The organism is Clostridium chromiireducens, assembly GCF_002029255.1.
GTDB lineage: Bacteria > Bacillota > Clostridia > Clostridiales > Clostridiaceae > Clostridium > Clostridium chromiireducens.
The window spans coordinates 1-57,671 of record NZ_MZGT01000017.1; the positions used below are offsets into that span (position 1 = coordinate 1).

Below are 57,671 nucleotides of genomic sequence, written 5' to 3' on the forward strand. Positions count from 1 at the left end.
TACTCCTTTAATTGCTGTTTCATGCGAAACTACAATCTTATGCGGTATTAATCTTCCTTTCGAAAGGCTATTCCCCTCTATGAGGCAGGTTACCCACGTGTTACTCACCCGTCCGCCGCTAATCCGTCCCCGAAGGGACTTCATCGCTCGACTTGCATGTGTTAAGCACGCCGCCAGCGTTCGTCCTGAGCCAGGATCAAACTCTCAATAAAAAGTTTAATCTTAGCTTACTCAAAAAAAATTGCTGGTTTACTTAAATGTATTTATCATATTCTGTTCAATTTTCAAAGATCTTGTCGCCCTCAAGCAACTCATTTAGTTTATCATCTACTCAACTTAATGTCAACACTTTTTTCAAAAACATTTTTTCTTGATTCTCAGTGCTTTTCATCAACTTCCGTGACAACAAAACTTATTATATCACCATATTTGTCTGTCACATTTTATTATTTACTATTTTTCGATAAATATTCTCTATATTCTCTATTATACTCCACGATTCTAACTTATATACAAAGAGATACACTAGGCTATGTTTGTATAGCCCAGTTTCTATCCTTAGCTATATTTATCTTAAATCCAGCTGTTTTCAACTATTTGCAAAATCACAAATAAAATATTATCTTTTACCATATTCCTACCCTATCTTCTGGATTTACGTACATCTTATCTCCCTCTTTTATATCATATGTTTTATAAAATTCCTCAAATTGAGATAAAACTGCATTCACTCTAACCTTTTTAGGGGCATGAGGATCATTGCTTAGCAAATATTCTCTTATCTCTTTAGTCGAAACCTCCCTCCAGATTGTCGCATAATTTTCAAACAAATCCTTCAGGTTAGGATTTTCTGCTTTTTTAGCTACATCTAAAACACAGGCTATACCACCTAAATCACTTATATTTTCTCCAACAGTTAAGAATCCATTTACAAACTTCCCATCACTCATTTCTATTTTGGAGTAATAATCTACTACTTTTTTACTTCTATTAGTAAATTCTTTATAATCAGTGTCATTCCACCATCTTTTTAGTTTACCAGTCTCATCAAACTGCGCCCCTGTATTATCAAATGCATGAGTAAGCTCATGACCTATAACAACTCCAATCCCTCCAAGGTTCTTTTCCTTTTTAGCATTCTTATCATAAAATGGTGGCTGCAATATTCCTGCTGGAAAAACAATTTCATTATTTAACGCGTTATAATAAGCATTAACTGTACAAGCACCCATGTTCCATTCATTTTTATTTACAGGTTTGTTTAATTTGAGAAATTGTTTTCCAATCTGTGATACATAAATATTCATTACATTCTCTATTAAAGAACCATCCTCATCGTAGGATTTTATTTCTATATCGCTATAATCATTCCACTCATCAGGGTATCCTATTTTCACTGTAACACTTTCTAACTTACTAAGAGCTTTTTCTTTGGTCTGTTTGCTCATCCACGAAATATTTTGTATTCTGTTCTCAAAATTTTCTATAATTTCTTTTGCTATATTTTCTACATCCTTTTTGGATTCTTGGTCGAAGTGTTTATCCACATATAATTTACTTATTAATTCATTTAATTGATTGCTTACAAATCTTACTCCACTACCTTCACTTAATTCAGTCGATTCTACTCCATAAAACGCTTTTCTTAATCCATCACTAGCCTCTCTATGCTTAGATGTTAAGAAACTATCTGTGTTTAAAAGTATACTTGTTTTTAAAAATACTTTCATATTATTTAGATTATCATCAATCATATATGAGTTGACCAATTTTAACTCTTCAGGATTTTCAACTATTATTTTAGTATTATTACTTATACCTAAGTTTGATAATAGTTCTGAAAATTTGATATTGGGCGCTAATTTTTCAAGACTTTTAATATTATACACGTTATAAGACTTCTGAATTCTATTCTGATCCTTGGCCTCTTCCTCATACGATGGTATCTTTTCCGCTATATTGCTTTCAATGTTATAAAATACTTCCGCATTCGCTTTTGAATCTTCTTGATTCTCTCCATATAACGTATATAATCTAGTCAAATATTCAAGATACACTTGTTTTATTTCGTGATTTTTATCGCCAGATTCTTTGTAGTAGTGTGAATTCCCAAGTCCAAGGTTACTTGATGATATATAAAGAACATTAGTACTACTATCTTTATAATCAGGTCCAACTCCTAAATTTACTAATGATTGAAAATATGAAAATTCCACATCATTAATAATATTTTTTAAATCCTCTACACTATTAATTTCATCAATCTTGTTTATGTATTTCTCTATAGGCTTTACCCCTAATTCGTTTCTTTGTTTCATATCTAAATAATTATTGTATAAATTTAAAATTTTTAATTCGTCACTATTTTTATCGTATTTATCTTTATTTACTTGTATATCTTTTATTATATTAAGTATACCTTCATTAACTCTTCCACATACTTCTTCAAATGTCCCATAAGAAACGTACCCACTTTGAAGTTTTGTACTCGACAGCCATTCCTTATTTATTGCAGTATAAAAATCATCTTGCATCCTAACATCTTGGCTACACTCTGTTCTACTAATTGTGCTGTTTGCTCTATTAAGTTCCGAGCTATATGCACTAACCTTTAAAGGTAATGATATATTTAAAATAAATACTATTACTATTGACGCAAATTTCCTTAGTATATTTTTTCTCATAGCTATCCTCCTTAGTACGTTAATTATTTTAGAATATAAGTTTTATATTTTCAGTAATATTGCAACTTATTCTAAATAAAAAATGATTCTATAATATTATTCAATTTATCTCCTTAAATAATACATGGTTTTAAAATAAACAAAGAACTATCTCGAAATAGTGAGTTATTTCGAGATAGTTCTTTCCCACGGATAATTACAAACTCTATGAAGAACAAATATCCTTGTTTATGTTCTAATTGAATTACTTTATGCTACAACTCCAGAAATTATTATACCTATAGCAATCATGAAACCAGCTATAACAATAGCTACTGCCATATTCTTATCTTTTAGTTCTTGATTAAAATCAATTCTTGTTAATACTTTATCAAAAAACCAATATCCAAAAACCAAGAGAATAATACCAATTAATCCGAAGATAATACTTGAAATAATGCTATTTGTAATGTTATTCATTAAACTTTTCCCCCTTAAAATATATAATTATATAAAATATTATTTACTCTTTATCTAGATAATTATAAAAAACAAAATCACAATTTTGCATTTAAATATTTTGCTTGCATAAGCACAACATATCTATCGCTACTTTAAATTATTGATTAATATAAGTAGGCATATATATTGCATTTTTATTAGTTATAAAATCACCCATTCTTGTATAAATCCCACAAGGTTTATCATCTGTTATATATACTCCTAATACAGGAAACTGATATTTCTTTGATTTTCCCATTGTTGAATATATATCAATACATATTGGTTTAATATTAACCCTATCTTGAAAAATAATATTTTCTAACTCTTGATCTATCTTATTATAACTTATGTCAATACCCATTCCCTCTCTTGAGAGATATGGTTTAATCACATAATCCGATGAAAGTTTTTCATCTTCCTCTACACTTGTATATGGTATATATCTTAATATAAACTTTTCCTCATCCTCAGAAAAAAAGTTTTTCCCTAAAAGCTCATATATTACCGCTAAAAATGCCTTTGACTGAGTTATCAATGTATGTGCTGGGTTTATTAAGTAATCTCCAGAATTAAGAGGCTCTATTATATCTCTCATCTCCTCCTCAAAATAAAACCAATCTAAGGGGTAATGCCTATATATTGCATCTATTTCTTCCCCATAAAGGAAAATCTTATTATTGACTACTTTCAAATCATACACATTACCAAGAATAATATTATAATCTTTCAATTCCTTTAATACTTCTGATATTATATTACTTGTATATATATCTTCATAATACCAGGAAGTCACCACTGCAATATTGTTTATACTTTTTGATTTCTTAAACTCTTCCAATATAATAAAAAATGTTTTTCTTATCTCACCTCTAAGCTTTTCATTAGGATCCTCATACTCAATATTAAGCTTTTTCTTAACTATAGAGTTCCCTCCGATAGACTCAACTAAGCCTGCTGGAGTTTCTGAGTTAAATTCCAAAATTTTTAAATTACCATCATTGTCAACAACAAAATCTATCCTTCCTAAAGCACAAAGTACAGAAGTTAAGGATTTAGAAACCAACTTATAAAGTTTTTCTGGTATTCCAAGTATTTTTCCAAATATATCTATGTTTTTCTGGATATGAGGATACATTCTCTTTAATATTTCACAAAACTTTTCACTTACATATAGCATTTCTTCATGGAGATTTTTCTTTATAATTAAAGAGTCCAATGAAATATATTCATTAACATTAGTATACGCACCTGTAAAATTATACTTAAAAGCAATTTCTTCTATTACTTCATTCCATGTGTCACATCTATTTTCAGCTTCAAACTTTTTTACCAAAATAGGAAACTCTTGAACCCCTAAAGGACACATCCAAGTATAATTATCATTAGTAAGGAAGTTTTCGCTCCATCTTACTAAAAAACCTTGTACTTTATCTTTGATTAAGTAAACACCAAAATTCCCAAAAGCTGAAGTTGGAATGTTCATGTTATTATTACTTGGAACATAAGTATATTCCTGCTTAATATCTATTATATTTTGCCGTACATGTATCTTATTACTTTCATATATAATCTTAATTTGTGTATTCCATTCTTCCTGAGTATACAACTTACCAATATAAACTTCTTGACTATATCTTCCTAGCGAAGACTTAACAACATAATTATCCTTATTACTCATTACTTCTTCAATTCCATTTGCAGTTAATATTTCGGTATAAGGAATACATTGAGTTATAACCTCCTTATCTCTTGAAGAAATAAGGTTTGAATCTTCCTTAACTAAATCCCAAAGGTAAGCAAAAAAACCTTTTGCTTGAATAGCTATAATTCTCGGATCATTTATTAACAAAAGTTTACCATTATCCGCACATTCTAAAATTTCCTCTATATTCGAAATTTCATTGCAAAATTCAGTTGGAAACAATCGTAAAATTATAGGCAGCTTAATACTAGAATATCCATAAACATCTCCATCTCTAACAGATAAATTGTTAGGCCCAACCTGCACTATATTAATATTAGTATCTTTAAAGACATGTTTAAAATAGTAACTGTGATGCAACTCTTCATAATGACAGGGATCCATCAAAAACCCCACATTAATCTTTTCATCACTTTTAGTGTAACTAATACAGATTTCCATTAGCTCCTTCATAAATACCTCTAAAAAATTACTGTTTAGATTTCCACTAAAATTACTTTTCCCTGCCAGATGCATTTCTTTTTGCCCACAAGGTTTGTCATAATTAAATTCAGCAAAATAAATTCTATCGTTAACATCTCTAAAAGTGTCATATCTCGCCCAAAACATTGTTGAGATTGGGCACTTTAAGTTAAATATCTTATCTTTAAAAATAAAATCATCAAAGTAATTTAATAGTTTTTTGTGTTTATCATTACTCTCTTTTAGTATCTCTAAGGATATCTTGTTTATTTCTTCACTATAATACACCATTTTTTCATATGTACTCACTTCAAAATAGAAAGGTATTTGTGAATGGACATATTCTTCACCTAAAGAACTTACCATATAATTATTAAATAAAACATCCTCAATATAATTTATTTGTTTTTCCATATCACACTTCTCTTTCTATAAGATATATAGAACAAATATGAATCTCAGTATTTCTGACTAATTTTATTCTTACTCCAGAATCATTTTTAACATAAATTAGCTAGATGAACTTCCTCCTATTGAACCCGAATATCCAGAAGACTTTCCACCTGATGAACTTATGCTGCTTTTCCCGCTTGAAGAGCCATCACTTATAGAAGACTTACCGCCTGATGATCCTCCAGTAAATCCATGCCACCCTCCGGAAGTGCCTCCACTGCTGTATCCATTGTCTTCCTCATCTTTCTCTTTTTCTTGAGGATTATAACATCCTGCGAAACCAAGAGGACTACTAACCATAAATGTTGCAGCTACCGCTATCGCTAATGCTTTTTTCTTGTTCCCCTTTGCTATATCCTTTATCTCCTTTGATATTTCTTCAATATCTTTCATTACAACATCACCCTTATTATTTCTACCTTTATATCTTTACTTATAGAGTCTATATAAGCCCTTAGATCTTCTTTTAATTCACCTCTAGTTAAAATAACAACTCCATTGTATTTAAGTTCTTTTAACATGTTTACATATGGAAGGTCATCCTCCCCTACTCCGTACTGATTATTTAATTTATCTTCTAAATATTTAACTTCTAAATTATTGTCATATCTGTTACTAGGAATTAGCATAACAATTTTATTAGAGTTTACCTTATTTAATTTTAATCCATTATTTATTAATTTACTTATACCCACCCTATCTCCAACGATACCAAACGGGTGAAATAAAAGATTAATATTCAGAATTGGTTTAATGCTATATTTGTTATTTAATACAAGTGCAGTATCCAATATTTCGTTAAGAGGTAAATCAACTATTGTAAAATTATTTTCATCAAGATTTTCTTTTATCTTGTCCACCACATCTTGCCTACACTTATTTTCACTTCCCGCCTTTAGCTCAAAATTTTCGTAAGTTTGCAGCGAGACAAATGGTGTACTTCTGAAAAAGCCCTGAAATGGCCCTAACCCTGATTTCCATGTCCTGTATAGCTTTCTTAAATCTACATCCTGCAGTTTCATTGAAATGCCTACCTTTCATAAGTGACAGCATAAATTCCATCTAAGGATATACACTGCTTAAAACCATCTTCAGTTATAAAAACCAAGTGACTATCTCCACCTTCGTCTTCATGAACTTCACCTTTAAATGAAATATTGGGTTCAGAATTTTGCCAAGATTTTATATTCGAGTATATATTAATTTCCTTAGCATATGACAAAAATCCATATGGGAGCTTATATATAAAAGCGAAGTTATTCTTCAAAGAAAGTATCTGTCTATATTTCTTATGTTCACAAATTGTATCAATTGCCAGTACTCCATTATATGTAGAATTAACCTCTCCCTCAAGTACTTCTGTAGGAATATCATTAAACCATTCATCGTAAGTCTTATAAATATAAATTTCCATTCTTACCTCACACTTGTTATATTAATAGTAATATTATAATCTATTTCTTCTTAATTACATACTATAACTTATAAATTTTCAAAATTTTATTATATATAGAATTAATTATAAATTTGTTTCTTATTTGAAATTGTGATTTTATATTATTATACTAAAAATATATGTTTTAATAAGGAGGCACCTTAGTTAATGATTTCATTTATTAAATTACATTCAGAAATTTTCATTCTATTATTCCTTTTATTTTTAACAATTGATGCTTTTATACTAATTATAAAATTCACAAATAATTTAGATTCTCGTCCAAATCTAAAAATTTCATATGATATCTCAAAGAGTTACTATCTGGGTTCTTTTTATGATAATGAGTATATATTAGTAATTATAAACTTAACCATTGAAAATAAGTCAGCGAAATCTGTTGATATTTTAAACATAAAACTACTTAATAGAGATAGACCATATTTGGCAACCATGCCTAAGATTAAAGATATCACTAATGAATATAAATCCAGATCTATTAATCTTAATATTATTTCAGACAATATCCTTCTCAAAAACATGAACATTCCTTCACAAGATACAATTAATGGATATGCAGTTTTTGACAATGTTGACTTAATCACTGATAATAGAGATTACACTATTATTGTTGAAACTCCTAGGAAAGTTTTCACGAGTCAAATTGCTCTAAAGCCATCTGATGGAATCTTTTGATCAAGTAATCCATTATAAAAATAATTTATTTTTTTATAAATTGCTTTTTATTCTCATTATCATAAATATTATTATTCCTTTCACGCATAAATTTTCTCATTAGAGAAAACCTAATAAATATTATAATTTCTACTAGTACTATGGAGGATAATGATGAAAATATTCAGAAAAATGCTAACATTCATTATTCCAATTGTTATACTTTCCACATCAATTCATGTGATATTAAACAAAATACATTATAATACCTGTTTATCTTCTGCTAACACAGGAGGGATAACTAATATAGGAGTACTATTTTTTAAGCTTGATGATCCATATATGTCATTGGTTAAACAAAGTCTTGATAATATTCAAAAGCAACACGAAAATACTGTAAAATTCACATTCTTTGATGGCAAGGATAATCAAGCTATACAAAATGTAGCTCTAGATTCTATGTTTAGAAATAACTTTGATCTTTTATTGATAGACTTAGTTAATGAAAATGAAAATGCGGTATTGAATATTATTGTTCAGGCTAAACAAAATAATATTCCAATAATCTTATTTAATTTTGAATTATCTACTATACCAGAAGCTGTTAAATCTTATAATAAAGTTATCTTTATAGCAACAGATTCAAGAAAATCTGGAGTTTTACAAAGCAAACTGATCATAGATAAATGGATTACAGATAAAGAAATTATAGATAAAAATAAAGATAATAAGATTCAATATATTATGTTAAAAGGTAATGCAGACAGTAAAGCGACAATTTACAGAAGTGACTATTGTATCTCAACAATTAATGATTCAGGAATAGAGACTGTTGAATTATCTTCAAAAGTATGTAATTGGGATAAAGAATTAGCTAAATCCAACATAGATTCTTTATTCTTAAGATATGGTAATAATTTAGAGATGATAATTTCCAATAATGATGCTATGGCAATCGGGGCTATTGAAGCCTTACAGAAATATGGTTATAACAATGGCGATAAAACTAAGACTATACCAGTTTTCGGAATAGACGGAATACCAGAAGCGAAAGATTTAATCAGTAAGGGCTTTATGACTGGCACTGTTATTCAAAATTCTAATGAATTAGCCCAAGCACTTTACACTGTTGGAATCAACCTAGTTTCAAATGTAAATCCCTTGGAAAATACAAATTATAAATTTGATAAAACTGGATTTGTAATCGAAATGCCCTATTATGAATATACAAAATGATAATAAAAATACCAACAGTTTGGAGTTGCTCTGAACTGTTGGTATTACTACTTTCATGGTGCACCCAGTGGGACTCAAACCCACGACTTCTGGATTCGAAGTCCAACGCTCTATTCAACTGAACTATGGATGCATATTCATTTGTATATAAATAAAAACAACTGAAATCAGTTGTTTTTTGGAGCGGGTAGTGGGAATCGAACCCACCTTTCCAGCTTGGAAGGCTGGAGTATTACCGATATACGATACCCGCATATTAATTTATTTTATCTTAACGTGTATGGAGCGGAAAACGGGATTCGAACCCGCAGCCTCCACCTTGGCAAGGTGGCACTCTACCGTTGAGTCATTTCCGCTCATTTGGTGCAGATGAAGAGAGTCGAACTCTTACACCGAAAGGCGCTAGATCCTAAGTCTAGTGCGTCTGCCAATTCCGCCACACCTGCATAAATATAAAATTGGTGGCTCACCCGGGAATCGAACCCGGGACACCATGATTAAAAGTCATGTGCTCTACCGACTGAGCTAGTGAACCAAAATAATGGCAGGGATAGCAGGATTTGAACCTACGAATAATGGAGTCAAAGTCCATTGCCTTACCGCTTGGCGATATCCCTATAATGGAATTAACCATCTGTTATCCTATGTACTTAGTAAATTAAAATTTACTGTTGGTGCGTCATCAGGGATTCGAACCCTGGACACCCTGATTAAGAGTCAGGTGCTCTACCGACTGAGCTAATCACGCATATTATAATTAATGGAGCGGGTAGTGGGAATCGAACCCACCTTTCCAGCTTGGAAGGCTGGAGTATTACCGATATACGATACCCGCATGTAGGTTTGTCTTATATCTTTTATAAATGGAGCGGAAAACGGGATTCGAACCCGCAGCCTCCACCTTGGCAAGGTGGCACTCTACCGTTGAGTCATTTCCGCTCATTTGGTGCAGATGAAGAGAGTCGAACTCTTACACCGAAAGGCGCTAGATCCTAAGTCTAGTGCGTCTGCCAATTCCGCCACACCTGCATAAATATAAAATTGGTGGCTCACCCGGGAATCGAACCCGGGACACCATGATTAAAAGTCATGTGCTCTACCGACTGAGCTAGTGAACCACTGATGGCAGGGATAGCAGGATTTGAACCTACGAATAATGGAGTCAAAGTCCATTGCCTTACCGCTTGGCGATATCCCTATATGGGGTGAACGATGGGACTCGAACCCACGACAACCAGTGCCACAAACTGGCGCTCTACCAACTGAACTACGTACACCATATGGTGCGTTTTAAGGGATTCGAACCCCTGGCCCACGCCTTAGAAGGGCGTTGCTCTATCCAGCTGAGCTAAAAACGCATATTATTTATTATGTTACAGACTCTTTAAGTCTGTATGGAGCGGGTAGTGGGAATCGAACCCACCTTTCCAGCTTGGAAGGCTGGAGTATTACCGATATACGATACCCGCATGTGTTAATTTTTCAAAGAAAATTTAATTTTGATGGTCGGGGTGACAGGGATTGAACCTGCGACCTCATGGTCCCAAACCACGCGCGCTCCCAGCTGCGCCACACCCCGGTATATGGTGCGTTTTAAGGGATTCGAACCCCTGGCCCACGCCTTAGAAGGGCGTTGCTCTATCCAGCTGAGCTAAAAACGCATATTTACCTTAGTTATTACTTTCAGGCCTATATTATTATATAATATCCTGAATGCCTTGTCAATCTTTTTTTGTTTTCGGAACGTTCTTTATTTTAAACTTCCCATCAAACTTTGTCAAGACTTTTTTAACTTGCTTTATAGGTTTCTTTGGTGGAGCGGGTAGTGGGAATCGAACCCACCTTTCCAGCTTGGAAGGCTGGAGTATTACCGATATACGATACCCGCATACATTAAGTCTCCAATAAAACTTTAGTTTAAATGGTCGGGGTGACAGGGATTGAACCTGCGACCTCATGGTCCCAAACCACGCGCGCTCCCAGCTGCGCCACACCCCGAAGGTCTTAACTTTTTTTGTTCCATCGCTTACTGTTCAGCGACAATGATTATTCTACAATATCAAATCTGTTTCGTCAATACTTTTTTTAAATAATTTTTTAAAAATCCTTCATAGTTTGGATAACCTCAATTTTTATAAGCTTGAACATGACTTTTTTATGTATTAAATAGCACATCTAAATATACATTTTCTAATTTTTATTTATGATATCAATCATTTCATGCAAATATAAATAACTAAAAGGACTCAAATTCGACATCATTAATATTATTAACTCGTCACATAGTTAACTTTAGTTTATTCTCTAACCTCCTTAAATGATGTGGAAACATCTCCATTGTCATTGATACTAATAAACCCTATACCTCTTTTGTTCAATCTTGGGAGCGATATACTTCCTGGATTCATTAATATAATGCCGCTCGCCTCTTCTCTTAACGGTTCATGTGTATGTCCGAACAAAACAATGTCTGCTTCCAGTTCTCTCCCCCTGTAATAAATATTATTTATAGAGCTTTTAACACCATACATATCTCCATGGGTATAGAATATTTTCTTTCCGTTTACCTCTAGAATATCTTCCTTAGGGTACTTTGTTGAATAATCACAATTTCCTGCGACTGCGTATATTGGTCCTTTAAAGTCTCTTTCTAGTATCTCAACATCATCAACATTGTCTCCTAAATGTATTAATATATCAGCATCCTTTATTAATTTTTTTGCCAAATTGATGTACTTAGTTATTCTATGTGTATCACTAATAACTGCAATTAACATAAATATCATCCTCTCTGTACTCTTTTTCTTAATAAAATATTAATTATGATATTACTTATTATAAATAATATCATAATTAATATAATCACATATATAATTTTTAATCAATTACAATAACTCAGAAATTACTTTTTTAAATTCTTTTAATGCAACACCTCTATGACTTATATGGTTTTTTTCCTCAGAAGTTAATTCTCCAAAGGTTTTGTCTAATGGTTCATAGAAAAACAATGGATCATAACCAAATCCACCTTCTCCATGCAGTTCTTCTATGATACGCCCCTCTACCTCTCCTGTAACCTTAAAATACTCTCCTTGGTCTGTAAACATAGCTAATTGACAAATAAATTTAGCTGTTCTATCTGTTGCTTCTACGCCCCTCAAATTCTCCAAAAGCTTTTCATTATTCTTTGCATCATTCCCATGTTCCCCTGCATATCTAGCTGAATATATTCCTGGTTCTCCATTTAAATACTCTACCGCCAATCCCGAATCGTCCGCCAATACAATGAAATCTTTATCTCCTCTTTCAATTACGTACTCATATATTTCCTTTGCTTTCTTCTTAGCATTTTCTTCAAAAGTATTTCCATCTTCAACAACATCTATGTCAATATTTTCATTTTCTAAAGACATAACTTCTATATCTAAATCCTTTAATATCTCTTTCATTTCTTTAATTTTTTTCTTATTATTACTGGCTAATATTAATTTTTTCATTATAACTTCTCTCCTGACGTTCAAATAAAGAAATAAATCAAAGACATTTGTGTCATATAGATTATATTTCTTCTTAATTTAATTAAAAGTAGTTTATTAATCCTATTTTTAGGCTCGTATTTGTTATCTTATCTTAATCCTATGTAGCTAATAAAAATGAAAAACATTTACAAATCAACTACTTTTCAACCCTTATATTGAACAATTCATCTCTCTTAGGCGGTTCAACCTTTATTTCATTGCCATTATCAATTAAGATTCCATCCCGATCACATATTTTTCCAATTATACTCGCCTCAATTCCTTTATCTTTAAGCTGCTTAACTAATTCCTCCCCATTTTCTGAAGTAATGAGCATACTTCCAGACGATATAAGTCTAAGAGGATCTATTTGAAATTCTTCACAAATCTTTCTTGTAACATCAAGTATAGGTATTCTATCTTTAGAGATTTTAAACCCAGTATTTGATGCCATAGCAACCTCAAAAAGACCTCCCAGAAGACCTCCCTCGGTTATATCATGCATTGAATTAACTCCGAATTCTCCGCCTATCTTTCCTTCTTCTAGAACACTCAGTTTATTTATTAAACTTTTTCCTAGCTCTATTTCTTCTGCAGATAATATCTTTTTCAATTTTTCTTCGTAATCATTTATTAGAATATATGTACCTTCTAGGGCTAGAGTTTTAGTTACAATTATATCATCACCTAACTTCGCTCCCGCTGTCTTAACAGATTTACCTTTTAAATTTTTACCTATTACAGTAACGGATATAACCATTTTATTTACTGCGCTAGTCACCTCCGTATGGCCACCTATAATTTCAACATTAATCTTTGCAGCTTCCTCATCAATTTCATTCATAACTTTATTTATTTCCTGTAAAGTTGAATTAACAGGAGCTAATATAGTAACCAAAATTCCTATAGGCTCGCCGCCTGATGATGCAATGTCATTACAATTAATATGCACAGCTAGTTTCCCAACATTTTCGTTAGCCCCTGTTATTGGATCAGTAGAAAAAATGCCTTCATAATTACCAAAATCAATTATTGAGCAATCTTCCCCAACATCATTTCTAACTACAATTTCATCTCTTCTAACTGATTTATTATTTAGGATTATTCTTCTTAAATCATCAAAATCTAATTTTCCTTCCTTCATTATAAAAAATCTCCTTTTATTTATATTTTATGTACTTTTTATTCACTAATTTCATATTAATTAATAAGATGAGAATTTTATGAGAGGTGTTATACATTGAGATATATAGGACCATTTTTTAGGATGAATAGCCTTTCCTCAAAAGAAATTAGTGGTCAACTTTTTCATTTATCAAAAGAATCAATTAAAACTTTAGTATTGAACTCTAAATGTGGTCTTTTGGCACAAGTTAGAACTTCAAAAAAATCTTCTATAGATGATATTAGCATATTAAATAATTTTTCTCCACTACTATGCATGTACAGAAAAGCCTCACCGTTGCTCATTCACAGTAAAAGCAGCCATAGCTTTGATGAATCAAGTTTTAAGAAGGAAATAACCCCTTCTACCAACGCTCTTATGACTCTTTGTTTACTTGAGTTAAGTGAATATTATTCGCATTATAATGATGGGAAGAGAAATATAGCGTCTCTTGAAAAACCATTTAAATATATTGCAAAAGAACAATTGCAATTCTACTCTGAAAATTTAAGAAATAATGAAGGATTATTTGTTGACAAGAAAAACATATCCGAAGGAAATTCTAAGGGCTTTTCCTTAGTTGATACGGATGACAAATTCAAATTTTCTGACCAAGCTTTTATGATGGCGGCCTATATGCTTTATGCTCACTATAATAAATCTGAAGAAATAAGTAGTGAGTACATCAAGTTTTCAAATGAAATATTAGATATGTTTAAAAACTATAAGTCAGCTTTATACGAGTTATCATTTAATGAATGCGTACTAATTTTTCTTGCTTTAAATATCTTTTATAAATATTCCTGTAATTCAGATGCTAAAAGACTTATTTTAGATTTAGGAGACTTTTTGATTTCTAAATTCCAAGAGAAAGATTATTACCTAAATTCAATAGATGATTGCTCATTGTTCTCTATATGCTTAATGGAGGCTTATAAACATACAGATATAATTTCTTTTAAGGAAACAGCTAAAGAAATTAATGATAAATTAGTTAGTTTATACGATTCAGACAAACATATATTTGTTAAAATATCTGATAAAAAAGAGAGCAAATACTCTTGCTTAGAGGTTAACTTCTATCTTCTCAGCCTTCTTATGTATTCATTTAATGAAGATAGATCTAATGAACTACGGCCAACTATATCAAATGTTTACAGAAAGTTTTTTGTAAACGGAGGCCTTTTAACAAGTTGGCCTGACGCTCCTACTTTAGATGAAGTAGAAAGATACCGAAAATTGAGCCTACGTTCTGATGATATGTTGGATGAAACATTCTTTAGAATGCCAGTATTATCAACACCTAAAAGCACAGGGCTAGCGCCTATATTTGTAAAAAGCCTAACTTATTCAAAACGAAAAGATTCTTTAAGTTCAAAAAAATCTTCTTTTGATAGTAATAAAAATATGCTTAATTTCTTTTTAATTATTTTCCTTTTAAAAGATACCATTGAAGATTTAATGGAATTTACTAATCCTATGAATTGTGAATCACAAGGGGATTTAAAGAAAATTCAGCAACAAATTATACGTCCGAATAACCCTAAAATAAATATAGAAAATATTTCGGCTGATACTAAAGAAAGTACATCAATTTTATTGGTATCAGAAACTTCAAATGATGTTAAAAATCTTACCCCGAATGCATTAACAAGCACTAAATGTATTGAAAAAGAAGAAGTTGAGGTGAAAAATATAGTCAACTTAAAGAAGATAAATAAAATTTCACTTTTGAACAAAGATACTATTTCAAAAGTCAGTCCACCAAAGAAAAAGAAAAAATATAAAAAAAATAAAAATCAACATCCTCATAATAAGAAAAGTTAATTTTTATTAGTGGGTTCCTTAATATAAGCCAAACATATAATTTAAAACTTTTACTAAGGAGCCCTCAATTTCTATTATCAATGCATTTAAGCTATTACATAGTTCTTAATAATTATTATAAATTTATTTTATTGTAGCAAAATCCAAATTTCCATTTCCATCCAACTTCAATTCAGATATTTTATCAGAAATTGCTATATTTTCATTATAAAATACTAGCGGTAATACATTATAATTATCAAATATGCTTTCTTCAAAACCTGAATAATCTAAGTTTTGGGTACTAATCTTAGATTTTTCTAACAGCTTACTTTGGCTATCTGTTAAATATTCTTTAAAATTAGAATAGAATTGTGTCTTATCAAGTATGCTAGCCTCATTATTAACTAGAATCATATCATACCTTTTTCTTAATTCTTCGTCTTTAAATTCTTCTTTTACTAGACTATATTTTATAGTTATATCTGTATTATTTTTAAACCACTCTTGAATGACTCTACATAAAATTCTATTCTCATTGCTGTCCTCGCCTAACAAAGTCAATACTTTAGGTTTATCCCATTTTCCTTCTTTATTGCTTACAACCTTTCTAGCCTGCAATTTTGTTAAATCCTTCTTATCTTCTCTAAAGAAACTTCCCTCAGCAAGTTCAAATTCTTTATTATTTAAGTTTTGATAGGATTCAATAGCCTTGCATACATTGTTATATATTTCTCTCCTGCCCTGTACTGGAAGTGAATTATCCGAGCTATTCATAACCAAATATGCTGCCTTTGCCTCAGGTATTGATATTAGATTATTTTCCTCAGCTAATTTATTGAGTTCACTTTCTGGGGGATTTATTACTATGTCTCTCTCTTTTACTTCATACGATGCCATAGATAATTCAACATTTTCATCATTTAATATATTAATATTCGATATCTTAAGCTCACTATTATTGTTATTTCTTTTTAATACCATATTCTCTTTACTAACAGAATCGATTTTATAATCTCCTGAATAAACAAGCTTATCATAATTATTATTTAAATTACGCCACATTATCAAGTATTTTCTTAACCTATATTGTGGTTTAGTTAGTTCACTTAGGAATTCCTCATTCTTTTGGTTTAATCTGATAATGACTGAATTTTCAGTTGCTCTAATAGCAACTCCATTTTCAAATATAGCTTTTCCAGCTCTGAACTCTTTTGCACCGTAAACTTCTAGCAACGCTTGTATATTTACTTCATCTTCTTCCTTCAGTAATTCCTTAAAAAAGTTTGCTATATCACTTGCTGTTATTTTACTTCCATCACTCCAAAAGATATCATCCCTCATCTTAAACTCATATTGAATTCCATCCTTATCTTTTACAACATCACTTGCTAGCGACGGCACAATCTTATTATCTGCACTTTTGGAAACCAACCCTTTACTTAGAGCACACATGATATCCTCATGACGTTTAGATAACTTAGTCACCTTTTCTAAATCCCCTGGAATTTCATTTATTCCATAACTTATTGTTTCCTCTAAATTATCATTTGCTACATCACTATTTTGCCTATTTATAAATCCTAAGCAAAACAAAATAGTAAAAACTAAAATAATTGTACAGAAAAAATATTTTTTCATAATTACACCCTTTACATTCAATTATATTTAGTATTATTACCATAATCTGTACTGCTTAATCAGAAATTAAATAATGTGATGCCAAACAAAAAGAAAGGATACCCTGTTTTCTAGGTTGCCAGAGAAAATAACTGTGCAACACTACGCAAAAGAGTATCCTTTCTTTCTAGTATAGTACTTATTCCATTACTATATTTACTTAATCAAATTTATCATAAAGAAAATCAATGAAACTGATATAGCTAAACTAAAAGCAAAGTATACTAATCTTTTTTTGCCAGTTTCAATAATTAGAAATCTAAGTGCTATAATTGCCATAGTAATGCATACTCCCAGCTGTATTGGTAAGTATGAGTTGAAAATTTGGCTAACATAATAAAACTGATATGTTGTCATGAAAGTACAAATAATTAAGATGCTGGTTATAAACGCACACGCAAACCCAAGCAAATTTATTAATTTTTTCATACTCTACCTCCTTAGAATTTCTTCAAACTCTTCTTCTGAAAGAACTTTAATTCCTAATTCCTCTGCCTTAGTTAATTTTGATCCAGCCGCTTCACCTGCTATTATGTAATCTGTCTTTTTACTAACGCTACCTGAAACCTTTGCTCCTAAACTTTCTAACTTATCTTTTATCTCATTCCTAGAATAATTCTTAAGCGAACCAGTTGCAACAACAGTTTTTCCTTCAAAAGGACTTGCTATTACTTCTTTTTCTTCATATTTAGGACTAACACCTAGAGACAGCAGCTCTTCTATCGTCTGTAATACTTTGTCTTCTTTAAAGAAAACTACAACCCCTTGAGCAACTATATCTCCAACATCTTGAACTCCAATAAGTTCTTCAAAAGTTGCATTTTTTAGACCTTCTATAGACTTAAATCTGCTGACTAAATCTTTTGCAGTCTTTACACCTACATTGGGAATTCCTAAAGCATATATAAACGCATATAACTCACAATCTTTACTTTTTTCAATAGCTTCCAGAAGATTTTTAGCTTTTTTCGCTGCAAACTTCTCTAGTCCTATTAAATCCTCTTCTTTCAATTTATATAAATCTGAGATAGATTTAATATTAAGTTTTTCAAATAATTGTTCCGCTGTTCTTTCTGAAAAACCTGCTATATTCATCGCTTCCCTTGAAGCATAATGAACTATAGTTTTAACTAGTTGAGGCTTACAAGATAAAGTGTTTTCACAGAAATAATGAGCCCCACTTAGCACCAAATGACTGCCACAAGCAGGACAAACTTCTGGAACTGTTATCTCCTCTGAACCTTCTAATGATTCTGCCACTATTCCCATTATCTCTGGTATAACATCATTACTTCTTCTTACAAATACTTCCGCACCAATTCTGACACCTTTTCTCGAGATATCATCCATGTTATTTAGAGTGGCTCTTTTAACAGTAACTCCTGCTAGTTCTACTGGCTCCAAGATTGCTGTTGGACCAACTCTACCACTTCTTCCAACATTCCATTCAACATCTAGAAGCTTAGTTGTTGCTTCTTGAGCTTCAAATTTAAATGCAATAGCCCATTTAGGGAACTTTACTGTATAGCCTAATAGTTCTCTTGTTCTGATATCATCTATTGCAATTACTAATCCATCTATATCATAATTTAAGTCAAATCTAATACCTTTTACATAGTCTATTTCTTTTTCAATTTCATCTATTGAAGTACATACTCTTATATAATCATCAACTGGAAGACCTTGTTCTTTTATAAACTCCATCATTTCCATATAAGTTCTAAATGGAGTCCCTTCTTTATGTCCTACATCATAAAAGAAGGCAGATAGACTTCTTCGTGCAGTTTCTTTTACATTTAAATTTCTTAAAGCTCCTGCTGCTCCATTTCTCAGATTCTTAAGTGGTGTATCAGAAGTTTCATTATATTTATTAAAAGCTTCTTGAGTCATGATAGCTTCTCCATGAACCTCTAAAACATCACTGCTATTGATTTTAAGCGGAATTGATTTGATTGTTTTAACCTGTGCCGTTACTTCTTCTCCAATACTTCCCGTTCCTCTTGTTGCAGCTATTTCAAGTATACCTTCAGTATTATATGTCAAGTTAATTGTTAAACCATCGAATTTCTTTGTAACCACGTATTTTAGATCGGGCAGATTTTCGCCTCTGCTTCTAGCCTCTTCTACAAACTTAATATTTCTATTATGCCAATCCATAATTTCTTGCAAACTTTGTGCTTTATCTAGACTCCAAAGTCTTGCCTTATGAGTATACTTTCTAAACCCACCTAATACTATATCGCCAACTCTCAATGTAGGTGAATAAGGAAGTACATATCCTGTTTCTCTCTCTAACTCTTGAAGTTCATAGTATTTTTCATCATAGTCCTTATCACTTACAGATGGACTATCTAAAGAATAATATTCATATGAATATTTATTTAACTTTTCTACAAGTTCTTTTATTCTTTCAATCTTATCCATATTAGGCCTCCAAATTCCCACTAAATCATTTTAAGTTTTGCAAAAGATAGTAATAATGATTTAACTCCCTGCTTATCAAAAGCAACTGTTAACTTCTTATCATTTCCAGAATCTACAACTGCTACTATTGTTCCTTTTCCAAACTTTTCATGAATAACCTTTCTACCAAGTGTTGCTTCACTATTAGTTATATATTCTTTAGCCATTTCAGTCATAGTACTTCTATCAATCACATTATTAATTCCGCCATTATCAAGGGTATATGCTCTATTACTAGTAACACTATTTCGTAAACTATGTGGATTAGTGTAAGAATTACTTTTCATAGCCTTTTCTCTGCTTTTAATACCTGCCTTTTCTACACCCACATATTCTTTAAGGTCTGGTTTTATCTCATTAATAAAATCAGATTGAGGATATGCTACAGTTTTACCAAATACTCTTCTCACTTCAGCTGAAGTCATGAATAGTGTCTGTTTAGCTCTTGTTATACCAACATAACATAATCTTCTTGACTCTTCCATCTCTGATTCCTTTTCAAAAGATGCCGTTCCTGGGAAAATACCATTTTCCATACCAACCATAAATACAACTGGGAACTCTAATCCTTTCGCACTATGTATTGTCATTAATACTACAGCATCATCTTGTTCTTCAATCTTATCTGTATCCTGAACTAAAGAAACTCTCTCTAAATACGCAGATAGCGAATTATCTTCACTGTTCTTTTCAAAGTCAACAGCATCAGAAACAAGTTCCTTTAAATTTTCAACCCTACTCTTATCTTCAATCTCATTTGATTCTTTTAATTGTTTAAGATATCCTGTATCTTTTAATATAGATTCAATAAGCACAGAAACAGGGACCGTCTCACTAAGTTCCATTAAATTTTCCATTAATGAAACAAACGGTTCAATAGTTGAAACATTTCTTGGAGTTAATGTTGGAATACTTCTCACTTCAGCAAGTGCATCCCATAAATTTAATTCAAAACTACTTGCAAATTCTTGTACTTTTGCAACAGTTGCATCCCCAATGCTTCTCTTAGGTACATTTATAATTCTTCTAATACTAATGTCATCTTGAGGGTTAACAAGAATTTTTAAATATGCTAATACATCCTTTATTTCCTTTCTGTCATAGAACCTTGTACCTCCTACTATTTTGTAAGGAATGCCTTTTCGTCTAAAACTTTCTTCAAATATTCTAGATTGAGCATTTGTTCTGTATAATATAGCAAAGTCATTATAATTTTTTTCTTCTTTTTCCTTTATCTCTAGGATCTGTTTACCAACAAAATTTCCCTCATCACTATCTGCATAGGCTCTATATATCTTAATCTTACTTCCTGGCTCTTGTTCAGTTCTTAATATTTTACTTTTCCTATTTGCATTATTTACAATTACAACATTAGCTGCAGTTAATATGTTTCCTTTAGATCTATAATTTTGTTCAAGTTTAATTACTTTTGCTCCTGGATAATCTTTTTCAAAATCAAGGATATTTTGAATATCTGCGCCTCTCCATTGATAAATACATTGATCGTCATCCCCTACAACACATATATTCTTATATTTTGACGCAAGCAGCTTAACCAGTTCGTATTGAGCACCATTAGTATCTTGATACTCATCTACCATAATATATTTAAATTTATTTTGATAGAATTCTAATACTTCAGGATTGCTTTTAAAAAGTTCAACTGTTTTAAAAATTAAATCATCAAAGTCTAAAGCATTATTTTCTTTTAGTCTCTTTTGATACATTTCATATACATCGGCAATTTTCTTTTCTCTAAAGTTAGCCTCATTTTCTAACATAAAGCTTCTAACACTTTGCATTTTATCTTTGGCTTTTCCTATCTTCCCGATTATCTCTTGTTCTGTTATATCCTTATCATTAATATTAAGTGATTTCATGCACTCTTTAACTAATGTCTTTTGATCAGAGCTATCATATATAGTAAAACTACTTTTATAACCTATCTTATCTATCTCTCTTCTTAAAATCCTAACACAAGTTGAATGGAAGGTGGATATCCACATATTTTCTGCTCTTTCACCAATAAGTGCTTTAACTCTATCCTTCATTTCCTTTGCAGCCTTATTTGTAAAAGTAATAGCCAATATACTGTAAGGTGCAATATCTAAATCTTCAATCATATGCGCCATTCTATGCGTTAACACTCTAGTCTTACCCGAACCTGCTCCCGCTAAAATAAGCACCTGCCCATTAATTGTAGTTGCCCCTTCATACTGTTCTTTATTAAGTAATGATTTTAAATCCATTTACTTATTCCTCCTTTCCCAATCCTTAAATATTATACCATATGTAATAATATTTAAATCATCAGGCTGACTAAAATATTATTTTAAATTATACATTGAAATTTTATCCTGCACTTACTTTATTATATTTTAGAGGAATTATGCATTGCTAATAATATAAAAAACACCTGATGTTTTTTAATCAAGTGTTAATTTCAAATTATTAATTATACCATAAATTTTAACTTCCATTATTATTCCCTTTAATTCTCTACTATATGTAATTTAAGAAATTATATCTTAAAGCTTGAAACATCTTTTTCTAATACAGATGAAATATTAACTAGTTTTTTTGCTGTTATAGAAAGTTCATTTGTTATAGCAGCTTGTTCTTCTGTAGATGCTGTCACTTCCTCGGAAAGAGCTGAAATTTCTTGTGATTTTGAAGCTATGTTTTCAACTGTATCCAGAATCTTATCTCTACCCTTCATAGTTTCTTGAAGTACTGCATGAACCTCATTAATATCGCTTGGAATATTATTTACCTTGCTAATAACCCCTTTAAATGAAGTTGTTACGCTATTAATATCATTTTTGCTTTCTCCTACTATCTTAGTTACAAGCTCTGTCGTACTAGAAACGTCATGAGTTTCTTTCATTACTGTATCTATTAATTGAGTTATGTTTTTTGATGAATTTAATACTTCTTCTGCAAGCTTTCTTATCTCGTCTGCTACTACTGAAAATCCTTTTCCTGCATCACCTGCTCTCGCCGCCTCAATAGATGCATTTAAAGCTAAAAGATTAGTTTGCTTGGCTACTCCATTTATGACATCGACTATAGAATTAATTTGTGATATAGTTTTATCTAAATTTTCTACCTTAGCTTTTGATACCAAGAATGAATTTAACATATCATCAATAGTATTAGCCAGCTTATTTATAGTTTCTACTCCTCTATTTGTATCTTCTTTTATAATCCTTCCACCATCAGCCAATAATATCAACTTATTATCTACATTATCCAAGTCTACTGAAAAACTTTCTAATAAACTAACTGCCTCTTCTAAAGCCTCTGTTTGTTTTATCCCTTCTTGAGATACGTTAGTTACTGTAGCTGCGATTTCTTCACTAGATGATGCCACAGTGCTTCCACCGATTTCAATATTCTTTGATATGTTGCTTAAACTTTCTGATATTACTTTGGTTTTCCTAACAAGTTCCCTCATACTTTTTCTAGTCTTACTACTTGCAGATGCTAATTTCCCTATTTCGTCTTTTCCTGTAATTTCATACTCTGCTGTAAAATCTCCATCTCCTGCTTTTTCAATAACATCCTTAATCATTTCTATAGGTTTCGCAATTCTCTTTCCTATATATACTCCTGTAGCAGCGGCCAACAGCAAAAGGACAATAGCATAGATTATGCTTTTTATTATAGTATTTCTAATAGTTCTTTGCATATTATCAACAGAAATTCCTATAGAAAGGCCATATCCTATAGTATTTCCATCCTTAATTGGAACAGTTACATTATATGCAGGAGTTCCCTTCCACTCATACATATAAGTTCCTGTTTTACCTTCAAATACACCATCTAATCCTGTCGATTCAATTTTTTCACCAATAGACTCTTTTGACGTTCCTGCCACGAGAGTTTTATCTCTTGATATTACACCTATGTAGCACAATTCTCCATCTGCATATTTATATGTTTGATCTATTATATCTTGTATTTTATCTGTATTTTTAATTCCTACATTTTCTATATTTGCTCTTATATTATTAACTAAAGTCACTCCATCTGCTTTCATTTGGTTTTGTATTCCACTTATCATCTGATATGAAAAAAATGATATACAAATTAAAATTATTATTGCTGCTATTAAAACAAAATTAAAAATCAACCTTTTTCTTATGGAATTAAACATATTACCCCTCCTTAGTATTTAAATATCTTAATTACAATTTCTATATAATCTTTATACTTTATTTAGTACCCGAAACGAATCTTGTTTCCACGCATAATTCGTACGCGTACGAATTATGCGTGGAATTTAAAAATATTTTACTTGTTAAATCAATATATTAAGTGTCCTTAATTAAACTCCTATAACCTCTGTGACTCCTGGTACTTCTTCCTTTAATCTTTGCTCGATAATCATTTTTATTGTCATCATTGCTCCTGGACAATTCCCACAAGCACCTTGCATCCTTACACTTACAACCCCATTGTTGCTCACATCAACTAATTCGACATCTCCACCATCTCTTTGTAGTATTGGTCTAATTTTATCTAATGATTTTGTTATTAATTCTTTCATAATTTGTACTCCTTCTTTCACATTTTTCGTACGCGTACGAATTATCTATTTAAAAAAAATGCCTTTAAAGCATTTTTATTATATTTTTAAGAGCTTTCTCTATATTATCTTCAAGAATTGTTTTTTGACCTTCATCAAAATCTTCTAATATTATATCTAGAAATTCTTTCTCCATAACTTGAAGCTTTTGTTTTATGACTACAGCTTTAGGCGTCAAGCTAATATATACACTTCTTTTATCTTCACAGCACATACACTTATTTATCAATCCCTGACTCTCATATTTATTTATTATGTCAGATAAAGATGATTTAGATATTCTCCATATACTTGCTATTTCATTAAAAAGCAGCTTTGAACCATCCTCAGGTAAAATGTCAAATAGAGTTATATGATTTTGTAATATAGGTAATCGCTCATCCTTTATTTTTTTTGTCAAGAATTTGTTGGATGCTTCAACAATTATATTCATTTTTCCAACGATACATTTGCTTTTCATTTTTACCACCTCATTCGTTCGGGTACGAATTAATTTTAAAATTTTATTCTTCATCTGTCAATATGTTTTTAAAATTATATTATGATTTATTTATTTTATTATTCACTAACTTTAATTTTAAGAGTAATAATTTAAACTCTCATTGCTTCTTCTACAATTTTGTTTCTGATTGATAAATTAATCCCTAGTCGTACATAGATTGAATTATTGGAGCTATCAAGATACCAGTAGCTGTAAGTTCATACTCCACTTAATATTAAAAATAAAAAATAATATCTGTAAACTAGAGAAATAATAATCTATATGTTAAGATATTCAGTACTATGGTAAAATAAATCAATATATGTATAAACTAAATAGCGTGGCTATAAAATCTAAAGATTGGAGTGAACAACTTGGAACGATTGGATAAGGTAATATCTAACTTAGGATATGGAAGCAGAAAAGATGTCAAATCATTTGTTAAGAAAGGAATCATAGAAGTTGACGGCGTAGTAGTAAAAGATAATGGATTACTTGTTGATCCTGAGAAATCTGTTATAAAGGTAAATGGTGAAGAAATACTTTATCGTAAATATATATATTTAATGATGAATAAACCAGATGGAGTAATATCCGCAACGCATGATAATAGGGATGAGACTGTAATTGATTTATTAAATTTAGAACATCAAGTATTCGAACCATTTCCAGTTGGTCGATTAGATAAGGATACCGTTGGCTTATTATTACTAACTAATGATGGGGATCTGAACCATAGGCTAATCTCTCCTAAATGGCATGTTGATAAGGTGTACTACGCTGAAATTGATAAAAAAGTTGATGAAAAAGACATATTAGCTTTTAAAAACGGAATCACTTTAGACGATGGTTATAAATGTCTAGAAGCTAAACTCGAAATATTATCTAACAGCGATGATGGATCCGAAATTAGACTTACTATACAAGAAGGAAAATTCCATCAAGTCAAAAGAATGTTTGAAGCTGTTGGAAAAAACGTTACTTATCTTAGAAGAGAAGAATTTGGTGGTCTTTCATTAGATCCAGATTTAGAAGAAGGCGAATATAGAGAATTAACAGATGAAGAATTAAGCCTTTTAAAGAGCTATTAACGAATATTAAACAATTTTGCAATAAAATAATTCATTTTTCCTAAAAATATTCATATTTTTTATTAAATTACTTGCATTATGAATGATATTATCCTATAATATTCTTGCAAGGATAAATAAAAGGAATATATAGCCCCCTTTTTATTTATTGCTTATTGCTTATTGCTAAAGCGCAACCTAGCCCCAAGGGTTGCGTTTTTTATTATTCAAAAATGAAAACATTTACTTAATTACTATAAGGATTACATTAAAGCGTATTTTAATATAATCCTTATAAAATCTACATTAACTTATTAAAAACGAAAAGTGAAACAAAAAAATCATTCATATAACCAAAATGATTTTTTTGTTTCACTTTTCAGTTACTTACCTACATTTATAAAACAAAGCATCACAAGAAGTCCAAAATGCAAGCATTCTAGACTCCACTTCTATAGTATCCCATTACTTTCGGAACGTAATTTTGAGTTTCTAAAGGCATTTTATATAGATCATTTGCTGATGAAACTCCTCTTTTTTGCATAGTGCCTGGACCTCCATTATACGCCATCAGAGCCATTTCCGCATTCCCATTATACTTATCTAAATATTCCTTAAGCAACTTAGTTCCACCATTAATATTTTGGTCTACATCATATCCATTTGAAATACCTAAATGTGCAAAATTCTGTGGCATTATCTGCATTAACCCAGTTGCTCCAACCCCAGAAGTTGAACTAGAATCAAAATTTGATTCTTGCTTAATTATAGCAAGAATTAAATTTGAATCCACTCCATATTTTTTAGATGCACTTTCTACTGCACCATATATTTTCTCTATATCTGCACTATTCCTATTAGGTAAAATATATCCTTGCGCATCTTTGAACTTGATATAGTTACTATTACTCAAAATCATTGGTATATCCTCAAGCTTTTGCCCTGCAGCATACTTTTGAATTACCCTAGAAATATTATTTACATTTATATTATTTTTATTATTTAATTCTTCAGAACCTTCTGCTTGACCATCAATTTTACCGTTCTCATTAATACCCTCCGCAGAATTTGGGTTAGTTTTCTTTGATGATTCCATTAAATTTTGCATAACAAGTTGAAATGCTAAATTTGTTTCATTACTGGTTGTACTATCGGAGCTAGAATCATTAGTTACTTGTCCATTTCCCAACATGCTCATTGCTAACAATTGTTCATTTGAGACTTTACTTAAATTATCTATTCCCATCTTTTAATAACCTTCCTCCAAAATTTATCTTAAGTTTATTTTCGAACTATTCTTTAATATCTTTAACGTAAAATGTTATTTTATCATAATCTTCATAGCTAACTTTTTTATAATAGCTCTTTGCCAAAGCTAAAATATTGTACTTTCCTGGGACAAATGGCATAAAACTATAGTAATGCTTTTTACTATAAGCCTGTACTTTTCTCCAATTGTTATTCTCCATTAAATAAAATTCATAACATACATCCTTGCCGCCTCTGCTTATAACTTCAAAAGTTAACTCTTCATTTATTTTTCCTTCTAGTCTATTAGTTATTATTTTAGTCTCTATTACTGGCGCTGCCTCACTGACATGTAAAGTTATTTGTTTCTTTGAATCAAATTCTCCCTTACATTTTAAATTCTTAGCATAAACCTCTATGGTGTATTTACCCGCGATTTTAGGAATAAACCTTAGCTTCTTATTTTTTGAAAACTCTGTTTGTTCAATTGAATGCCCATTAATCTTAGTTTCATATTTTACCAGAACGCTTTGAGTATTTTGGATGATACATTCAAATTCTATGGTATCTCCAATCAAATAAGTTTCTTTATAAGGCAAAATTATATAATCTATCTCTCCTGGTAAATACTCCATAGCCTTCAAATTAATAAATGTCTGCGCATCATAAATCTTGTCTGAATACTTATCCTTAAGCATTATTTCCACTTCATATTCCCCAACTTCTTTAGGCATAAAATTAATCCAGTTAGATCTATTATACTCTATACTTTCTACCTTTTTATTATCCTTTCTTATTCTAAAGGCATATTGGAGTTGTGTTCCGCCTTCACCATTCACCATTATGTTAACAGTCTCTCCAACAATAATTTTCTTTTCTTTATCAATCACTATATCTAAAACCTTTACTGGTTTCTTGCCCTTCTTTTCAATAGTGAATGCAATTTTCTTAATATCTTCATATTCACCTTTATAATTTATATCTTTAACATATAATATTACTTCATACTCTCCAGCTTCCATGGGCGTCCATACAAATTCATCCTTATCACAAAAACCAGTATCTTCTTCAATAGGTCCTTTTACATTATATCTATATTGTAACGTACTTCCCCCCTGAACTACTGAAGTAAATCTTATATCTGTTTCACTTGCTTGTGGAGAGTTCAAATTGGCTACAAAACTATTAATCTTAATGTCTTTATAAGGCTTAACATTGTAAACCAAAATAGCTCTATCATCATATTCTTTATTAGATAATATACTCTTAACTAAGCATAGAATCCTATAATTCCCTGATTCAAGCTCTCTATAATAGACATCATTCTTGGTTGAATAATCCTGTATACAGACCGATTTTCCATCCTTAGATATCTTATAGAATTTATATAATAATACTATATTTTCTTCTAATTGTTTCTCAATGTTAGTTTCTACTATAAATCCAAGTTTATCTCCTACTATTAACGATTTATTTAAACATTTGAAATTCACTATTTCTGCCTTTGCAGTATCTATAACCTTTATTTTTATAGTTTTATAATCTTCAAAATTTTCAGCGGATTCCATCCTCTTGCATTGGATTAAAAACTCTTTTTCTCCTATTTCGGTTGCTGTATATCTTAGAATATTTACTGTATCATAATCTCTTACTATATCCCACTGATCTTTCTTTCTAATATAAAATCTATATAAATATTCCCCATCATTATTGGTATTAACTTCTATAGAACATTTTTCTCCGACCATAATTTCTTCTTTATCAATAACAACATCCGCTATAATTCCCAATTCTAATCCAATGCTATTTTCTAAATTTCCCGTTTCTGATCTACCGTTCTCTAACATCACTTCATGAAGGATTTCATTGGTGTTACATTCTATATTAATTTCTTTATTTTTAGTTTCAGATAGAGCTATTTCATCTCTTCCTTTATCATCAATTCCAACGAAAACTTCTTTTTCATATCTTAAAAGCTCTTGGGCATCTAAAAACACTATATTTTCTTCAGAGCTATTTATCAATTCTCTAAACTCTTCGTTAATAAGAGGATTCTCTTCTTTAAGATTCAGTAAAGTTTTTTCTTCATTATCTATTATATTCTTAAAAATCATGTTATCTTCACTTTCATTAACAGCTTTATCAACAGATTCTTCATATCCACCCATATAACTAACAGCCTCTCCCTCTACTATTGAATAGCCTTCTTTAGCTAAATAATCTAAAGACTTTTTTCCATCTTTCTCTCTAGCTTGCACCATAACCATATACTCTCCTTCCCTTTTAGGTTTCCACACACATCTATTATTCCCAGAAAACTCCTGAATAGTATTCCAAATTCCACCCTTACCAACTATGAATTTATATTCTAAATTTTCTACTTGCCCATTATCTATTCTACTTAGTATATTTATATCCGTACCAATCTTTTGTGGTGTCTGCTTATCAAAAATGATTTCAACATATTTCAACTGAAGTTCTTCCATAAAGTTCATACCCCTTCCACAACGCTTCTCAAACCACTCCTTATTTATATTATACATTTATACCAATATTTGTAAATAACTTCAGCTATTTTTTATTTTGATTATATCATATTTTTCTATTTAAACTCATATATATAACGTACTTTTTCGTAAGAATAATAACAACTGTTAAGTCCAATCGAAGATCAATAAATTATTGCCCTAATATTCTTCACCCTTATAAAATATCAATAAAAAAAGAAGCCTATTACAAGCTTCTAAAGATTAACTTCTTATAAGTTTTATTAAATTTCTTTCTAGTCTTACATCATCTTCTTCTGTTCTCTTTTTATGATTAGAGGTTCTCCCTCCACTTCTTCTTATTTTTTGAGATATATGTCTTTCTTCTAGCATTCTATCGATATTCTTTTCATCATATATGAATCCTTTTGGATTTATTACTTTTGCCCTTTTAGACAAACATATTGCTGCCACACCATAATCTTGTGATACAATTATGTCTCCCTCTTTGGTTTCATTCATTACGTACATATCCACGCTTTGAAATCCACTATCAACAACTTTGACCTGACAATAATCACTTTGAATAAAATGGTGAATATCACAATATATTATTACTGGAATCTCATGATCCTTTGCTGCTCTTTCAATAATGGAGATGCCCGGACAGGCATCTCCATCAATTATTATTTTCATAATTAAATTAAAGTCTCTTTTCTAGTTCGGCCTTCATTTCTTCAAATCCTGGCTTTCCTAGTAATGCAAACATATTTTTCTTGTATGCTTCAACTCCTGGTTGATCAAATGGATTTATTCCTAATAAATGTCCACTGATTCCGCAAGCTTTTTCGAAGAAGTAAACCATATATCCAAAATAATATGCTGAAATTTCTGGTACGCTTAATACCATGTTTGGAACTCCACCGTCATTATGAGCTAATAAAGTTCCTTGGAATGCTTTCTTATTTACAAAATCCATAGTTTTTCCAGCCAAGAAATTTAGTCCATCTAAATCGCTATCAGCTTCTTCTATGTTAATCTCATATTTTGCTTTTTCTATATTTATAACTGTTTCAAAAAGTACTCTTCTTCCATCTTGAACATATTGTCCCATTGAGTGAAGGTCAGTACTAAAGTCAACTGCAGCTGGGAATAATCCTTTACCGTCTTTACCTTCTGATTCTCCATATAATTGTTTCCACCATTCGTTAAAGAAATGAAGTGATGGCTCATAGTTTACTAATACTTCAATAACTTTACCTTTGTTATATAAAGCATTTCTAACAGCAGCATATTTGTATGCATCATTTTCTTTAATTGATGGAACTGAGTACACTTCTCTTGCATCAGCAGCACCTTTCATCATTTCATCAATATCGATTCCAGCAGCAGCTATTGGTAGCAGTCCAACTGCAGTTAATACTGAGAATCTTCCTCCAACATCATCAGGCACTACGAAGCTTTCATATCCTTCTGCATCAGCTAATGTTTTTAATGCTCCTCTAGCCTTATCAGTTGTAGCATATATTCTCTTTCTTGCTTCATCTACTCCGTACTTATTTTCTAAATAAGTTCTTAAAATTCTAAATGCAATTGCAGGTTCTGTAGTAGTACCTGATTTTGAAATTACATTTACACTTATATCTTTACCTTCAACAGCTTGTAAAAGTTCTGCCATATATGTTGAACTAATATTATTTCCTACATAAAAAATTTTAGGAGCTTTTCTCTTATCACTATCTAACGCATTATGAAAGTTATTTGTTAGCATTTCAATTGCTGCTCTAGCACCAAGATATGATCCACCTATTCCTATAACTATTAAAGCATCTGAATCAGATTGAATTTTTTCTGCTGCTTTTTTTATTCTAGAAAACTCATCCTTATCATAATTTACTGGAAGGTCAACCCATCCTAAAAAATCATTCCCTGCTCCTGTTTTATTGTGTAACTTATCATGTGCACTCTTAACCATTTCTTCCATATAATCAATTTCAGTTAGGTTTAAATAAGGTGCAACTTTTGATAAATCTAACGATATACCTTTACTCATTTTCTTATCCTACCTCCAAACACAATTATTATTAAAAATTCTATTTTATTATATCACAAATTATCCAAATGATATCTTTAGTTTTATTTTTTTCACAAATATATAACAATTACTAAAATTATTAGGTTCTATTTAGTTTTTCTATGCTTTATTTTTACTATATACATAAATTAATATACATTTATTTAATCATGTTACTAATAAATATAGAGGAATATAAAAACATCCCTCTATATTTATATTATAATTCTATATAATATTTAATTGATTAACAGCAGCATCTGCATTTACAACAACAGCATTTATTTTTTCTTATATACTCCAGAACTTCTTGTTTTGCCTTTTCATAACCATCTTTATATCCTTCTTGATATCCTGCTGTTTCTCCCTTTGTTTCTCCATCCTCAAGACCATCACAATATCCATCTCTATAACCATCGTTATAAGCATCTTCTAATGCGTCAGCTAAACGATCATGGTCACATCTACGACGGCAATCATTAGTATTATTAGCACCAAGAGTTCCACTAGGATTATTACAATTTCTTCTATCTGTATCTCCAAGTTCCTCTCCACAACGAGGTCTGCAATTTCTTCTGTCTGTATCTCCAAGTTCATCCCCACAGCGAGGTCTGCAATCTCTACAATTATATCTGTTCTCCATTTTATTCTCTCCTTTGTAATTGGCTATATAGCCCTATAATAAAGCACAAAAACTCGCAACTCTAATAATTGCCTAGTATTATATTATGCCGATTCATTATATTTGTTATTGGTTAAGTAAAAATAAGTATTCCACTATATAAGAAACTCAAAACGCTTTTCATAAATTAAACAGCTTAATATCCAAAATACTAAGCTGTTTGTTTATGAATTATACACCAAAAAGAGTAGTCTTACGACTACTCATAATATTACTAAATTTAGTTTATATTTTTCCTTTTTACAACTTAATCACTTCATAATATATAACTTATCAGTTTTTTCTTTACTATTGTTTATCAGACGCGGTACCTATTTTACGAACTAGCGCCACACATATAATTATTACTAATAATATTATTGACATATGTACCCCTCCTTAATTTCTTCTACATGTTCATGATACTATACCTACGTAAACGTATCAACCTGTAATTAGTGGGGTATCATGAAAATAAATTTTACTTTTCCATTGGATTCCTGCATATTATTTTACTTACATTTTAGTTATTAATTTTTACTCAATTTATATTCACTTGTAAACCAGATATTTTTGTCTCACTGGTAGTATTTCTAAAATTAATAAAAAAAGCAGCTTAGATATTACACTTTTCAGATAATATCTAAACTACTATATTCTTCATTAACTTATCTAATTTTCTTATTTAGCTAACCTTACTATCTATTCAAACTCTATAGTAGCTGGAGGCTTTCCTGTACAATCATACATTACACGATTTACCCCTTTTACTTCATTTACAATTCTAGTTGTTACTTTTCCAAGTACTTCCCATGGAAGATCTGCTGATTCTGCAGTCATGAAATCACTTGTGGTTACAGCTCTAAGGGCAATTGCATAATCATAGGTTCTCTCATCACCCATAACGCCTACTGAACGCATGTTAGTAAGTGCTGCAAAGTACTGACCAATTTCTTTATCAATACCTGCTTTTACAATTTCTTCACGATAAATTGCATCTGCTTCTTGAACTATTTTAACTTTTTCAGCTGTTACTTCTCCAATGATACGTATTCCAAGTCCAGGCCCTGGAAAAGGTTGTCTGAATACTAATTTTTCAGGTATATCAAGTTCGAGTCCTGCCTTACGTACTTCATCTTTAAATAATAACCTAAGAGGTTCTATTATCTCTTTAAAATCAACATAATCAGGAAGACCTCCAACATTATGATGTGATTTTATAACTGCCGATTTTCCAAGACCACTTTCAATTACATCTGGATAAATAGTTCCTTGTACAAGAAAATCAACTATTCCTATTTTTTTAGCTTCCTCTTCAAATACTCTTATAAACTCTTCACCAATAATTTTTCTCTTTTGCTCCGGCTCTTCTACTCCAGCTAACTTTTCATAAAATCTTTCTTGTGCATTTACGCGAATGAAATTCAAATCATATTGACCATTAGGTCCAAATACTTCTTCAACTTCATCACCTTCATTTTTACGAAGTAATCCATGGTCAACAAATACACATGTTAATTGCTTTCCAACAGCCCTTGAAAGTAATACCGCTGCTACAGATGAATCAACTCCGCCTGATAATGCACATAATACTTTACCATCTCCAACTTTTTCACGAATTTCTTCAATTGTCTTCTCAACAAACGAATCCATTTTCCAATCACCAGCACACCCACAAACATTATATACAAAATTTGAGAGCATCTTTGTACCTTCTTGCGTATGCATAACTTCTGGATGAAATTGAACTGCATATAAATTTTTATCTTCACATTCCATAGCCGCAACTGGACATACTGGAGTATCAGCTATTATTTTAAAACCTTCTGGTTCCTTTTCTATGTAATCAGTATGACTCATCCAACAAATTGTTGAAGGTGATATTCCTTCAAAAAGTTTAGACTCTACATTTATATTGACTTTTGTTTTCCCATATTCACTTACAGGTGCCGTTTCAACTTTTCCTCCAAGCATATGAGCCATAAGTTGAGATCCATAACATATACCAAGTATAGGTACTCCTACTTCAAATATAGCTTTGTCGCATAAAGGAGAATCTTCACCATATACACTGTTTGGTCCGCCTGTAAAGATAATTCCCTTCGGATTCATTTCCTTTATCTTATCAATGCTTAAATCATAAGGATGAACTTCACAATATACGTTACATTCCCTCACTCTTCTAGCAATCAATTGATTATATTGTCCACCAAAGTCAATAACTAAAACTAAATCTCTTTTCATGTTCTCCTCCTAAACTGTTCTTATAAATTCTATTATCGACTAAATAAATCTTTTTATCAATAAATTAAGACAAATTTCACCGGAAAATTTATAAATATTAATATTAAAAACTTTAACTAAATATTACTTAAGCAAATTAAGTAATGCACAGTTCACATAAATGATACATTCTTTAATAGTGAACTGTGCATATTACTATTGTCCTACACTATAATTAGGTGCCTCTTTAGTAATATTAATATCGTGTGGATGACTTTCTCTATATCCAGACGCTGTTTGAACAACAAAATTAGCTGTTTCGTATAATAAATCAAAGGTCTTAGCTCCTAGATATCCCATTCCTGATTGAATTCCGCCCATTAATTGGAATATAGTATCTGAAACAAATCCTTTATATGCAACTCTTCCTTCTACACCTTCTGGAACTAATTTCTTATTACCTTCTTGGAAGTATCTATCTTTAGATCCACATTCCATAGCAGCTAAAGATCCCATTCCTCTATAAACTTTATAACTTCTTCCTTGATATATTTCCATTTCTCCTGGAGCTTCTTCACAACCTGCAAATAATGATCCCATCATAGCAACAGATGCTCCAGCTGCTAAAGCTTTTACCACATCTCCTGAATACTTAAGTCCACCGTCAGCAATTACAGGAACTCCATATTTTTTTCCTACTTCTGCGCAATCCATAACTGCTGTTAATTGAGGAACTCCAACGCCTGCAACTACTCTAGTTGTACAAATTGATCCAGGTCCAATACCAACCTTAACACAATCCGCTCCAGCTTTTATTAAATCCTCTGTAGCTCCAGCTGTAGCAACATTTCCTGCTATAACTTGAAGATCTGGATATACTTTTTTAATTTGTGTAACAGCATCTAAAACACCTTTTGAATGTCCATGAGCCGTATCAAGTGTTATAACATCAACATGAGCCTTAACTAACGCATCAACTCTTTCCATCATATTTCCTGTAACACCTACTGCTGCTCCGCATAATAATCTACCTTTACTATCCTTAGCTGCATTAGGGAATTTTTTAACTTTTTCAATATCCTTCATTGTAATTAAGCCCTTTAAAACTCCGTCTTTATCAACCAAAGGTAACTTTTCTACTTTATGCTTCTTAAGAATTTCTTTTGCTTCCTCTACTGTTGTAGTTTCAACTGAAGTTATTAGATTGTCCTTTGTCATTACTTCTGAAATTTTTCTTTGATAATTTGTTTCAAAGATTATATCTCTATTTGTAATTATTCCGATTAGCTTTCCTTCCTTAGTTGTAATAGGAACTCCTGATATTCTATATTGAGACATTAAATTTTCCGCATCTTGAATTAGATGGTCTTCTGATAGGAATATAGGATCAGTAATAACTCCATTTTCTTGTCTTTTAACTCTGTCTACTTCTTTTGCTTGCTCTTCGATAGTCATATTTTTATGTATAATTCCGATTCCGCCTTCTCTTGCCATTGCTATTGCCATTTTAGATTCAGTCACTGTATCCATACCAGCACTCATTAAAGGGATATTTAATTGTATTTTCTTTGTTAAATTTGTTTTTGTACTTACCTCTCTTGGTAATATTTCTGATTTGTTCGGAACTAATAACACATCATCAAAAGTATATGCAGTCTTAATTATTTTAGCCATTATAAATCCTCCTCAGTTTTGAATAATTCGCTTCATTTTTATATATTTATGATTTATTTCTTGCATAATTTATTGTATAAAAAAAGCACATTAACCCCAGAAGTGACGTTAATATGCTAATAAAAATCTAATTTTAGCCTATACTAATATCACTCATAGTCGGAATTTTACGGTTTCCGGTAGATACTCCTTGCCATATTCAAGGTATATACAAGTTTTTAAATGTGCTATGTTTTGAATTAAAACTATTATAATGTATGTACAATATAAAGTCAATCAATTTGAAGCTAAAATTGCATTTTTTGATGTTACTATTTTCACAACTATCTTTTACTAACAACTTTGTAAATGTAAAGCTGCACTAACTGTTATTAGTTACATTAGTAATAGTTGCAGTTCTTAACACGTCAGTATTTCCGTCTATATCAAATTCTGCGCCATTTACAATAAGCTGACACTGATTTAAAGTAGTTGTATCTGGCAAATTCTCCAAGTTAATATTCTCTAAATATTTCTCCACCCCATCTTTAGTTTTCATATTTGATACTGTTGTTGTGCCTTGCAATTCACCATATTTTAACTTATATGACTCGGCAGCCATTACAACTTTTCTGGATTGGTCAACTACTTTGGTCTTTTTCGCTTCCTTTATATATCCGGTAACCTGTGGTACAATTACGCTTGCTAAAATTCCAATTATCGCCATTACTGCTATAAGTTCAATTAATGTAAATCCCTTTCTTTTTCTATGAACTATTTTTCCATTCTTTAGATTAAGTCTATCCATAATTATTTGTTTAGTTTTCATACATCACTCTCCGTTTTTATTTTTTTGTATATCTCAAATATTGCCAGTTTATTCAAGTAATATACAAGGATAAAAAATAAAAAAAGAACGAAACTGTATAAACAATTTCGTTCTTTTTTATAACATACACCAAGTAAATTAATTATATAAAACTCAAGATTATTTGTATTTTAATAAATTAAGACTTATTCTTCAATTTATTAGTACATTCCATCCATTCCCATTCCTGGAGCACCTGGCATTGCTGGTTCTTTTGCTGGAATCTCAGCAACTGCTGCCTCTGTTGTTAAGAATGTTGAAGCTACTGATGCCGCATTTTGAAGAGCTGATCTAGTAACCTTAGTTGGATCAACTATTCCACCCTTAATCATATTGATATATTGATCGTGTAATGCATCATATCCTATACCAGGTTCACTATTCTTAACCTTCTCAATTATTACTGAACCTTCTACCCCTGCATTAGTTGCTATTTGTCTTACAGGCTCTTCTAATGCTTTAACTATTATATTTATACCAACTTGTGTATCCGGAACATCTGAAGTTAACTTAGCAACTTCTTTAATCGCATTAACATAAGCAGTACCACCACCAGATACTATGCCTTCTTCAACAGCAGCTTTTGTTGCAGCCAAAGCATCTTCGATTCTAAGTTTCTTTTCTTTTAATTCAGTTTCTGTTGCCGCACCAACTTTGATTACCGCAACTCCCCCAGCTAATTTAGCTAATCTTTCTTGTAATTTTTCTTTATCAAATTCTGAAGTTGTTTCTTCAATTTGAGCTTTTATTTGGTTAATTCTTTCCTTAATTGAATTAGAATCACCTTTCCCGTTAACTATTACAGTGTTTTCTTTACTTACTTTAACACTATCAGCTGTACCTAACATATCAATTGTAACTTCTTTTAACTCTCTTCCTAATTCTTCAGCTACAACAGTTCCACCAGTTAATGTTGCAATATCTTGTAACATTTCTTTTCTTCTATCTCCGAATCCTGGCGCTTTTACAGCTACACATGTGAATGTTCCTCTTAACTTATTTACTACTAATGTAGCCATTGCTTCCCCTTCGATATCTTCAGCAATGATTAATAGTTTCTTACCTGATTGAACTATTTGTTCCAGTACTGGTAAGATTTCTTGAATATTTGAAATCTTTTTATCCGTAATTAATATATATGGGTTTTCTAGAACTGCTTCCATTTTTTCAGTATCTGTTGCCATATAAGGTGATACATATCCTCTATCAAATTGCATACCTTCAACTACATCCAATTCTGTTCCCATTGATTTAGATTCTTCTATAGTGATAACGCCTTCGTTTCCTACTTTTTCCATAGCATCTGCTATCAACTTACCTACTTCTTCATCAGCAGCTGAAATTGCAGCAACTCTAGCGATGTCTTCTTTTCCATCTACTTGCTTAGAAATCTTTTTGATTTCTTCAACAGCTTTATCTACAGCCATTTTTATACCAGTTCTTATTAAGATTGGATTAGCTCCAGCTGTTACATTTTTTAATCCTTCTCTGATTATTGCTTGAGCAAGTAAAGTTGCAGTTGTAGTTCCATCTCCGGCTACATCGTTAGTTTTAGTTGCAACTTCTTTAACTAATTGAGCTCCCATGTTTTCATATGGATCTTCTAATTCTATTTCTCTAGCAATTGAAACTCCATCGTTTGTTATTAATGGTGCTCCGAACTTTTTATCTAATACAACATTTCTACCTTTTGGTCCTAATGTAACTTTAACTGTATCAGCTAGCTTATCTACACCTACTTGCATAGCTCTTCTTGCATCTTCTCCGAATTTTAACATTTTAGCCATTTATATTACACGCTCCTTTATTATATGTTATTTATTATATTTCATAATTTCAATTTTATTTTACTAATTAAGCAATATAAATATAGTACTATTCAACTATTGCTAATATATCGTCTTGTTTTAATATTGTATACTCTTCTCCGTCAACCTTAACTTCTGTTCCAGCATATTTAGAGTATAGAACCTTATCTCCAACCTTAACTTCCATAGCTACTCTATTTCCATCTACAACTGCTCCAGGACCTACTGCAACCACTTCTGCTTCTTGTGGTCTTTCCTTTGCAGCACCAGTTAAGACTATTCCACTTTTAGTCTTTTCTTCTGCCTCTAATTTTTTAATTACTACTCTTTCACCAAGTGGTTTAATGTTCATGAAAAAACCCTCCTTAAAATATATATATAATTTATTTGTATTTAAATTTCTGTTAGCACTCATTACTGTCGAGTGCTAACATAATTATAATATCCTTTATAACCATATAATTCAAACATTACTTCTAATATTATATCCCTTTTTTCAGCGAATATTACTTCTTATCTCAAAATATATCCCATTTGCTTAATTTTTCTCTGTTTTATTTATTTTTTTATATGCATTTATTTTTCCATATATATTCATATAAAAAGCTATTTAAAAATAAAAACCCAAATCAGATAAGATTACCGATTTGGGTTTTTATTCTTATATTATCTTTCTAAATTTACATCGTGGTATTCTTCCAACACTTTATTTGATAATACACTCTTGATTGTTGTTTGCTGGTTCAACTTAGTAAATGGAGCTTTAGCTTTCATTACAGATACAATTTTAGCTGCTCCGTTTATACAACCACCTTCGCACATCATACCTTCGATGAAGTTCCCTTGTAACTTTCCTACCTTAGCCATTGTCATAGTTTTCTTGATGTCTGCACCACCTGAAACCTGAACCGGCTTAAATTCTACTTCAACGCCTTTTTCTTGTACGTAATTTTGTATTGCAGCTGTTAATCCTCCACCAACAGCAAAATTTCTACCAAAAATTGAAGCTTCATCAACTATTATATCTTCACACGCAGCTGGATCAACTTCAAAAGCGTCAAATAAAGCTACTATCTCTTCAAATGTTAACACATAATCAACTGCATCTTTTATTGAATTAATTAGTGCTTCATTTTTCTTTGCAGTACATGGCCCTACAAATACTACCTTTGCATCCTTATCTTTAGACTTTATATATCTGCCTGTCGCCACCATAGGAGAAACGGTTCCTGAAATTTTTTCTGCTTGATCTGGCATCATCTTTTCAATGTAGCTTAAGAATCCTGGACAACATGAATTTGTCATGTAACTGTCTCCCTTTTCCATTCTTTCTACAAATTCATTACTTTCATGTACAGTTACTGCATCTGCTCCACACGCAGCTTCTAGCATATCTTTAAAACCTAAAGCTTTAATTGCATTCTTAACTTGTCCATAAGTTGTCTTTGGACCAAATTCGCCTGTAATAGCAGGTGCAACTACAGCATAGATATTTTTATCTTCGTTCATCAATTCATAAACAACTTTAACTAAAGAACTCTTATCTTCTATAGCTCCAAATGGACATGCTGACATACAAGCACCGCAATTTACACACTTGCTTTCTGTAATTTCAGCACTTAGATCTTCTGCATTATAACTTAACGCACCTGTTGGACACGATTTTTTACATGGTCTCATATCCTCTGCGATAGCATCATAAGGACATGCTTTCTTACACATTCCACATTCTTTACATTTGTCAGGTTCTATATATGCTCTTCCATCAACATATGTAATAGCTCCAAAATTACACACACTTTGACACTTGTGAGCTACGCAGTTTCTGCAAGAATCAGTAACTTGAAATTTCTTTGTTGGACATCTATCACATGCTTCTTTTATAACATATAATATTTGATTTTTATCTTGTACATCGATCAAATCTTGTCCATGTTTACCATTTGGCTCATAGCCAGCTGCGAGCTTTGCTCTTTCCAATACTACATTTCTTTCTTGTTCAACAGTATCCCTATAAGTAGGAGTCTCCCCTTCAATCATAGCAAATGGAATTTTTTCTAACTCCTCTTTACTGATTTTGTTCTCCTTTGCCAATAATGCAACTCTAGTAAGAACCTCATGCTTTAGTCTTAAAAGTTGATTTTCAAATTGAAACATTATACACACACTCTCCCATGAATATTTTTTATCTTTCTTAATTTCATGAGATAATTATAACATACTCTTGTTAAAAATATAACAAGTATTCCGTAATTTAAATTTTCTGAATTTTTCCATTTATTTCTCTATACTCACTTACTTAAGAAAACATCTACATTGTCGCTTCAATAAGCATTTTTTATTTTTTCATCTCCGTATATTAACATATCAATTTCCCATAAAAATTCACGATATCTAGATGCAATATGACTATACCAAACTACTTTAAATGATAAAATTTTGTCATTAATTTTTTAGTCCCTGAAGTTTTTTTAGTGAATATATTAAAATAGATGAATTAAGAACATAGAATAAAAAGTCTAGAAATTAGCAATCTAGACTTTCTTATATCCATTCTTATGTTATTATAAAAACCTAATCAACACTAATCTTGTTTTCTCTCGCATAGTAAAATAAATATTGTTGTGCAAATCCAGACAATTTACCAAACTTATTTCTTGCGAATATTCTAATCTTATTTAATGATGAATCTTCAGCTCCATAAAAATGGATCATTGCTCGTTTAACCCATACATCTACTGGAAATGCAGAAGTTTTCTCCATAGAGAATAACATAATGCAATCAGCTACTTTTGAACCAACCCCTTTAAATTCTTGAAGGGCATCATGACATTCATCATCACTTAAGTTTCTTATGTAATTCAAATCATATTTACCATATGGACATTCTTCGTTAATACCGGGATTATCCACTTCATTTATTGAGGCATTATATACATTTTTAATTGTATCTACTATATACTTACTTCTGAAGGAAGCACCTGTTTCTTGTATATCTTCTAAACTCGCATCTTTAATTTCATCTATGCTTGGAAAGGCATAATAAATCGTTCCTTTATAATTGATTTCTTTACCCCATTTAGTTGATATTTTATTAACTGTCTTTTTTATTGATGGTATATTATTTCTAGCTGAAATAATAAAACTAAGCAACATTTCAAAAGGATCTTGGTTTAGAACTCTAACACCGTATCCAAACTCTATGCTTTGCTTAAGTAATGTATCTTTTGAAAGATCTTCTTTTATAATTGAATAATCTCTACCTAAATCAAAATATCTAAGCCAAATATTATTAAAATCCTCCCAAGTTGTATTGTAAATTATTACGTTATTCCCTTCCTCTTTCACCTCTATTAACTTTCCAAATGCTATAACAATAAAATTATTCTCTTCTATTTCCCAAAATCTAAAAATTTGTCCACACTCAAATATATGTCTTAATTTAAAATTCTTAACTTCTTCTATCATTATATAATCATCGTAAGATTTTACAGCTTTATAATCCATGTTTGTGTTCTCCTCTTAACATTAAATAAGCATTGTGTTCAATCCACAAATACCCATAATAGTTGTTCTCTTATTCTATAAATACTTTAACTTTATACAAAAATAATTGTGCTAATTGTTTTTTCTTTCAATGATAATAGTTTCTAAAATTTCTGCACCTTTCTCTATCATTAGTGTACACCGTTTTATATCTATATATTCCTTCTTCAAGTCAATGCATTTTATAAATCTAAGACTTTCATTGAATTTATTTATAAACTCTCTTGTTATTTCTGCGACTATCGGACTCTTATGCCCACTTATTTCAGTGAACATGATTCCAATTACTCCGACAGCTCCCGTAATAACACCACAAACATCACCTGTTGACATTCCACCACCAAACCCTGACATAGTTTTTAGAGTTTGTTTTGATAAATTCAAATCATATTCTTCATTAGCAGCGTACATGATAGATTCTGCACAATTTAAATCATACTCTTCTTTACGATATTTCTTTACCATTTCACTAAGCATTTGCACTCCTCCTTATCAAAAGTTATTATTATTTAGTATATTATATCACTTAATCTTATACTATGGTTTATTTATCTAACTAATATGTAAAGTTTTGTATTTGTAGGGTGATCTAACTTCCTTCATTTTGCATTTCACATAACGATAAATCAAGTATACCTGAGTTTATACTTATATATACATCACCAGAAAGAGAAGGTTCTCCTTTACTCAGTGTTGCATTGAAAATGAAACTGTAGGTATTTCTTCAGTAAAAGTTGTTCAATTTCCGATTGTCTAACGAGCAATCAGAAATTGTGCAACTTTTACTGATAAGTGAGAATCCAAATTTTATATTTGGTCACTCGAACTCACTCAGCAAACAGAGTGAGTTGGGCTTCACTTTTTCACAGTTTTATTTTCTAGCAATCAAGTAACAGAGAACCTTCTCTTTTGGATGGCCATCACATAAGTATGACCTCAAATTATTTATATATACGAGATATTAGAAATCAACCTTATTTCCGTAATATACGCATTCGAATATCTTCTTCATTTCATCTTTATTTATTTGTCTTGGATTTGAGCCTGTGCAAGCATCTCCAACTGCTCTTTCCGAAATTAAATCAACCTTTGCTTTAAATTCTTCTTCATCAATACCATATTCTTTTAAAGTTAGTGGAATAGACATCTTTTTATTAAATTCTTGTATTAAACTTGTCAACGAATCTACTAATTCATTATCAGTTTGTCCGCTCAATCCGAGACTTCTAGCTATTTTAGCATATCTATCTGCTGCAGCCTTCTTATTAAAGTCAATTACATATGGTAAATATATAGCATTTGCACATCCATGAGGTATATGGAATACTGCACCTGTCTTATGGGCCATACTATGAGTTATTCCTAACAATGCATTTGAGAATGCCATACCTGCTAAGCATTGAGCATAATGCATTTGTTCTCTAGCATCGTTATCTCCTTCAAATGATTTTATTAGATGCTCATTAATCATTTCAATAGCTTGTACGGCTAGTGGATCTGTAAATGGTGAATGTAATGTTGCTACATAAGCTTCAATCGCATGAGTTAATGCATCCATTCCAGTATGAGCTGTTAATGTAGGAGGCATTGTTTCAGCTAATTCTGAGTCTACTATAGCTATATCTGGAGTTATATTAAAATCAGCTAAAGGATATTTGATTTCAGTCTTATAATCTGTGATTACAGAAAATGCAGTTACTTCTGTTGCTGTACCGCTTGTTGATGGAATAGCTAAAAACTTAGCTTTTTGTCTAAGCTCTGGTAATCCAAAAGGAACTACAGCTTGTTCAAAAGTAAAATCTGGGTACTCATAGAATATCCACATTGCTTTTGCTGCATCTATAGGAGATCCACCCCCCATAGATATTATCCAATCTGGATTAAACTCTCTCATCACTTCAGCGCCTTTAAATACTGTTTCAACTGATGGGTCTGGTTCAACACCCTCTATTAATTTAACTTCTATGCCTGCTTCATTTAAGTAGTTCACTGCTTTATCCACAAACCCGAATTTCTTCATTGATCCGCCACCAAGTACTAATACCGCTTTCTTTCCTTTAAGGTTCTTTAATTGTTCTAGTGATCCTTTTCCATAATAAACGTCTCTTGGTAATGTAAATCTCATCATAATTTAATACCTCCTAGAAATGTTAACTTAATTTTAGGAATATTCAAACAATTTCCTATATTAGAATAATTCTATATAAATAATAAAAATCCTTTACATTCTAAATAAAAAAATTCCCAAAAGTAAATTTCTTTTGGGAATTTTCATAATCTTCATACTATAATTTATTTAGGCAGGATTATTTAGAATAATCGTAGAATCCTTTTCCTGATTTTCTTCCAAGCCATCCAGCTCTAACATATTTTCTTAGTAAGCTGCTAGCTCTGTACTTATTATCTCCTGTTTCAGTAAATAAAACATCCATAATAGCTAAACAAACATCTAATCCAATAAGATCTCCTAAAGCTAAAGGTCCCATTGGATGACCAGCACCAAATTTCATAGATGTATCGATATCTTCAACTGAAGCAATTCCTTCTTGTAAAATGAATGTTGCTTCATTGATCATTGGAATTAAGATTCTGTTTACAACAAATCCTGGAGCTTCAGCAACTTCTACTGGAGCTTTTCCAATTGCTTCTGACAATTCTTTAACTGCATCAAAAGTTTCTTGAGAAGTTGCAGCACCTCTGATAACTTCAACAAGCTTCATTACTGGAGCTGGATTAAAGAAATGCATTCCGATAACTTTATCTGATCTCTTTGTTGCTGAAGCAACTTCAGTAATTGATAAAGATGAAGTATTTGAAGCTAAAATTGTTTCTGGCTTACAGATTCCATCTAATTCAGCAAAGATTTCTTTCTTAATTTTCATGTTTTCGATTGCAGCTTCAACTACTAAATCGCAGTCAGCAGCTAAATTCATATCAGTTGTTCCTGAAATTCTTGAAAGGATAGCTTCTCTATCTTCTTCAGTCATTTTTCCTTTAGCAACTAACTTTTCTAATCCTTTAGCTATTCCAGCTATTCCTCTGTCAACAAACTCTTCCTTTATGTCTCTTACTATTACTTCGCAACCTTTTTGAGCGAATGCTTGAACGATACCAGCACCCATAGTTCCTGCTCCAAGTACAAAAATCTTTTTCATGAATTATTCCTCCTCAAATTTTTATCATTATAGATATCCTTAGTTAAAGCATCTCTACATTAACTAAGGATTATTTTTATAATTATTAGCTTTTTAATTATATGTTAACTAATTTTACTTACTGTTATATTATTAGCTTTAACAAATAGAATATAACAAGAATTTATTTTAATTAATCTAGTAATTATTCAGCACTCTTTATTTCTTTAACTTGAGCTATTAATTCTGGTACTACCTTTGCAACATCTCCAACTATAGCGTAATCTGCAATTTTCATTATTGGAGCTGAATCATCTTTATTAACAGCAATGATTAAATCAGAGTCTTGCATACCTGCAACGTGTTGGATAGCTCCTGAAATACCACAAGCTATATATATTTGTGGTCTTACAGTCTTACCAGTTTGACCTACTTGGTAAGCTCCATCAATCCATCCATTTTCAACAGCAGCTCTTGATCCACCAACTGTTCCTTCTAAAGCAGCAGCTAATTCTTCAAGAAGTTTGAAGTTTTCTTTACTTCCAACCCCTCTACCACCTGCAACGATGAAATCTGCTTCAGCGATATCTACGATATCTTTTTTAGCTTTGATAGTTTCTAAAACTTTAGTTCTAACATCGCTATCAGCTAATTGAACTTGAACCTTTTCAATGTTACAGTTTGCTGGATCAGTAGTGATTTTTGCAAATACTCCTGGTCTTACTGTAGCCATTTGTGGTCTATGATCTGGACATGCGATTGTAGCCATTAAGTTACCACCAAATGCTGGTCTTGTAGCTAAAAGATCTCCATTTGTAACATCTACATCAATTGATGTACAGTCAGCAGTTAATCCAGTTGATAATCTAGCAGCTATTCTTGGACCTAAATCTCTTCCGATGAAAGTAGCTCCTACGAATAATATTCCTGGTTTTCTTTCATTTGCTAAATCACAAATAACTTTTGTGTAAGCATCAGTTGTATAATGTTCTAAATTTTTATCATCAGCAACTAAAACTTCATCAGCACCATGTTCAGCTAAAGTTTTAGCTAATGCTTCTATATTATTTCCAAGTAATAAAGCTGTTAACTTTACTCCTAATTCATCAGCAATTCTTCTACCTTCTCCAAGTAGTTCTAAAGATACTTTTTGTAATTCGCCTTCTCTTTGTTCAGCAAAGACCCAAACGCCTTTGTAATCTGCTATATTCATAATAAATTACCCTCCTATTATCTTAGATGTAGTGTTTTTCTTTTAATTTTCCAACAACATAGTATGCTGCATTTTTAGGTGATTCTCTAACAATTTCTCCTGCGCCCTTAACTTCTTTAGTCATTGACTTCTTAACCTTTGTAGGTGAACCTTTAAGTCCTAATTCAGCTACATCTACATCTATATCAGCTGCGCTCATAACTTTGATTTGATCATCAGAAGTTGAGAATATGTTTGCAACGTGCATATATCTAGGTGCATTTAATTCTTCGATTGCAGTTAATAGACATGGAGTCTTAACTTCTACTACTTGATGTCCATCTTCTAATGCTCTATTTACTATTAATGAATTCCCTTCAACTTTAACATCTTGAACATAAGTTACTTGAGGAATGTTTAAATGTTCAGCTATTTCTGGACCTACTTGTGCAGTATCTCCATCAATCGCTTGTCTTCCAGCAAATACTATATCATAGTCTAATTTAGCTATAACCCCAGCTAATGCTTTTGAAGTTGCTAATGTATCAGCTCCCCCAAGTGCTCTATCTGTTAATAGGATAGCCTCATCAGCTCCCATACATAACGCTTCTGTCAATGTTGCTTTAGCCATTGGAAGTCCCATTGTTACAACGGTAACTTTTCCACCTAATTGTTCTTTTAATTGTAATGCACCTTCTAATGCGTGCTTATCCTCTGGATTCATTATTGATGGAACACCATCTCTTATTAATGTACCAGTCTTAGGATCTATTTTTACAGCTGTAGTATCTGGAACTTGTTTTACACAAACTACTATATTCATTATAAAAGTCCTCCTATCTTAAAATGCTTCCTGCGATAACCATCTTTTGAACTTCTGAAGTTCCTTCATAGATTTCAGTTATCTTAGCATCTCTCATCATTCTTTCTACTGGGTATTCTTTAGTGTAACCATATCCACCAAAGATTTGAACTGCTTTAGTTGTAACTTCCATTGCAACATCTGCAGCAAATAATTTAGCTCTTGCAGCATCAAGTGAATAAGGTTCACCTGCTTGTTTCTTACATGCAGCTTTATATACTAAATGTTTAGCAGCTTCAATTTTAACGTCCATTTCAGCAATGTACCATTGTAATCCTTGGAATGCTGATAATGGTTTACCAAATTGTTTTCTTTCTTTCATGTAGTTAACAGCTTCTTCAAAAGCACCTTCTGCAATACCTAAAGCTTGAGCTGCTATACCAATTCTTCCTCCATCAAGAGTCTTCATTGCTATACCAAATCCCTTACCTTCTTTACCAAGTAAGTTTTCTTTTGGTACTATACAGTTTTCCATTACTAATTCAGTAGTTGAAGATGCTCTAATACCCATCTTATTTTCATGCTTTCCTACTGAGAATCCTGGGAATGATTTTTCTACTACAAATGCAGAAATACCTTTAGTTCCTTGACTCTTATCTGTCATAGCAAATATTATGAAAGTTTCAGCAACTCCACCATTTGTTATGAATATCTTTGAACCATTTAAGATATAGTTGTCTCCATCTAATACAGCAGTTGTTTGTTGTCCTGCAGCATCTGTACCAGCACCTGGTTCAGTTAAACCGAAAGCTCCAAGTTTTTTACCACTACAAAGATCTGGTAAATATTTTTCTCTTTGAGCTGGAGTACCGTTTTCGTTAATTACTGACGCGCATAATGATGTATGAGCTGAAAGTATAACTCCTGTAGTACCACAAACTTTTGATAATTCTTCTACAGCTATTATGTATGAAAGAACATCTCCGCCTGCTCCACCAAATTCCTTAGCGAATGGGATACCCATTACTCCTAATTTAGCCATCTTTTCAACATTTTCCATAGGGAATCTTTCTGTCTCATCAATTTCAGCAGCTATTGGCTTAACTTCATTTACTGCGAATTCTCTGATCATTTGTTGTACTAATTGTTGTTCTCTAGTTAATTTGAAATTCATTAAATTACCCTCCTTGTTATTTAAACCTATTCGATAACAAACTATATATAAATCTCTAATAGATTTTTAGCTAATTCTCTAAAAATTATTTATTTTGAAAGTTTTTTTCTGCTCTTCTTTCTAAAAAAGCAGTCATCCCTTCTGTTTGGTCTTCTGTTGCAAAGCATTTACCGAAGTCTTCTGCTTCTATTAATATAGCTGCATCTATATCAACTTGCATTCCTCTATCAATAGCATCTTTGCAATATGCAACTGCTTTTGGAGCATTAGCTGCAATTTTATTAGCCATAGCTTTTGCTTCATCTATTAAGTTTTCTAATTCAACTATTTTATTTACTAAGCCTATTCTGTAAGCTTCTTCTGCATTTATGATGTCACAAGTGTATATTAATTCTTTAGCTTTTCCTGGTCCTACGATTCTAGCTAATCTTTGAGTTCCACCGAATCCTGGAGTTATTCCAAGTCCTGCTTCTGGTTGCCCAAATTTAGCTTTTACTGAAGCTATTCTAATATCACATGACATAGCAAGCTCGCATCCACCACCAAGAGCAAATCCTGATACAGCTGCAATAACTGGCTTATCCAATTTTTCTAATCTTCTGAAAACATTGTTTCCTAAGATTCCAAATTCTTTACCTTGTTCTTCGTTAAGATCTTTCATTTCTGCAATATCTGCTCCAGCAACAAAAGATTTTTCTCCTGCACCAGTTAATATAACTGCATATACATTACTGTCCTTTTCTAAGTCTTCTAAAACAGTGTCTAAATCCTTTAATGTCTCTGAATTTAACGCATTTAATGCTTTTGGTCTATTGATTGTCACAATAGCTAAATGTCCTTCTTTTTCAAGAATCACATTTTTTAATTCCATGTTAAGGTCCTCCTTCAAACTTGCTTATTTATTTTTTAAATTTTCATACTATTTTTGATATTTTTAAACCTATTTGTTAATAATATAACAAATGAATTTAAAAAATATAAAGCTCTTAAGCCTTATCTAAAATTATAATATGTATTCAGATTATTTGCAATAAAATATTATGTTTTGAATGTAAGTTTTTAGTCTCTGTATTAAGGTATATAAAAAAATAACAAATCAGAATGCTGCTTATATACCATTTAGTGTTCTACACCCCTCATTATATCGTGATTCTCAAGGTAATGCGTTCAATTAAAACTATCTAAAGTATAATATTCACCAATCCAAAAATTCTCACTTATATTGAAATTAATCAGTATATTTACCTTAAAGGACGCGTATCAGGTAAATAACTATCTTAAAACATCTATGTATATACGGCATTCTTAATTTGTTATATTATTTCATAAATATATATCTTCTACTGTTCACTCTCATTTAATAAATAAATTAATGTCAATAAACTTTCACTCAAATGTACATTTTCAACTTTAACATGATCTGGTACTATTAAATCCACTGGCGCAAAATTCCATATTCCTCTTACCCCTGCTTTTATTAACTCATCAGCAACACCTTGAGCATTTTTTCTTGGAACACAAATTATTCCTATATCAATCTTCTGTTCTTTTAAAACAGATGATATTTCATCTATATCCATTATTTCTACATCTCTTATTCTCATTCCTATCAGTTTAGGATTAGCATCAAAAATAGCTGATATTCTAAATCCCAAGTTTTCAAATCTTGAGTAATTCGAAACTGCTTGACCGATATTCCCTGCTCCTACTAACGCTGCTCTATATCCTCTACCTAATCCTAGTATAGAGCTTATCTGATTATATAACTCCTTTACATTATAACCATATCCTTGTTGTCCAAAATCTCCAAAACAATTTAAGTCTTGACGAATTTGTGATGCAGTGAATCCAATTTTTTCGCCTAATTCTTTTGATGAAATTCTATCCACATCATTTTTCATAAGTTCCTCAAGATATCTATGATATTTAGGCAATCTTTTAATTACTGCCATCGATATATTTTTATTCTTATCCATATCTATTTTTCTCCTACTCAATAATATTTTGACTGCTTAGGTTGCTTTATATAAAGTCAATATTCGCTTCAATTATAATATAGTATAAATTTTAACAATGTATACTACCATTTGCTATAAATTTAACATTAACTAACCACTATGATTTATAATTCTACCATACTTCTATATTTTTATGTCAAGGTTAATCAAATTATTTTAAAAAATTATAATAACTTTGGTATAAATTTATTAGTTAAAACAGACTATCTCAAAATTGCATTTAAGACAGCCTAAATTTCATTATGGTTCTAATTTATTTGCATTTATATTTATATGAAACTTCAGCCACCTTAATCCACTTTTTCAACAAAGTTTTTTCATAAAAATATCTCAAAATAACTATAATCATTTTGAGATATTTACTATATTTAAACCATTAAATCGCCTTACTCACTTTGTTATCATTAAAAAATACATTATCTAAAATCATATTAAGAATACTATCACAAACATAATACGAAAATGTCAAATCATTGTGGTAATCTATCATTCCATCATATTGTTCTTGCAATTGAAGTATAAATTCTTTTATATTATCTGGCTCAATATTGGTATTAATTATTCCTGTCTGCTTAAAACCCTTAGCAAACTTAGCTAATTTCTTTTCATATGACATATGATTTTTCACAGCACTTGTGCTTTTAAATTCCCATCTATAATAGTGTGGGGCACAAAAAAAATCACATAAAAAGTGACATATTACTCCAAGCTCCTCACTAAACTTCCCAATTGTCATATTATAATGAACATCTTCTAATGTTAGCGATGAAAGATAATTAATTTTATCAACTATCATATCTATACTTTCATTAAAGTAATGTTTTTTAAATTTATATTTAGGCGCACAGTCTGGCTTTACGTTCCCCCATATAAATCTTTTATTATTTATTAAATAAACACTCTTTGTATTAGCGTGTTTCAAAATATTCTCTGCCATAGTTTTGTGAGTATTAATCATCAAAACATGATCACATCCTCTACATTATAATTCTTATAAAATAAACCCTTTTAATTATTTAATATATTAATTATAATTTTTAAATTTAATTAAATTTTATGCTCTATATATATAATAATACCCAGAGTTAAAATGTACAACACCTTATTTATAACTTGAGGCAAGTATTATCTGTCGAAACGCCCAGTAATATCAAGCCTGATAATTAATTAAACTATATTGACAAATAAATTATTTTAACCATATTATAGTCAATTACAATATATATTTATTGATAAGATTCTTTAATTAGAATAAATTCACAACAAAAAAGTTGCCTTAATTTATACTTTAAAACAACTCTTTTTCTTATATTTATATGTTACTCCTCTATATTTTAAATATTGATACTACTTCTAATAATTTATCTGCACATTCTTTTGTCTTTTGTGTTTGTCCTACAACTTCTTCTGTTAAATTAACTACCTCATTTGACTTATTTGCAATTAAAGTTGTTCCTGTAGCACCTTCATTGGTTGCCTCTGCTACTTCATCAATAGCTGTTATAATATCTCCTGTAGAGTTGATTAGTTCATCTGATATTTCACCTATAGCACTAACTAATTCATTAAATACAATAGCATCATTTCTGTATTGTTCCCCTGTGTCTACAAGTTTATTATAATCTTTCATCACTTGAGTTCCAATAAAATCAATTACTTCATTTGATGTTCCTTTGAGGTCATTCACAGCCATAACGACTTCTTTATTTATCTGCTGTATTTCTATTGTAGTTTCTTTTGAAGTTTCAGCAAGTTTCCTTATTTCATCTGCTACAACAGCAAATCCTTTACCAGCTTCCCCTGCTCTTGCTGATTCTATAGCTGCATTTAATGCTAGCAAATTCGTTTGCTCAGTTATTTCTAATATCTTAGCTGTTAATTCATTTATTTTATCTACCGCTCTAGATTTCTCTACAGCAACTCTTAAGCTTTCTCTCATTTTCGAAGTTATACTGCTAGATTGTTCTCTTGATTGCAACGCATTAGTTTTTAATTTTTTAGCTCTTTCTTCAATTTCCTTTGCAGTTACCTCTCCACTTTCAATGCTTAATTCCATAGTCTTTATTATGGATTTCATATTGGTTGATGAAGCATTTACTTCCTCTGTAGATGCTGCTGTTTCCTCCATGCTTGCAGATAACTCTTCCGTTGTTGCAGATACATCTGAAATTTTGTTATTTAAATCTTCTATTTTCCCTTGTGTAAACTCTATTGAATCTAAAACAATGCTACATTCACCTTTAATACCAGATATTATACTCCTTAATGATTTTTTCATTTCATCAATAGATTTAAACATTTTTCCTATTTCATCTTCTCTATCCATATATTTTTTATCAAGTTCTATTGTAAGATCTCCCTTTGCCAGTAACTCCATCTGTATTTGGGCATATCTTACCCCTTTTATCATTCTATTAATTACAATATGTATTACAAAAATAACAACTAATAATGACGCAATTGCTATAATTAAGATAACATTGAATATCTTATTGTAGCTCTCTAATATTTTCTCTTTTGGAATTTGACTACACAGGATCCAATTAGTATTCGTATTTTCCAAGTTAACTGGATATGCTACCATTAAAACTTCTTGTCCCTTTTCCACTGAAGTTCCATAAGTATAAAAAGCTTTACCTTGTGAAGTTTCACTTATAATTTTCGCCCAAACATCATTATTTTGTTTTGCATCTTTCATCTTTAAACTTGGATCTTCACCACTTGCTACATAAATACCTTTATTTGATATTAACTCAACTGTACCTCCAAGTGGTGTTTTCTCTAGCACAATATTTTCCAACGTGTCAAGCTTATAATCTATAGATATTACTCCTAAAAACTTCCCATTATCACCTAATATAGGCATTGCTAAAGATATCATTGAGATATCTTTCCCGTTAACATTATACACTGTTGGTTCAGTAATATAAGTCCCCTTTAACTCCTTCGGTCTATTATACCATGTCATATCTGTCTGTTCATCATATGCTGGTGCTACTACGATATGATCTCCATCCCTGCTTGCATATGGTATGAACTTTCCATCCTCCGCAAATTCTTCTTTACCTTTGTAGTAATCATCTTTTCCATCGAAATCATTAGTTTCAAATGCAACAGTTACTCCGAAGATTTGTGGATCTGTTTCTAGTATCTCCTTTTGCATCTCAATAACTAAGTCTCTATTTTGTGAATTAAGCTTTATTTCATTAATTAGCGAACCCCTTAAATCCTTACCTATTGTTTCTAACTTTTCAAAGTTAGACTTAATCTGTGTTGCATAGGATAAAGATATTTCTTTAGCTAAAGTTTCACTATCAGTTACACTTTTAGATTTTATTTGTACCAAAACACTTGTGAATACCCCTATATAACATAAGAGAATTATTGCTCCTATTATGATACTTATCTTCATTCCCAAGTTTAATTTTTTTATCATTAATTATATATCTCCCTTCATTTTATATATTAAATCCAAAAGATTCCAGGTGATAAATTAAAGCAAACATGACTTATCACTATATATAAATTGTTGTAATTAATTATATCATCGAAATCTCCTCAACTATAGCTTTTTATCCAATTTTCAAGTTTCTTCAACATTTTTAACCCGCCTCTAATTCGCTTTTAACATTTTTTAAATTAAATTTAACGCTTCACTCTTTTTCGCATTATCCAACAAAATAAGGCTATCCTAAAATATTTAAAATAATTTTAGAATAGCTTATCTTTACTATAGGAATTTATTATATTGTTGATTTTCGTTAAGTTTATTTAATAAATGTTTAATCTCTTGATCCTTATTTTTATCCATTACAAGTATAACATCACCAGCATCAACCACAACTAAATCCTTTATTCCGAATCCAATTATAAGATTCTTATCACCAAAAATCGAACAATTCTCACATTCATCAATATAAACATTTTGAGATATACTGTTATTTTTATCTGTATTTAACAATCGGCTTAAAGCACCAAAACTCCCCATATCATCCCAATTAAAATCACACTTTATTACATATGCTTTTCTTGTCCTTTGCATTACTCCGAAATCTATTGATATTCCATCTATGACTTCATATTGTTCCTCTATTGTTTTTTCTTCATTTTCCTCACCTAAGCTTTTATATATTTCCATTAATGATTTATGCAATTTAGGAAGATACTTTTCTATCTCTCTTAAAATAACATCCGCTCTAAATACAAACATTCCTGAATTCCATAAATAAGTGCCTTTTAGTATAAAATCTTTAGCTACTTCTGAGTTAGGCTTTTCAGTAAACCTTGCTATTTTATAAGTTGGTATAGTACCAGCAGTTCTTTCGCCCATTTCAATATAACCATACCCTGTTTCAGCTCTGCTAGGCTCAATTCCAAGTGTAACAATACATCTCCTCTTGTTTGCCATCTCAATTGCTTGGGATAACGTATCTATATAACTCTTCTCACCTTGAATATAGTGATCTGATGGTAATACAACCATAACTGCATTAGCATCTTGCTTCAATAGCTTTACTGCAGATAAACCTATGCACGTAGCAGTCTCCTTATTTGCAGGTTCTACAAAAATATTATCCTCTTTAATTCCTACAAGTTCATTTTTGACCTTCTCTTTATAGTCCATATTGGTCACAACATAAATATTATTTCTATCTATTAGCGGGATTATCCTATCAACAGTGTTAACTAAAAAGCTTTTATTGTTAATAAGCTTTAAAAATTGTTTTGGTTGATCGGCTCTTGATAGAGGATATAGTCTGCTGCCTTTACCTCCAGCTAAAATCAGCCCGTATATCACGCATTTTCAACTCCATGTAATGATACTAGTTCATTATATGTCAAAATATTGGTATGTGTGAGTCTATTACAAAAAGAACAACAATTTATTTAACCTAATTCTATACAGCTCTCACTATCTCATATTGTGCTGTAAAAAGTTCGTAGTATTCCCCCTTTACATCTATTAGTTCGTCGTGACTTCCTTGTTCTACGATTTGACCATCATTTATAACCATTATTCTAGTAGCATTTTTTATTGTTGATAATCTATGTGCAATAACAAATGATGTTCTTCCCTCAAGTAATTTATTTAATCCTTCCTGAAGTGCTTGTTCTGTTTTTGTATCTATACTTGAAGTTGCCTCATCTAAAATTAATATTTTAGGATCTGCAAGGAGTGCCCTTGCAAAAGAAATCAATTGTCTTTGACCAACAGATAATCTGCTTCCTCTTTCATTGACTTCAGTGTTATAACCATCTTTTAGATTGATAATAAAATCATGAGCTTTAACAGCCTTAGCTGCTCTTATTATTTCTTCATCAGTTGCATCTAATTTTCCATATTTTATATTTTCCAATATGGTTCCTGAGAAAATAAATGTATCTTGAAGCATTACTCCCATTTGTTTTCTTAAAGAATCTAAAGTTACATTTCTTATATTGTGGGCATCTACTAAAACTTCTCCAGAGGTCACATCATAAAATCTGCTTAAGAGATTTATAATTGTTGTCTTTCCTGCTCCTGTTGGTCCTACCAAGGCTATGGTCTCTCCTGGCTTTATCTCAAAAGATACATTTCTTAAGACTTCCCTATCTTCATCTTCATATTTAAATACTACATTTCTAAATTCAACAGACCCTTTAACTTCTGGAATATCATAAGCATCTGGCAAATTAGCTATAGTTACTGGTTCATCTAATGTCTCAAATATTCTTTCTAAATATGCCATTGCCATTATCAATGCATTATAGAAGTTAGAAATATTAACTATTGGATTCCAAAATCTCCATATGTACCCTACAAAAGCAATGAGGGTACCTATTGTTATCGATTCTCCTATTGAACGCACTCCTATTAAATATACCAACGAAACCGTAAATACAGATGTATTTTCTATCGCTGGCCAAAGCAGCAATTGGTATTTAACTGCGTTTATCCAAGTTCTTCTATTCTCATTACTTACTGTTTTGAACTTCTCTGCATTAACTTTTTCTCTAGCGAATGCTTGAGTAACCTTCATTCCACTTATACTTTCTTGTATATAAGCATTAAGATTTGATTGTTTATTACTATATATCTGGCTATTTCTTCTTTGAACCTTTACTAGTAAAGCTACTATTATTGCAAGGATAGGCATTCCAATCATACATACCATTGTTAATTTTGGACTTATAAACACCATAAATCCTATAATCACTAGGATACTAAATAAATCTGTTAACAGATTTATAAGCCCATTAGATAATAAATCACTTAATGCATTTACATAGTTAACCACTCTTACTAAAATTTTTCCATGTGGTCTGCTATCATAGTAAGAAAACGGGAGCTTTTGCAAATGATTAAATATATCTGATCTAATATTCTTAACTACTTCCTGTCCCACATAATTCATTGTTCTTATTCTATATCTCATACATAATGCACTTACCACTATGGTGATAAAGAATACTATACAAACTACAATGAGTCCTCTAACATCTTTATTAGGTATATTAGTATCCATGGATATTTTTACCAAGTAAGGACCAAGTAGTGTGGATACGCTTGATATTAGCATCACAATAAGAGTTGTTATCATTTCTTTTTTATAAGGAACCACATAGTTTAATAGCCTTTTACAATATTCCCAGCTAAATGGCGTGCCTAATTCTTCATCAACATCATACTTATTTCTTGCCATCTATCCCACCTCCTTGCAGTCTTCATTATCTTCTTCATCTAAATAATCACCATATTGAGCTTTATATACTCCATAATAATGTCCCTTATTATCTAATAATTCCTTATGGGTTCCGCTTTCTACTATTCTTCCATCATCTAACACCAAAATCAAATCAGAATCTTTTATGGATGAAATTCTATGGGCTATTATAAAGC

At 31.1% G+C, this 57,671-nt stretch carries 45 protein-coding genes, 19 tRNA genes, 1 rRNA gene and 1 riboswitch (1 of these 66 running past the window's edge); of the genes, 4 read left to right on the forward strand and 61 right to left on the reverse strand.

The features are described 5' to 3' along the window. From CLCHR_RS07675 to CLCHR_RS07705, 7 genes are all read right to left on the reverse strand, one after another. Window positions 1-212, reverse strand: a 16S ribosomal RNA gene (locus CLCHR_RS07675); the annotation flags it as partial. A 414-nt stretch (window positions 213-626) separates the two neighbouring features. Then, a complete protein-coding gene (locus tag CLCHR_RS07680) occupies window positions 627-2,684 on the reverse strand; it encodes a M13 family metallopeptidase (RefSeq protein ID WP_079439115.1) in 2,058 nt (685 codons plus the stop codon). Between the two features lie 249 nt (window positions 2,685-2,933). Then, on the reverse strand, window positions 2,934-3,143 hold the full coding sequence (locus CLCHR_RS07685) for a DUF350 domain-containing protein (RefSeq protein ID WP_079439117.1): 210 nt from the start codon (window positions 3,141-3,143) through the stop codon (window positions 2,934-2,936). Window positions 3,144-3,282: 139 nt separating this feature from the next. Further along, the gene (locus CLCHR_RS07690; protein ID WP_079439118.1) at window positions 3,283-5,745 is read right to left on the reverse strand and encodes a glutathionylspermidine synthase family protein; all 2,463 of its coding nucleotides are present in this window, start codon (window positions 5,743-5,745) and stop codon (window positions 3,283-3,285) included. A gap of 96 nt (window positions 5,746-5,841) precedes the next feature. Next, window positions 5,842-6,177 (reverse strand): hypothetical protein, encoded by a 336-nt coding sequence (locus CLCHR_RS07695; protein WP_079439120.1) that lies wholly within the window; start codon window positions 6,175-6,177, stop codon window positions 5,842-5,844. Further along, window positions 6,177-6,806 (reverse strand): normocyte-binding protein, encoded by a 630-nt coding sequence (locus tag CLCHR_RS07700; RefSeq protein ID WP_079439121.1) that lies wholly within the window; start codon window positions 6,804-6,806, stop codon window positions 6,177-6,179. Before CLCHR_RS07700 ends, CLCHR_RS07695 begins: the two co-directional genes overlap by 1 nt. An 8-nt stretch (window positions 6,807-6,814) precedes the next feature. After that, a complete protein-coding gene (locus CLCHR_RS07705) occupies window positions 6,815-7,198 on the reverse strand; it encodes a hypothetical protein (RefSeq protein ID WP_079439123.1) in 384 nt (127 codons plus the stop codon). A gap of 189 nt (window positions 7,199-7,387) precedes the next feature. Here CLCHR_RS07705 and CLCHR_RS07710 point away from each other — a divergent pair, with 189 nt between their 5' ends. Further along, window positions 7,388-7,915 carry a hypothetical protein gene (locus tag CLCHR_RS07710; protein ID WP_079439125.1) on the forward strand — a complete coding sequence of 176 codons (528 nt, stop codon included), beginning with the start codon at window positions 7,388-7,390 and terminating at the stop codon, window positions 7,913-7,915. 153 nt (window positions 7,916-8,068) lie between these two features. Further along, window positions 8,069-9,130 (forward strand): galactose ABC transporter substrate-binding protein, encoded by a 1,062-nt coding sequence (locus tag CLCHR_RS07715; RefSeq protein ID WP_079439127.1) that lies wholly within the window; start codon window positions 8,069-8,071, stop codon window positions 9,128-9,130. 56 nt (window positions 9,131-9,186) lie between these two features. Here the strand turns inward: CLCHR_RS07715 and CLCHR_RS07720 are convergent. The 22 genes from CLCHR_RS07720 to CLCHR_RS07825 all read right to left on the reverse strand — a co-directional run bounded on the left by CLCHR_RS07720 (window position 9,187) and on the right by CLCHR_RS07825 (window position 13,792). Beyond that, window positions 9,187-9,263, reverse strand: a tRNA-Arg gene (locus CLCHR_RS07720). Between the two features lie 46 nt (window positions 9,264-9,309). Next, window positions 9,310-9,383 (reverse strand) — tRNA-Gly (locus tag CLCHR_RS07725). Window positions 9,384-9,411: 28 nt separating this feature from the next. After that, window positions 9,412-9,486, reverse strand: a tRNA-Gly gene (locus tag CLCHR_RS07730). A gap of 5 nt (window positions 9,487-9,491) precedes the next feature. Then, a tRNA-Leu gene (locus tag CLCHR_RS07735) sits at window positions 9,492-9,576 on the reverse strand. Between the two features lie 13 nt (window positions 9,577-9,589). After that, window positions 9,590-9,665, reverse strand: a tRNA-Lys gene (locus CLCHR_RS07740). Between the two features lie 7 nt (window positions 9,666-9,672). Next, a tRNA-Gln gene (locus CLCHR_RS07745) sits at window positions 9,673-9,747 on the reverse strand. A 55-nt stretch (window positions 9,748-9,802) separates the two neighbouring features. Further along, window positions 9,803-9,878: transfer RNA gene (locus CLCHR_RS07750), tRNA-Lys, on the reverse strand. A gap of 13 nt (window positions 9,879-9,891) precedes the next feature. Beyond that, window positions 9,892-9,965, reverse strand: a tRNA-Gly gene (locus CLCHR_RS07755). Between the two features lie 29 nt (window positions 9,966-9,994). After that, window positions 9,995-10,069 (reverse strand) — tRNA-Gly (locus tag CLCHR_RS07760). A gap of 5 nt (window positions 10,070-10,074) precedes the next feature. Next, window positions 10,075-10,159: transfer RNA gene (locus tag CLCHR_RS07765), tRNA-Leu, on the reverse strand. Between the two features lie 13 nt (window positions 10,160-10,172). Beyond that, window positions 10,173-10,248, reverse strand: a tRNA-Lys gene (locus CLCHR_RS07770). A 5-nt stretch (window positions 10,249-10,253) separates the two neighbouring features. Beyond that, a tRNA-Gln gene (locus tag CLCHR_RS07775) sits at window positions 10,254-10,328 on the reverse strand. Window positions 10,329-10,331: 3 nt separating this feature from the next. Continuing rightward, a tRNA-His gene (locus tag CLCHR_RS07780) sits at window positions 10,332-10,407 on the reverse strand. 4 nt (window positions 10,408-10,411) lie between these two features. Further along, window positions 10,412-10,488: transfer RNA gene (locus tag CLCHR_RS07785), tRNA-Arg, on the reverse strand. 37 nt (window positions 10,489-10,525) lie between these two features. Continuing rightward, window positions 10,526-10,599, reverse strand: a tRNA-Gly gene (locus tag CLCHR_RS07790). A gap of 34 nt (window positions 10,600-10,633) precedes the next feature. Beyond that, window positions 10,634-10,709 (reverse strand) — tRNA-Pro (locus CLCHR_RS07795). Window positions 10,710-10,714: 5 nt separating this feature from the next. Further along, window positions 10,715-10,791 (reverse strand) — tRNA-Arg (locus CLCHR_RS07800). A 153-nt stretch (window positions 10,792-10,944) separates the two neighbouring features. Next, a tRNA-Gly gene (locus CLCHR_RS07805) sits at window positions 10,945-11,018 on the reverse strand. A gap of 34 nt (window positions 11,019-11,052) precedes the next feature. Then, a tRNA-Pro gene (locus CLCHR_RS07810) sits at window positions 11,053-11,128 on the reverse strand. A gap of 299 nt (window positions 11,129-11,427) precedes the next feature. Further along, window positions 11,428-11,907, reverse strand: coding sequence for a metallophosphoesterase (locus tag CLCHR_RS07815; protein WP_079439128.1), 480 nt, complete (start codon window positions 11,905-11,907; stop codon window positions 11,428-11,430). 108 nt (window positions 11,908-12,015) lie between these two features. Continuing rightward, window positions 12,016-12,627 (reverse strand): XTP/dITP diphosphatase, encoded by a 612-nt coding sequence (locus CLCHR_RS07820; RefSeq protein ID WP_079439130.1) that lies wholly within the window; start codon window positions 12,625-12,627, stop codon window positions 12,016-12,018. Window positions 12,628-12,805: 178 nt separating this feature from the next. Further along, window positions 12,806-13,792, reverse strand: coding sequence for an AIR synthase family protein (locus tag CLCHR_RS07825; RefSeq protein WP_079439132.1), 987 nt, complete (start codon window positions 13,790-13,792; stop codon window positions 12,806-12,808). 96 nt (window positions 13,793-13,888) lie between these two features. Here CLCHR_RS07825 and CLCHR_RS07830 point away from each other — a divergent pair, with 96 nt between their 5' ends. Then, entirely contained in the window at window positions 13,889-15,640 is a 1,752-nt protein-coding gene (locus CLCHR_RS07830; RefSeq protein ID WP_079439134.1) for a hypothetical protein, read from the forward strand. A 123-nt stretch (window positions 15,641-15,763) separates the two neighbouring features. On the opposite strand, the gene CLCHR_RS07835 is transcribed toward CLCHR_RS07830, so the two are convergent. From CLCHR_RS07835 to CLCHR_RS07865, 7 genes are all read right to left on the reverse strand, one after another. Next, window positions 15,764-17,260 (reverse strand): ABC transporter substrate-binding protein, encoded by a 1,497-nt coding sequence (locus CLCHR_RS07835; protein ID WP_079439143.1) that lies wholly within the window; start codon window positions 17,258-17,260, stop codon window positions 15,764-15,766. 195 nt (window positions 17,261-17,455) lie between these two features. Beyond that, window positions 17,456-17,728 carry a hypothetical protein gene (locus tag CLCHR_RS07840; RefSeq protein ID WP_079439144.1) on the reverse strand — a complete coding sequence of 91 codons (273 nt, stop codon included), beginning with the start codon at window positions 17,726-17,728 and terminating at the stop codon, window positions 17,456-17,458. A gap of 3 nt (window positions 17,729-17,731) precedes the next feature. Beyond that, window positions 17,732-19,723, reverse strand: a complete 1,992-nt coding sequence (ligA, locus tag CLCHR_RS07845; RefSeq protein ID WP_079439145.1) for an NAD-dependent DNA ligase LigA — start codon at window positions 19,721-19,723, stop codon at window positions 17,732-17,734. Window positions 19,724-19,743: 20 nt separating this feature from the next. After that, on the reverse strand, window positions 19,744-22,011 hold the full coding sequence (gene pcrA, locus CLCHR_RS07850) for a DNA helicase PcrA (protein WP_079439146.1): 2,268 nt from the start codon (window positions 22,009-22,011) through the stop codon (window positions 19,744-19,746). Between the two features lie 272 nt (window positions 22,012-22,283). Further along, on the reverse strand, window positions 22,284-23,921 hold the full coding sequence (locus tag CLCHR_RS07855; RefSeq protein WP_079439147.1) for a methyl-accepting chemotaxis protein: 1,638 nt from the start codon (window positions 23,919-23,921) through the stop codon (window positions 22,284-22,286). A 171-nt stretch (window positions 23,922-24,092) separates the two neighbouring features. Next, a complete protein-coding gene (locus tag CLCHR_RS07860; protein WP_079439148.1) occupies window positions 24,093-24,314 on the reverse strand; it encodes a NifU family protein in 222 nt (73 codons plus the stop codon). Window positions 24,315-24,378: 64 nt separating this feature from the next. Continuing rightward, window positions 24,379-24,813, reverse strand: a complete 435-nt coding sequence (locus CLCHR_RS07865; RefSeq protein ID WP_079439149.1) for a MarR family winged helix-turn-helix transcriptional regulator — start codon at window positions 24,811-24,813, stop codon at window positions 24,379-24,381. A 395-nt stretch (window positions 24,814-25,208) separates the two neighbouring features. On the opposite strand from CLCHR_RS07865, the gene CLCHR_RS07870 reads away from it, so the two are divergent. Next, entirely contained in the window at window positions 25,209-25,925 is a 717-nt protein-coding gene (locus tag CLCHR_RS07870) for a pseudouridine synthase (RefSeq protein WP_079439150.1), read from the forward strand. A 418-nt stretch (window positions 25,926-26,343) separates the two neighbouring features. Here the strand turns inward: CLCHR_RS07870 and CLCHR_RS07875 are convergent, their stop codons facing one another. The 25 genes from CLCHR_RS07875 to CLCHR_RS07995 all read right to left on the reverse strand — a co-directional run. Next, window positions 26,344-27,150 carry a lytic transglycosylase domain-containing protein gene (locus tag CLCHR_RS07875; RefSeq protein ID WP_079439151.1) on the reverse strand — a complete coding sequence of 269 codons (807 nt, stop codon included), beginning with the start codon at window positions 27,148-27,150 and terminating at the stop codon, window positions 26,344-26,346. A gap of 46 nt (window positions 27,151-27,196) precedes the next feature. Continuing rightward, window positions 27,197-29,638: a triple tyrosine motif-containing protein gene (locus tag CLCHR_RS07880; protein WP_079439152.1), complete on the reverse strand. Its 2,442-nt coding sequence runs from the start codon at window positions 29,636-29,638 to the stop codon at window positions 27,197-27,199. A gap of 264 nt (window positions 29,639-29,902) precedes the next feature. Further along, window positions 29,903-30,334, reverse strand: a complete 432-nt coding sequence (locus tag CLCHR_RS07885) for a YaiI/YqxD family protein (RefSeq protein ID WP_079439153.1) — start codon at window positions 30,332-30,334, stop codon at window positions 29,903-29,905. A gap of 7 nt (window positions 30,335-30,341) precedes the next feature. Beyond that, complete coding sequence (locus CLCHR_RS07890) at window positions 30,342-31,691, reverse strand: glucose-6-phosphate isomerase (protein ID WP_079439154.1); 1,350 nt, start codon at window positions 31,689-31,691, stop codon at window positions 30,342-30,344. Window positions 31,692-31,959: 268 nt separating this feature from the next. After that, a complete protein-coding gene (locus tag CLCHR_RS07895) occupies window positions 31,960-32,355 on the reverse strand; it encodes a FliH/SctL family protein (RefSeq protein ID WP_079439155.1) in 396 nt (131 codons plus the stop codon). Between the two features lie 720 nt (window positions 32,356-33,075). Further along, entirely contained in the window at window positions 33,076-34,617 is a 1,542-nt protein-coding gene (guaA, locus tag CLCHR_RS07900) for a glutamine-hydrolyzing GMP synthase (RefSeq protein WP_079439156.1), read from the reverse strand. A 195-nt stretch (window positions 34,618-34,812) separates the two neighbouring features. Further along, complete coding sequence (gene guaB / locus CLCHR_RS07905; protein ID WP_079439157.1) at window positions 34,813-36,270, reverse strand: IMP dehydrogenase; 1,458 nt, start codon at window positions 36,268-36,270, stop codon at window positions 34,813-34,815. A gap of 136 nt (window positions 36,271-36,406) precedes the next feature. Then, window positions 36,407-36,504: riboswitch (purine riboswitch) on the reverse strand. 127 nt (window positions 36,505-36,631) lie between these two features. Continuing rightward, entirely contained in the window at window positions 36,632-37,078 is a 447-nt protein-coding gene (locus tag CLCHR_RS07910) for a type II secretion system protein (protein ID WP_242966002.1), read from the reverse strand. 200 nt (window positions 37,079-37,278) lie between these two features. Further along, the gene (gene groL, locus CLCHR_RS07915) at window positions 37,279-38,904 is read right to left on the reverse strand and encodes a chaperonin GroEL (RefSeq protein WP_079439158.1); all 1,626 of its coding nucleotides are present in this window, start codon (window positions 38,902-38,904) and stop codon (window positions 37,279-37,281) included. Window positions 38,905-38,992: 88 nt separating this feature from the next. Beyond that, complete coding sequence (groES, locus tag CLCHR_RS07920) at window positions 38,993-39,277, reverse strand: co-chaperone GroES (protein WP_079439159.1); 285 nt, start codon at window positions 39,275-39,277, stop codon at window positions 38,993-38,995. Window positions 39,278-39,591: 314 nt separating this feature from the next. Continuing rightward, on the reverse strand, window positions 39,592-41,082 hold the full coding sequence (locus CLCHR_RS07925; protein WP_079439160.1) for a 4Fe-4S dicluster domain-containing protein: 1,491 nt from the start codon (window positions 41,080-41,082) through the stop codon (window positions 39,592-39,594). 417 nt (window positions 41,083-41,499) lie between these two features. Continuing rightward, complete coding sequence (locus CLCHR_RS07930) at window positions 41,500-42,432, reverse strand: DNA-3-methyladenine glycosylase family protein (RefSeq protein WP_079439161.1); 933 nt, start codon at window positions 42,430-42,432, stop codon at window positions 41,500-41,502. Between the two features lie 111 nt (window positions 42,433-42,543). Next, a complete protein-coding gene (locus CLCHR_RS07935; protein ID WP_079439162.1) occupies window positions 42,544-42,948 on the reverse strand; it encodes a C-GCAxxG-C-C family (seleno)protein in 405 nt (134 codons plus the stop codon). Between the two features lie 484 nt (window positions 42,949-43,432). Beyond that, window positions 43,433-44,599, reverse strand: a complete 1,167-nt coding sequence (locus CLCHR_RS07940) for an NADPH-dependent butanol dehydrogenase (protein ID WP_079439163.1) — start codon at window positions 44,597-44,599, stop codon at window positions 43,433-43,435. Between the two features lie 178 nt (window positions 44,600-44,777). After that, entirely contained in the window at window positions 44,778-45,626 is an 849-nt protein-coding gene (locus CLCHR_RS07945) for a 3-hydroxybutyryl-CoA dehydrogenase (protein WP_079439164.1), read from the reverse strand. A 184-nt stretch (window positions 45,627-45,810) separates the two neighbouring features. Further along, on the reverse strand, window positions 45,811-46,818 hold the full coding sequence (locus CLCHR_RS07950; RefSeq protein ID WP_079439165.1) for an electron transfer flavoprotein subunit alpha/FixB family protein: 1,008 nt from the start codon (window positions 46,816-46,818) through the stop codon (window positions 45,811-45,813). Window positions 46,819-46,840: 22 nt separating this feature from the next. After that, complete coding sequence (locus CLCHR_RS07955) at window positions 46,841-47,620, reverse strand: electron transfer flavoprotein subunit beta/FixA family protein (RefSeq protein WP_079439166.1); 780 nt, start codon at window positions 47,618-47,620, stop codon at window positions 46,841-46,843. Between the two features lie 13 nt (window positions 47,621-47,633). Further along, window positions 47,634-48,773: an acyl-CoA dehydrogenase gene (locus tag CLCHR_RS07960; protein ID WP_079439167.1), complete on the reverse strand. Its 1,140-nt coding sequence runs from the start codon at window positions 48,771-48,773 to the stop codon at window positions 47,634-47,636. 85 nt (window positions 48,774-48,858) lie between these two features. Next, window positions 48,859-49,644 (reverse strand): short-chain-enoyl-CoA hydratase, encoded by a 786-nt coding sequence (locus tag CLCHR_RS07965; RefSeq protein ID WP_079439168.1) that lies wholly within the window; start codon window positions 49,642-49,644, stop codon window positions 48,859-48,861. Window positions 49,645-50,113: 469 nt separating this feature from the next. Next, entirely contained in the window at window positions 50,114-50,749 is a 636-nt protein-coding gene (locus CLCHR_RS07970; RefSeq protein WP_079439169.1) for a redox-sensing transcriptional repressor Rex, read from the reverse strand. A 418-nt stretch (window positions 50,750-51,167) separates the two neighbouring features. After that, window positions 51,168-51,749 (reverse strand): zinc dependent phospholipase C family protein, encoded by a 582-nt coding sequence (locus CLCHR_RS07975; RefSeq protein ID WP_079439170.1) that lies wholly within the window; start codon window positions 51,747-51,749, stop codon window positions 51,168-51,170. Between the two features lie 369 nt (window positions 51,750-52,118). Next, window positions 52,119-54,227, reverse strand: coding sequence for a methyl-accepting chemotaxis protein (locus CLCHR_RS07980; protein WP_079439171.1), 2,109 nt, complete (start codon window positions 54,225-54,227; stop codon window positions 52,119-52,121). Between the two features lie 294 nt (window positions 54,228-54,521). Continuing rightward, entirely contained in the window at window positions 54,522-55,589 is a 1,068-nt protein-coding gene (locus tag CLCHR_RS07985) for a mannose-1-phosphate guanylyltransferase (protein ID WP_079439172.1), read from the reverse strand. A gap of 100 nt (window positions 55,590-55,689) precedes the next feature. Beyond that, window positions 55,690-57,474, reverse strand: a complete 1,785-nt coding sequence (locus CLCHR_RS07990) for an ABC transporter ATP-binding protein (RefSeq protein WP_079439173.1) — start codon at window positions 57,472-57,474, stop codon at window positions 55,690-55,692. Continuing rightward, window positions 57,475-57,671: the final stretch of an ABC transporter ATP-binding protein gene (locus CLCHR_RS07995; protein WP_079439174.1), read on the reverse strand. 1,564 nt of this gene lie beyond the right edge of the window; the window shows 197 of its 1,761 coding nt (coding positions 1,565-1,761); its start codon lies off the right edge, out of view; it ends in the stop codon at window positions 57,475-57,477.

Excerpts from the sequence above, each read along its gene's own strand:
- CLCHR_RS07680 (WP_079439115.1), bottom strand. The coding sequence starts at position 2,684 with ATGAGAAAAAATATACTAAGGAAATTTGCGTCAATAGTAATAGTATTT.
- CLCHR_RS07685 (WP_079439117.1), bottom strand. The coding sequence starts at position 3,143 with ATGAATAACATTACAAATAGCATTATTTCAAGTATTATCTTCGGATTA.
- CLCHR_RS07690 (WP_079439118.1), bottom strand. The coding sequence starts at position 5,745 with ATGGAAAAACAAATAAATTATATTGAGGATGTTTTATTTAATAATTAT.
- CLCHR_RS07695 (WP_079439120.1), bottom strand. The coding sequence starts at position 6,177 with ATGAAAGATATTGAAGAAATATCAAAGGAGATAAAGGATATAGCAAAG.
- CLCHR_RS07700 (WP_079439121.1), bottom strand. The coding sequence starts at position 6,806 with ATGAAACTGCAGGATGTAGATTTAAGAAAGCTATACAGGACATGGAAA.
- CLCHR_RS07705 (WP_079439123.1), bottom strand. The coding sequence starts at position 7,198 with ATGGAAATTTATATTTATAAGACTTACGATGAATGGTTTAATGATATT.
- CLCHR_RS07710 (WP_079439125.1), top strand. The coding sequence starts at position 7,388 with ATGATTTCATTTATTAAATTACATTCAGAAATTTTCATTCTATTATTC.
- CLCHR_RS07715 (WP_079439127.1), top strand. The coding sequence starts at position 8,069 with ATGAAAATATTCAGAAAAATGCTAACATTCATTATTCCAATTGTTATA.
- CLCHR_RS07815 (WP_079439128.1), bottom strand. The coding sequence starts at position 11,907 with ATGTTAATTGCAGTTATTAGTGATACACATAGAATAACTAAGTACATC.
- CLCHR_RS07820 (WP_079439130.1), bottom strand. The coding sequence starts at position 12,627 with ATGAAAAAATTAATATTAGCCAGTAATAATAAGAAAAAAATTAAAGAA.
- CLCHR_RS07825 (WP_079439132.1), bottom strand. The coding sequence starts at position 13,792 with ATGAAGGAAGGAAAATTAGATTTTGATGATTTAAGAAGAATAATCCTA.
- CLCHR_RS07835 (WP_079439143.1), bottom strand. The coding sequence starts at position 17,260 with ATGAAAAAATATTTTTTCTGTACAATTATTTTAGTTTTTACTATTTTG.
- CLCHR_RS07840 (WP_079439144.1), bottom strand. The coding sequence starts at position 17,728 with ATGAAAAAATTAATAAATTTGCTTGGGTTTGCGTGTGCGTTTATAACC.
- ligA (WP_079439145.1), bottom strand. The coding sequence starts at position 19,723 with ATGGATAAGATTGAAAGAATAAAAGAACTTGTAGAAAAGTTAAATAAA.
- pcrA (WP_079439146.1), bottom strand. The coding sequence starts at position 22,011 with ATGGATTTAAAATCATTACTTAATAAAGAACAGTATGAAGGGGCAACT.
- CLCHR_RS07855 (WP_079439147.1), bottom strand. The coding sequence starts at position 23,921 with ATGTTTAATTCCATAAGAAAAAGGTTGATTTTTAATTTTGTTTTAATA.
- CLCHR_RS07860 (WP_079439148.1), bottom strand. The coding sequence starts at position 24,314 with ATGAAAGAATTAATAACAAAATCATTAGATAAAATTAGACCAATACTA.
- CLCHR_RS07865 (WP_079439149.1), bottom strand. The coding sequence starts at position 24,813 with ATGAAAAGCAAATGTATCGTTGGAAAAATGAATATAATTGTTGAAGCA.
- CLCHR_RS07875 (WP_079439151.1), bottom strand. The coding sequence starts at position 27,150 with ATGGGAATAGATAATTTAAGTAAAGTCTCAAATGAACAATTGTTAGCA.
- CLCHR_RS07880 (WP_079439152.1), bottom strand. The coding sequence starts at position 29,638 with ATGGAAGAACTTCAGTTGAAATATGTTGAAATCATTTTTGATAAGCAG.
- CLCHR_RS07885 (WP_079439153.1), bottom strand. The coding sequence starts at position 30,334 with ATGAAAATAATAATTGATGGAGATGCCTGTCCGGGCATCTCCATTATT.
- CLCHR_RS07890 (WP_079439154.1), bottom strand. The coding sequence starts at position 31,691 with ATGAGTAAAGGTATATCGTTAGATTTATCAAAAGTTGCACCTTATTTA.
- CLCHR_RS07895 (WP_079439155.1), bottom strand. The coding sequence starts at position 32,355 with ATGGAGAACAGATATAATTGTAGAGATTGCAGACCTCGCTGTGGGGAT.
- guaA (WP_079439156.1), bottom strand. The coding sequence starts at position 34,617 with ATGAAAAGAGATTTAGTTTTAGTTATTGACTTTGGTGGACAATATAAT.
- guaB (WP_079439157.1), bottom strand. The coding sequence starts at position 36,270 with ATGGCTAAAATAATTAAGACTGCATATACTTTTGATGATGTGTTATTA.
- CLCHR_RS07910 (WP_242966002.1), bottom strand. The coding sequence starts at position 37,078 with ATGAAAACTAAACAAATAATTATGGATAGACTTAATCTAAAGAATGGA.
- groL (WP_079439158.1), bottom strand. The coding sequence starts at position 38,904 with ATGGCTAAAATGTTAAAATTCGGAGAAGATGCAAGAAGAGCTATGCAA.
- groES (WP_079439159.1), bottom strand. The coding sequence starts at position 39,277 with ATGAACATTAAACCACTTGGTGAAAGAGTAGTAATTAAAAAATTAGAG.
- CLCHR_RS07925 (WP_079439160.1), bottom strand. The coding sequence starts at position 41,082 with ATGTTTCAATTTGAAAATCAACTTTTAAGACTAAAGCATGAGGTTCTT.
- CLCHR_RS07930 (WP_079439161.1), bottom strand. The coding sequence starts at position 42,432 with ATGGATTATAAAGCTGTAAAATCTTACGATGATTATATAATGATAGAA.
- CLCHR_RS07935 (WP_079439162.1), bottom strand. The coding sequence starts at position 42,948 with ATGCTTAGTGAAATGGTAAAGAAATATCGTAAAGAAGAGTATGATTTA.
- CLCHR_RS07940 (WP_079439163.1), bottom strand. The coding sequence starts at position 44,599 with ATGATGAGATTTACATTACCAAGAGACGTTTATTATGGAAAAGGATCA.
- CLCHR_RS07945 (WP_079439164.1), bottom strand. The coding sequence starts at position 45,626 with ATGAAAAAGATTTTTGTACTTGGAGCAGGAACTATGGGTGCTGGTATC.
- CLCHR_RS07950 (WP_079439165.1), bottom strand. The coding sequence starts at position 46,818 with ATGAATATAGCAGATTACAAAGGCGTTTGGGTCTTTGCTGAACAAAGA.
- CLCHR_RS07955 (WP_079439166.1), bottom strand. The coding sequence starts at position 47,620 with ATGAATATAGTAGTTTGTGTAAAACAAGTTCCAGATACTACAGCTGTA.
- CLCHR_RS07960 (WP_079439167.1), bottom strand. The coding sequence starts at position 48,773 with ATGAATTTCAAATTAACTAGAGAACAACAATTAGTACAACAAATGATC.
- CLCHR_RS07965 (WP_079439168.1), bottom strand. The coding sequence starts at position 49,644 with ATGGAATTAAAAAATGTGATTCTTGAAAAAGAAGGACATTTAGCTATT.
- CLCHR_RS07970 (WP_079439169.1), bottom strand. The coding sequence starts at position 50,749 with ATGGATAAGAATAAAAATATATCGATGGCAGTAATTAAAAGATTGCCT.
- CLCHR_RS07975 (WP_079439170.1), bottom strand. The coding sequence starts at position 51,749 with ATGATTAATACTCACAAAACTATGGCAGAGAATATTTTGAAACACGCT.
- CLCHR_RS07980 (WP_079439171.1), bottom strand. The coding sequence starts at position 54,227 with ATGATAAAAAAATTAAACTTGGGAATGAAGATAAGTATCATAATAGGA.
- CLCHR_RS07990 (WP_079439173.1), bottom strand. The coding sequence starts at position 57,474 with ATGGCAAGAAATAAGTATGATGTTGATGAAGAATTAGGCACGCCATTT.